This is a genomic window from Amycolatopsis sp. NPDC049691, assembly GCF_040675005.1.
Taxonomy (GTDB): Bacteria; Actinomycetota; Actinomycetes; order Mycobacteriales; family Pseudonocardiaceae; genus Amycolatopsis.
Genome location: NZ_JBFANX010000015.1, coordinates 168144 through 224192 on the forward strand (window position 1 = coordinate 168144; position 56049 = coordinate 224192).

Annotated in this window: 53 protein-coding genes and 1 other RNA gene (2 of these 54 running past the window's edge); 25 read left to right on the forward strand and 29 right to left on the reverse strand. The window is 71.5% G+C overall.

Annotation, left to right across the window (positions count from 1 at the left end):
- Positions 1 to 175: the final stretch of an epimerase gene (locus AB0J40_RS30675; RefSeq protein ID WP_364459630.1), read on the forward strand. 491 nt of this gene lie to the left of the window's left edge; the window shows 175 of its 666 coding nt (coding positions 492–666); its start codon lies beyond the left edge, outside the window; its stop codon occupies positions 173 to 175.
- Here the strand turns inward: AB0J40_RS30675 and AB0J40_RS30680 are convergent.
- Genes AB0J40_RS30680 through AB0J40_RS30690 form a run of 3 tightly spaced genes read right to left on the reverse strand, consistent with a single transcriptional unit; the run spans position 135 to position 2609 of the window.
- Positions 135 to 779: a TetR family transcriptional regulator gene (locus AB0J40_RS30680; protein WP_364459633.1), complete on the reverse strand. Its 645-nt coding sequence runs from the start codon at positions 777 to 779 to the stop codon at positions 135 to 137. The two genes, AB0J40_RS30675 and AB0J40_RS30680, sit on opposite strands and share 41 nt — an antisense overlap.
- Before the next feature lie 19 nt (positions 780 to 798).
- Entirely contained in the window at positions 799 to 1215 is a 417-nt protein-coding gene (locus tag AB0J40_RS30685) for a PGPGW domain-containing protein (protein WP_364459636.1), read from the reverse strand.
- On the reverse strand, positions 1182 to 2609 hold the full coding sequence (locus AB0J40_RS30690; RefSeq protein WP_364459639.1) for a serine hydrolase: 1428 nt from the start codon (positions 2607 to 2609) through the stop codon (positions 1182 to 1184). Before AB0J40_RS30690 ends, AB0J40_RS30685 begins: the two co-directional genes overlap by 34 nt.
- 132 nt (positions 2610 to 2741) lie before the next feature.
- On the opposite strand from AB0J40_RS30690, the gene AB0J40_RS30695 reads away from it, so the two are divergent.
- From AB0J40_RS30695 to AB0J40_RS30705, 3 genes are all read left to right on the forward strand, one after another.
- The gene (locus AB0J40_RS30695; protein WP_364459642.1) at positions 2742 to 3074 is read left to right on the forward strand and encodes a metalloregulator ArsR/SmtB family transcription factor; all 333 of its coding nucleotides are present in this window, start codon (positions 2742 to 2744) and stop codon (positions 3072 to 3074) included.
- Entirely contained in the window at positions 3071 to 3532 is a 462-nt protein-coding gene (locus AB0J40_RS30700) for an SRPBCC family protein (RefSeq protein WP_364459645.1), read from the forward strand. Before AB0J40_RS30695 ends, AB0J40_RS30700 begins: the two co-directional genes overlap by 4 nt.
- A 765-nt stretch (positions 3533 to 4297) precedes the next feature.
- The gene (locus AB0J40_RS30705) at positions 4298 to 5524 is read left to right on the forward strand and encodes a DUF222 domain-containing protein (RefSeq protein WP_364459648.1); all 1227 of its coding nucleotides are present in this window, start codon (positions 4298 to 4300) and stop codon (positions 5522 to 5524) included.
- Positions 5525 to 6275: 751 nt separating this feature from the next.
- On the opposite strand, the gene AB0J40_RS30710 is transcribed toward AB0J40_RS30705, so the two are convergent.
- Together AB0J40_RS30710 and AB0J40_RS30715 are read right to left on the reverse strand one after the other, a co-directional pair.
- Positions 6276 to 6863 carry a CE1759 family FMN reductase gene (locus AB0J40_RS30710; protein ID WP_364459651.1) on the reverse strand — a complete coding sequence of 196 codons (588 nt, stop codon included), beginning with the start codon at positions 6861 to 6863 and terminating at the stop codon, positions 6276 to 6278.
- On the reverse strand, positions 6860 to 7957 hold the full coding sequence (locus AB0J40_RS30715) for an LLM class flavin-dependent oxidoreductase (RefSeq protein WP_364459654.1): 1098 nt from the start codon (positions 7955 to 7957) through the stop codon (positions 6860 to 6862). Before AB0J40_RS30715 ends, AB0J40_RS30710 begins: the two co-directional genes overlap by 4 nt.
- A 108-nt stretch (positions 7958 to 8065) precedes the next feature.
- Between AB0J40_RS30715 and AB0J40_RS30720 the strand changes: the two genes are divergently transcribed.
- The 3 genes from AB0J40_RS30720 (at position 8066) to AB0J40_RS30730 (ending at position 14150) form a co-directional block, all read left to right on the forward strand.
- Positions 8066 to 9451: a hypothetical protein gene (locus tag AB0J40_RS30720; RefSeq protein WP_364459657.1), complete on the forward strand. Its 1386-nt coding sequence runs from the start codon at positions 8066 to 8068 to the stop codon at positions 9449 to 9451.
- A gap of 134 nt (positions 9452 to 9585) precedes the next feature.
- Complete coding sequence (locus AB0J40_RS30725) at positions 9586 to 11637, forward strand: DNA topoisomerase IV subunit B (RefSeq protein ID WP_364459660.1); 2052 nt, start codon at positions 9586 to 9588, stop codon at positions 11635 to 11637.
- Between the two features lie 29 nt (positions 11638 to 11666).
- Positions 11667 to 14150 (forward strand): DNA topoisomerase IV subunit A, encoded by a 2484-nt coding sequence (locus tag AB0J40_RS30730; protein WP_364459663.1) that lies wholly within the window; start codon positions 11667 to 11669, stop codon positions 14148 to 14150.
- Positions 14151 to 14165: 15 nt separating this feature from the next.
- Here AB0J40_RS30730 and AB0J40_RS30735 read toward each other — a convergent pair whose 3' ends face one another.
- The 3 genes from AB0J40_RS30735 to AB0J40_RS30745 are packed head-to-tail and all read right to left on the reverse strand — an operon-like array spanning position 14166 to position 18662.
- Positions 14166 to 15476, reverse strand: a complete 1311-nt coding sequence (locus AB0J40_RS30735) for a family 1 glycosylhydrolase (protein WP_364459666.1) — start codon at positions 15474 to 15476, stop codon at positions 14166 to 14168.
- A gap of 58 nt (positions 15477 to 15534) precedes the next feature.
- The gene (locus AB0J40_RS30740) at positions 15535 to 16806 is read right to left on the reverse strand and encodes an RICIN domain-containing protein (RefSeq protein ID WP_364459669.1); all 1272 of its coding nucleotides are present in this window, start codon (positions 16804 to 16806) and stop codon (positions 15535 to 15537) included.
- 29 nt (positions 16807 to 16835) lie between these two features.
- Entirely contained in the window at positions 16836 to 18662 is a 1827-nt protein-coding gene (locus tag AB0J40_RS30745; protein ID WP_364459672.1) for a glycoside hydrolase family 3 N-terminal domain-containing protein, read from the reverse strand.
- 155 nt (positions 18663 to 18817) lie between these two features.
- On the opposite strand from AB0J40_RS30745, the gene AB0J40_RS30750 reads away from it, so the two are divergent.
- The 3 genes from AB0J40_RS30750 (at position 18818) to AB0J40_RS30760 (ending at position 21318) form a co-directional block, all read left to right on the forward strand.
- Positions 18818 to 19309: a DUF664 domain-containing protein gene (locus AB0J40_RS30750; protein ID WP_364459675.1), complete on the forward strand. Its 492-nt coding sequence runs from the start codon at positions 18818 to 18820 to the stop codon at positions 19307 to 19309.
- Positions 19310 to 19334: 25 nt separating this feature from the next.
- Complete coding sequence (locus AB0J40_RS30755) at positions 19335 to 20102, forward strand: helix-turn-helix transcriptional regulator (RefSeq protein WP_364459678.1); 768 nt, start codon at positions 19335 to 19337, stop codon at positions 20100 to 20102.
- 73 nt (positions 20103 to 20175) lie between these two features.
- Entirely contained in the window at positions 20176 to 21318 is a 1143-nt protein-coding gene (locus AB0J40_RS30760; RefSeq protein WP_364459681.1) for a 4-hydroxybenzoate 3-monooxygenase, read from the forward strand.
- Here AB0J40_RS30760 and AB0J40_RS30765 read toward each other — a convergent pair.
- From AB0J40_RS30765 to AB0J40_RS30790, 6 genes are all read right to left on the reverse strand, one after another.
- Positions 21315 to 21809, reverse strand: a complete 495-nt coding sequence (locus tag AB0J40_RS30765) for a YbaB/EbfC family nucleoid-associated protein (RefSeq protein WP_364459684.1) — start codon at positions 21807 to 21809, stop codon at positions 21315 to 21317. The genes AB0J40_RS30760 and AB0J40_RS30765 overlap by 4 nt on opposite strands.
- A gap of 6 nt (positions 21810 to 21815) precedes the next feature.
- Positions 21816 to 22196 (reverse strand): YbaB/EbfC family nucleoid-associated protein, encoded by a 381-nt coding sequence (locus AB0J40_RS30770; RefSeq protein ID WP_364459687.1) that lies wholly within the window; start codon positions 22194 to 22196, stop codon positions 21816 to 21818.
- Between the two features lie 3 nt (positions 22197 to 22199).
- Positions 22200 to 23321: an NlpC/P60 family protein gene (locus AB0J40_RS30775; protein WP_364459690.1), complete on the reverse strand. Its 1122-nt coding sequence runs from the start codon at positions 23319 to 23321 to the stop codon at positions 22200 to 22202.
- Positions 23318 to 23665, reverse strand: coding sequence for a hypothetical protein (locus tag AB0J40_RS30780; protein ID WP_364459693.1), 348 nt, complete (start codon positions 23663 to 23665; stop codon positions 23318 to 23320). The genes AB0J40_RS30775 and AB0J40_RS30780 overlap by 4 nt, the downstream gene beginning before the upstream one ends.
- A gap of 110 nt (positions 23666 to 23775) precedes the next feature.
- Positions 23776 to 24513 (reverse strand): thioredoxin domain-containing protein, encoded by a 738-nt coding sequence (locus AB0J40_RS30785; RefSeq protein WP_364459695.1) that lies wholly within the window; start codon positions 24511 to 24513, stop codon positions 23776 to 23778.
- A 72-nt stretch (positions 24514 to 24585) separates the two neighbouring features.
- Complete coding sequence (locus AB0J40_RS30790) at positions 24586 to 25092, reverse strand: MauE/DoxX family redox-associated membrane protein (RefSeq protein ID WP_364459871.1); 507 nt, start codon at positions 25090 to 25092, stop codon at positions 24586 to 24588.
- 88 nt (positions 25093 to 25180) lie between these two features.
- Here AB0J40_RS30790 and AB0J40_RS30795 point away from each other — a divergent pair, with 88 nt between their 5' ends.
- The 4 genes from AB0J40_RS30795 to AB0J40_RS30810 all read left to right on the forward strand — a co-directional run bounded on the left by AB0J40_RS30795 (position 25181) and on the right by AB0J40_RS30810 (position 30240).
- On the forward strand, positions 25181 to 26011 hold the full coding sequence (locus AB0J40_RS30795; RefSeq protein ID WP_364459697.1) for a glutamate ABC transporter substrate-binding protein: 831 nt from the start codon (positions 25181 to 25183) through the stop codon (positions 26009 to 26011).
- Positions 26008 to 28494, forward strand: coding sequence for an ATP-dependent helicase HrpB (gene hrpB / locus AB0J40_RS30800; protein ID WP_364459700.1), 2487 nt, complete (start codon positions 26008 to 26010; stop codon positions 28492 to 28494). The genes AB0J40_RS30795 and hrpB overlap by 4 nt, the downstream gene beginning before the upstream one ends.
- 70 nt (positions 28495 to 28564) lie before the next feature.
- Complete coding sequence (locus AB0J40_RS30805) at positions 28565 to 29479, forward strand: ATP-binding cassette domain-containing protein (protein ID WP_364459703.1); 915 nt, start codon at positions 28565 to 28567, stop codon at positions 29477 to 29479.
- The gene (locus AB0J40_RS30810) at positions 29476 to 30240 is read left to right on the forward strand and encodes an ABC transporter permease (RefSeq protein WP_364459706.1); all 765 of its coding nucleotides are present in this window, start codon (positions 29476 to 29478) and stop codon (positions 30238 to 30240) included. The genes AB0J40_RS30805 and AB0J40_RS30810 overlap by 4 nt, the downstream gene beginning before the upstream one ends.
- Before the next feature lie 528 nt (positions 30241 to 30768).
- On the opposite strand, the gene AB0J40_RS30815 is transcribed toward AB0J40_RS30810, so the two are convergent.
- Positions 30769 to 31302: a TetR/AcrR family transcriptional regulator gene (locus AB0J40_RS30815; RefSeq protein WP_364459709.1), complete on the reverse strand. Its 534-nt coding sequence runs from the start codon at positions 31300 to 31302 to the stop codon at positions 30769 to 30771.
- Between the two features lie 33 nt (positions 31303 to 31335).
- Here AB0J40_RS30815 and AB0J40_RS30820 point away from each other — a divergent pair, with 33 nt between their 5' ends.
- Entirely contained in the window at positions 31336 to 32469 is a 1134-nt protein-coding gene (locus AB0J40_RS30820) for an FAD-dependent monooxygenase (protein ID WP_364459712.1), read from the forward strand.
- Here the strand turns inward: AB0J40_RS30820 and AB0J40_RS30825 are convergent.
- From AB0J40_RS30825 to AB0J40_RS30835, 3 genes are read right to left on the reverse strand one after another with little or no spacing between them, the layout of a single operon-like run.
- Positions 32414 to 33088 (reverse strand): response regulator transcription factor, encoded by a 675-nt coding sequence (locus AB0J40_RS30825; protein WP_364459715.1) that lies wholly within the window; start codon positions 33086 to 33088, stop codon positions 32414 to 32416. The two genes, AB0J40_RS30820 and AB0J40_RS30825, sit on opposite strands and share 56 nt — an antisense overlap.
- A complete protein-coding gene (locus AB0J40_RS30830) occupies positions 33085 to 34635 on the reverse strand; it encodes a histidine kinase (protein ID WP_364459718.1) in 1551 nt (516 codons plus the stop codon). The genes AB0J40_RS30825 and AB0J40_RS30830 overlap by 4 nt, the downstream gene beginning before the upstream one ends.
- Positions 34636 to 34656: 21 nt before the next feature.
- Positions 34657 to 35382, reverse strand: coding sequence for a dienelactone hydrolase family protein (locus AB0J40_RS30835; protein WP_364459721.1), 726 nt, complete (start codon positions 35380 to 35382; stop codon positions 34657 to 34659).
- A gap of 26 nt (positions 35383 to 35408) precedes the next feature.
- Between AB0J40_RS30835 and AB0J40_RS30840 the strand changes: the two genes are divergently transcribed.
- Together AB0J40_RS30840 and AB0J40_RS30845 are read left to right on the forward strand one after the other, a co-directional pair.
- The gene (locus tag AB0J40_RS30840; protein ID WP_364459724.1) at positions 35409 to 35618 is read left to right on the forward strand and encodes a hypothetical protein; all 210 of its coding nucleotides are present in this window, start codon (positions 35409 to 35411) and stop codon (positions 35616 to 35618) included.
- Positions 35615 to 36358, forward strand: coding sequence for a hypothetical protein (locus AB0J40_RS30845; RefSeq protein ID WP_364459727.1), 744 nt, complete (start codon positions 35615 to 35617; stop codon positions 36356 to 36358). The genes AB0J40_RS30840 and AB0J40_RS30845 overlap by 4 nt, the downstream gene beginning before the upstream one ends.
- Here AB0J40_RS30845 and AB0J40_RS30850 read toward each other — a convergent pair.
- Positions 36340 to 36561, reverse strand: coding sequence for a hypothetical protein (locus AB0J40_RS30850; protein WP_364459729.1), 222 nt, complete (start codon positions 36559 to 36561; stop codon positions 36340 to 36342). The two genes, AB0J40_RS30845 and AB0J40_RS30850, sit on opposite strands and share 19 nt — an antisense overlap.
- Positions 36562 to 36569: 8 nt before the next feature.
- The gene (locus AB0J40_RS30855) at positions 36570 to 37694 is read right to left on the reverse strand and encodes an inorganic phosphate transporter (protein WP_364459732.1); all 1125 of its coding nucleotides are present in this window, start codon (positions 37692 to 37694) and stop codon (positions 36570 to 36572) included.
- 233 nt (positions 37695 to 37927) lie between these two features.
- Here AB0J40_RS30855 and AB0J40_RS30860 point away from each other — a divergent pair, with 233 nt between their 5' ends.
- Together AB0J40_RS30860 and AB0J40_RS30865 are read left to right on the forward strand one after the other, a co-directional pair.
- The gene (locus tag AB0J40_RS30860; RefSeq protein WP_364459735.1) at positions 37928 to 39346 is read left to right on the forward strand and encodes an acyltransferase; all 1419 of its coding nucleotides are present in this window, start codon (positions 37928 to 37930) and stop codon (positions 39344 to 39346) included.
- 81 nt (positions 39347 to 39427) lie between these two features.
- On the forward strand, positions 39428 to 40294 hold the full coding sequence (locus AB0J40_RS30865) for a lipase (protein WP_364459738.1): 867 nt from the start codon (positions 39428 to 39430) through the stop codon (positions 40292 to 40294).
- Here the strand turns inward: AB0J40_RS30865 and AB0J40_RS30870 are convergent.
- From AB0J40_RS30870 to hutH, 6 genes are all read right to left on the reverse strand, one after another.
- Positions 40278 to 41435, reverse strand: a complete 1158-nt coding sequence (locus AB0J40_RS30870) for an NAD(P)/FAD-dependent oxidoreductase (protein ID WP_364459741.1) — start codon at positions 41433 to 41435, stop codon at positions 40278 to 40280. The two genes, AB0J40_RS30865 and AB0J40_RS30870, sit on opposite strands and share 17 nt — an antisense overlap.
- Positions 41436 to 41542: 107 nt before the next feature.
- On the reverse strand, positions 41543 to 42688 hold the full coding sequence (gene hutI, locus AB0J40_RS30875) for an imidazolonepropionase (protein WP_364459744.1): 1146 nt from the start codon (positions 42686 to 42688) through the stop codon (positions 41543 to 41545).
- On the reverse strand, positions 42676 to 43926 hold the full coding sequence (locus AB0J40_RS30880) for a formimidoylglutamate deiminase (RefSeq protein WP_364459747.1): 1251 nt from the start codon (positions 43924 to 43926) through the stop codon (positions 42676 to 42678). Before AB0J40_RS30880 ends, hutI begins: the two co-directional genes overlap by 13 nt.
- Before the next feature lie 101 nt (positions 43927 to 44027).
- Positions 44028 to 45224 (reverse strand): allantoate amidohydrolase, encoded by a 1197-nt coding sequence (locus AB0J40_RS30885; protein ID WP_364459750.1) that lies wholly within the window; start codon positions 45222 to 45224, stop codon positions 44028 to 44030.
- The gene (hutU, locus tag AB0J40_RS30890; RefSeq protein WP_364459753.1) at positions 45221 to 46873 is read right to left on the reverse strand and encodes a urocanate hydratase; all 1653 of its coding nucleotides are present in this window, start codon (positions 46871 to 46873) and stop codon (positions 45221 to 45223) included. The genes AB0J40_RS30885 and hutU overlap by 4 nt, the downstream gene beginning before the upstream one ends.
- Positions 46873 to 48399: a histidine ammonia-lyase gene (gene hutH / locus AB0J40_RS30895; protein WP_364459756.1), complete on the reverse strand. Its 1527-nt coding sequence runs from the start codon at positions 48397 to 48399 to the stop codon at positions 46873 to 46875. The genes hutU and hutH overlap by 1 nt, the downstream gene beginning before the upstream one ends.
- A gap of 83 nt (positions 48400 to 48482) precedes the next feature.
- On the opposite strand from hutH, the gene AB0J40_RS30900 reads away from it, so the two are divergent.
- The 3 genes from AB0J40_RS30900 to AB0J40_RS30910 all read left to right on the forward strand — a co-directional run bounded on the left by AB0J40_RS30900 (position 48483) and on the right by AB0J40_RS30910 (position 51956).
- Positions 48483 to 49265 carry an IclR family transcriptional regulator gene (locus tag AB0J40_RS30900; protein ID WP_364459758.1) on the forward strand — a complete coding sequence of 261 codons (783 nt, stop codon included), beginning with the start codon at positions 48483 to 48485 and terminating at the stop codon, positions 49263 to 49265.
- A 98-nt stretch (positions 49266 to 49363) separates the two neighbouring features.
- On the forward strand, positions 49364 to 50581 hold the full coding sequence (locus AB0J40_RS30905; RefSeq protein WP_364459761.1) for an MFS transporter: 1218 nt from the start codon (positions 49364 to 49366) through the stop codon (positions 50579 to 50581).
- 85 nt (positions 50582 to 50666) lie between these two features.
- Entirely contained in the window at positions 50667 to 51956 is a 1290-nt protein-coding gene (locus AB0J40_RS30910) for a GGDEF domain-containing protein (protein ID WP_364459874.1), read from the forward strand.
- On the opposite strand, the gene AB0J40_RS30915 is transcribed toward AB0J40_RS30910, so the two are convergent.
- Together AB0J40_RS30915 and ssrA are read right to left on the reverse strand one after the other, a co-directional pair.
- Positions 51957 to 52166, reverse strand: coding sequence for a hypothetical protein (locus AB0J40_RS30915; protein ID WP_364459764.1), 210 nt, complete (start codon positions 52164 to 52166; stop codon positions 51957 to 51959). It lies immediately after the preceding gene.
- Positions 52167 to 52883: 717 nt separating this feature from the next.
- Positions 52884 to 53251: a transfer-messenger RNA gene (ssrA, locus tag AB0J40_RS30920) on the reverse strand.
- A 153-nt stretch (positions 53252 to 53404) separates the two neighbouring features.
- On the opposite strand from ssrA, the gene AB0J40_RS30925 reads away from it, so the two are divergent.
- Genes AB0J40_RS30925 through AB0J40_RS30935 form a run of 3 tightly spaced genes read left to right on the forward strand, consistent with a single transcriptional unit; the run spans position 53405 to position 55890 of the window.
- Positions 53405 to 54079 carry a sensor domain-containing protein gene (locus tag AB0J40_RS30925; protein WP_364459767.1) on the forward strand — a complete coding sequence of 225 codons (675 nt, stop codon included), beginning with the start codon at positions 53405 to 53407 and terminating at the stop codon, positions 54077 to 54079.
- Positions 54076 to 55209 (forward strand): sensor histidine kinase, encoded by a 1134-nt coding sequence (locus AB0J40_RS30930; protein ID WP_364459770.1) that lies wholly within the window; start codon positions 54076 to 54078, stop codon positions 55207 to 55209. Before AB0J40_RS30925 ends, AB0J40_RS30930 begins: the two co-directional genes overlap by 4 nt.
- Positions 55210 to 55248: 39 nt before the next feature.
- Positions 55249 to 55890 carry a response regulator transcription factor gene (locus AB0J40_RS30935; protein WP_086685091.1) on the forward strand — a complete coding sequence of 214 codons (642 nt, stop codon included), beginning with the start codon at positions 55249 to 55251 and terminating at the stop codon, positions 55888 to 55890.
- Here AB0J40_RS30935 and AB0J40_RS30940 read toward each other — a convergent pair.
- Positions 55887 to 56049, reverse strand: partial view of a methyltransferase domain-containing protein gene (locus AB0J40_RS30940; RefSeq protein WP_364459773.1) — the end only. The gene runs 479 nt beyond the window's last position; only the last 163 of its 642 coding nucleotides appear in the window; its start codon lies off the right edge, out of view; it ends in the stop codon at positions 55887 to 55889. The two genes, AB0J40_RS30935 and AB0J40_RS30940, sit on opposite strands and share 4 nt — an antisense overlap.

The window sequence follows — 56049 nt, forward strand, 5'->3', positions numbered from 1 at the left end:
CGCGATGCCGCTGTACCCGCTGCTGCGCCGGCTGTTCCCCCGTTTCGTGACGAACAACGAGGAAATCGGCCGGGCGATGCTGGAGGTCGCCGAGAACGGCTACGAGAAGCCCGTCCTCGAGAACACCGACATCGTCACCGCCGCCGCGCGACGAGGCCGGCCAGCAGGTTCGTGAGGTTCTCCGCCACCACCGCCTCGAACCCCGGCGCACCGCCGGCCTCGGCCGTCGCCAGCGCGACCGCTTCCGTCGGGTTCGCGTAGGGCCACGCCCCCGACACCACGACCACGACGGCCCGCGCGAACACCCGGGCCGCTTCCGCGGACAGCTCCGGAACCTCGGCGCGGACCAGCGACGCCAGCCGTTCGAGGTTCGCGGCCGCGCGGAGCTTGAAGCCGCGCGCGAACTCCAGGGAGATGTTGCGCTCCAGCACCGGGGCCATCGCGCTGATCAGCTCGCACAGCAGCGGCCGCTCGGCCAGCGTCGCCGCGATCGTTTCGGCGATCCGCTCCTCCCTCGCGAAGGCCGGCAGCTCGCCGAACGCCAGCTCGTCGAGCCACGCCGTCCACGCCGTGTCGAGGACTTCGAGGAAGACCGCTTCGCGGCTGTCGAAGTAGCGGAGCACATTGGACTTCGCGAGCCCGACGCGGCAGGCCAGCTCCCGCAGGCTGATGTCGGCGACCGGACGCTCGGCCAGCAGCTCCCGCGCGGCGGCGAGGATCGCGGTGCGGCGCGCCTCGATCTGCTCCGGTCGCCGGGCACGCTGGAATCCGGCGCTCATGGCGCCGACAGTATCGCCCTCAGCTGCGGCTGGGGGCTTCGCGCCGGTTCTTGACCCGCCGGTAGCTCCAGATCAGCAGCGCGAACAGGATCACCGAAGACAGGATCAGGCTCGACCCGGTGCTCCAGCCGGCGAACGGCAGCGACTTCACCGTGCCCCAGACGATCCCCGCCGCCAGCAGGGCCAGCCCGGCCAGCACCGACCCGGCGATCCGCAGCGGCGACGACACGCTCTCCTCCGCCGCCTTCATCGCGCGGTCGCGCACCGGGTCGACGTACCGCTCGAGCGCCGGGAACTCCGACGCCAGCAGCAGGAGCCCGGCGAGCACGAGCAGCAGCCCGGGGCCGGGCAGGACGAGCAGCAGCACCCCGACCACCAGCAGGATGGCACCGGCCACCGTGATCAGGATCCGCTTCGCCTGTTTGCCGAGACCCACTGGGCGTCTCCCCTCGTTTCGTCCGATTCTTCCTGGTCGCGGCGCCGCGTGCCACTCACGAGGGCCCGTGCCGTGGCCGCGGCCACGGTCAGGCCCGCGAGCGCCACCACGCCGAGCGCGACCACGAGCCCCGGCCAGACGTAGAGCACCTGGGCGTAGGTACCCCGCCGTCCGGCGAATACCCACCCGAGCAGCTGGGGCAGGAACGCCAGGGGGACGAGCGGCAGCAACGGCGGGACGATCCGCCACCACCGGGGCTTCCGGCGGGCTCGCCGGACACCGAGGATCGCCAGGCCCACCGCGATCACCGCGAGCGCGGCCAGCACCCAGTCTGCGACCACCCCGGCGGGCAACGCGGGCTCCGGTGCCCCGCCCTCCAGCAGGCTCGCGAGGCCCTGGGCCAGCAGCTCGGCCTCGTTGTCCAGCGCCATCCCGGTGGTGGCCAGCACCGCGACGCCGTACCCACCGGGCAGCAGCACCTGCGCCGCGGTGTGGGTGAACCAGTCGCCGGTGTGCGAGGTCCGGCCGTCCCGGACGCGCCAGCCCAGCGCGTAGTCGCGGCCGGGCGCGGGCGTGTGCGCGCTCCGGACCGACTCCGGAGTCAGCACCCCACCGCCGTCCTGCTGCGCTCGCAGCCACTTCGCCAGGTCCTCCGCGGTGCTCAGCACACCGTGGCTGCCGCCGGTGAACCAGTCCGGTTCGGACACCGGGACCGCGAAGCCGAAGGCCCGCACGTACCCGGCGGTCCCGGCGGGCGGTTCGTCCACGGCGGAGCTGGCGGTCATGCCGAGCGGCGCGAACAGCTTCGTTCGCAGGTACTCCGCGAACGGCTGCCCGGCGACGACCTCGACGATCCGGGCCGCCACTTCGTAGTTCGGGTTGTGGTAGTGGAACTCCGCGCCGGGCTCGCTCGCGAGCGGCGCGTCCTTCAGCCGCGCGACGGCTTCGGCGAGGGTGTGCGGTTGGGGCAGCTCGAGATCGGGGAAGACGGAGTCGGCCATCCCGGACGTCTGGTCCAGCAGCATCCGGACGGTGATCCGAGCGCCGCGCTCGTCGGCGAGCCGGAAGCCCGGCAGGTAGCGCGTCACCGGCTCGTCCAGCGCGAGCCGGCCGGTTTCGGCGAGCTGGAGCACGGCGAAGGCCGTCATGGACTTGCTCAGCGACGCGATCGGCAGCGGTGTCGAGGCGGTGATCGGCGCGCCGGCGGAGTCGTGGCCGTAGCCGGCGACGCGGACGACGTCGCCGCCGTGGGTGACGGCGACCGCGGCGCCGGGCAGGCCGGTGTGGTCGAGGTAGGCGCGGACGTATTCGTCGACGTCGGGACGCTGGCCGGCGGCGGCGGGCGGCGCGACGGCGAGCAGGAGGGCCGCGAGCAGGAGGAAGAACCTGGTCATGGCGGTGAACGTAGGTCGTTGGCCGGCCTGCGGGCCGCTGCCGGACGACGTCGGCCACCCCCGACTTTCGGCAGGTCTTGACAGCGGGCTTACAGTCAAGACATCAGTTGATAAACAGATTGGTTGATAAAGATGGCGGTTGACGAGGAGGCGCTGGACCGGGCGTTCACCGCACTCGGCGACCCGGTCCGCCGGGCCCTGATCGCCCGGCTGTCGCGCGGCGAAGCGACGGTCAACGAGCTGGCCGAGCCCTTCCCGATCACGAAGCAGGCGGTGTCCCGGCACATCCAGGTGCTGGAGCAGGCCGGCCTGATCACGCGCAGCCGCGACGGCCAGCGCCGCCCGTGCCACCTGGTGCCGTCGGCCCTCGAAGCACTGACCGGCTGGATCGACACGTACCGGCTGGCCACCGAACGCAGCTACCGGCGGCTCGACGCCGTCCTGGAGACCCTGGAGGAGAAATGAGCACGACGATCACCGCCCAGCCCGGAACGCCGTTCATCGAGGTGACGCGCGAGTTCGCGGCCCCGCCGTCGGCGGTCCTGCGCGCCCACACGGATCCCGGGCTGATCGTCCGCTGGCTGGGCCCGCACGGGATGGAGATGGAGATAGTGGAGTTCGACGCGAGGTCAGGAGGTGGCTACGAGTACATCCACCGCGATTCCCGAGGCGAGTACCGCTTCCGCGGCGTGTACCACACGGTCAGCGACGACCGGATCATCCAGACGTTCGAGTACCTGGGAGCACCGGGCGAGGTGACACTGGATTCGATGGTGCTGACCGACCTGGGCGACGGCCGCACACGCATGGTGACGCACTCGGTGTTCCCCTCGGTTTCGGCACGCGACACGGCGTTGGAGAGCGGGATGAGCCGCGGGATGACGGAGTCGTACGAGCGGCTCGACAAGGTGCTGGCGGGCTGAGATGCCGAGGGTCATCGCGAGCTTCTGCATGTCACTGGACGGGTTCGTGGCTCGCCCGGACAATTCGGTCGGACCGCTGTTCGACTGGTACACCGCCGGCGACGTCGAGGTCCCGATGGTCGGCTACCCGACGACGTTCCGGGTCTCCCCCGCGAGCGCTTCGTACCTCCAGTCCTTTATGGACACAGTCCGCGACAGCGCTTTCGTCTGCGGGCGGCGGGTTTTCGACTACACGCGGGGGTGGGGTGGGCGTCCTCCCGGTGGGGGTTCCGCCTTCGTCGTCACTCATCGGCCGCCTCCTTCATGGTCGTCTTCCGTCTTGGCTCCTTTCACTTTCGTTCCGGATGTTGCTCGTGCTGTCGAGTTGGCCGCCGCTGCGGGGGATGGGACCGTTGGGGTCTCCGGGCCCTCTATTGCTCGGCAGTGCCTGGAGCTTGGGCTTCTCTCCGAGGTTCGGGTTGATCTTGTGCCCGTGTTTCTCGGTTCTGGGGTTCCTTACTTCTCCGGGCTCTCGCCTTCTTGTGCGTCGCTGGAGCAGGTTGACGTTGTGGTCGGGTCTGGTGTGACACACTTGGTTTACCGGGTCCAGTACCAAGACTCTTAAAGATGCGGCTTCGCCGGGGCGTGGGAAATCGGCGCTTCCTATGGCTGGTTGTTCCTGTGTCTGGGAGCGCCGATTCCCCACGCAACGGTGTCCCTGCCGGGCTTCTTCTTTCTACCCTTTCGTGTGATGATCATGTGTTCGGGTTCGGCTAACCTTGTTGTATGGCAACGGAAACGGTGTGGCAGACGGATGCGATGGCTCTGGCCGATCGCATCTCCACGCTGCTCACCGTGGTGCGTTCTGCCGAGGCTGAGATCGGTGCGTTGCTGGTGGAAATCGAGTCCCGCGGGGTGATGGAGCTGTTCGGCTACCGCTCGGTCACCCGGCTTCTCGAGCACTTGGCTGACATCCCGAAGTCCGCTGCCGAGACGATGGTCAAACGAGCCCAGGCCCTGCACCCCGGCCATCGCCTCGACAGCCCGGCACCTGTCGCTCCCTCGACTGCTGCCGCCGCGGCGGAGGGCCGCTTGAGCAACCCGATGATCGACACCATCATCGGCAGTCTCACGCAGGTCCCGCCCGAGCACCGCGAGGAGGCCGAGCAGCACCTGCTGGCCCTGGCCTCGGAGGCGGGTTACAAGCAGGTCGCCGCCCTCGGCGCGCGCATCATCGCCCACCTGGACCCCGACGGCCCCGAACCCGACCCCACCGAACCCGCCACTCCCAGCCGGGAACTGTCCCTGCGCCGCAAAAGAACCGGAGTCTGGGAGCTGCACGGCCGCTTCGACGACGAAACCGGCACCCGCGCCAGCGCCCTGCTCGACGCCCTAGCCGAACGCCGCACCAACCCCGCAGAGGGCACCGACCTGCGATCCCCGCAGGAACGCTACGGCGACGCCTTCTCCGACACCATCGACCTCGCCCTCAACTCGCCGGACCTGCCCATGCAGGCCGGGGAACGGGCACACGTGATGGTCGCGGTATCGCTGAAGGACCTCAAAGCTGGCGTCGGCCAGGCCACCCTCGGAGACACCGGCACCATCACGGCGGCCGAAGCCCGCATCCACGCCTGCGACAGCATGATCATCCCCGCGGTGCTGGGCGAGAACAGCGAACCCCTGAACCTCGGACGGCTCCGCCGCCTGATCTCCGCAGGCCTACGCCGAGCGTTGTTCCTGCGCGACCGCGGCTGCGCGTTCCCGGGTTGCCATCGCCCGCCCCGCCACTGCCAGGGCCACCACATCCGCCACTGGGCCGACGGAGGCCCCACCAACCTGAACAACCTGGTCCTGATGTGCGCCCACCACCACCGGCTACTCCACCGCTCAGGCTGGGAAGTCCGCATCGCCACCGACGGCCTCCCCGAGTTCCGCCCACCAGCCTTCCTGGACAAACACCGAAAACCCAGACGCAACAACCTCCACCAACCACTGCCATTCGCAGCGTGAACAACCGAACACGGGAAAGGCCCGCAGCCACAAGGCTACGGGCCTACACCCACATCCAAATCACCAACGGACCCGACCACACAAGCCCGCGACTTATGGCTCACCCCTCGGAAGAAGCCACCCCGTCGATCCGCACGTTCCACCGACCGCCACACCAGCCCACTGACCACCAACAGACCCCACCGACGGGCGAGTAGCCAACCAACCACCGCACCAAGCCCAAACCGAAGCTGACCTAAGGCACAGCAACCCGAACCGCCGCACCGGCCATGCGCCGCTGCCCGCCCCAAGCCTCACCAGCCGGCAACTCTCCCTCACAGCAAAAGCCGACCAAACTGAGTCTTCATGTCCGGAAGGACCACTCGGCAGCCGGCCGGCCAAACCCGAGCCACCCCGCAGATCCCCGCCCGATGGCCGGCCAAAGCAACCAGCCGGCCACAACGGCAAAACCCACCAGCCCTCTAGCCCCGGCGAAGCCGCACCCGAGCCTCCCCGCCCGGTGGCCAACCAAAACAACCAGCCAGCCACCACGCCAAACCCACCGCCCCGCAGCCCCGACGAAGCCGCACCCGAGCCTTCCCGCCCGGTGGCCAACCAGAACAACCAGCCGGCTACCACGGCAAACCCACCAGCCCTCTAGCCCCGGCGAAGCCGCACCTGAGCCCCCGCCCGGTGGCCAACCAAAACAACCAGCCAGCCACCACGCCAAACCCTCCAGCCCCGGCGAAGCCGGAGCCAGAGGCCCAGGGCCCTACTCCCCCACCTCAGCCAACAGCTGCGCAAAGGGAACAAACCCCGTCCCCCCACCACCGGCAACCCGACCACCAACCGCAGCAGCCAACTCAGCCCCGGCCTTCTCGATCCGCCGCTGCAGAGCCCCCTCCCCGCTCCCCCAATCCGAAGAAGCGGCATAAACCCCGGTAGCCACAGGATCCGCCTTCAAGTACCCGAACAACGGCCGCAGCTGGTAGTCCAGCACCAGCGAGTGCCGCTCGGTCCCACCAGTCGCACCCAGCAGAACCGGCTTCCCCACCAGCGAATCCGCGTCCAGCACGTCGAAGAACGACTTGAACAACCCGCTGTACCCCGCCGTGAACACCGGCGTCACCACGATCAGCCCGTCCGCAGACACCACCGTCGAGATCGCCGACTGCAGAGCGGGGCTCGGGAACCCCGTCAGCAAGTTCTTCGTGATGTCCAAAGCGACATCCCGCAGCTCCACCACCGACACCGACGACTCGCCGTCGGCAGCGGCGACAGTCGCCGCGGCCAGCCGGTCCGCCAGCAACCGGGACGACGACGGCACCGACAGCCCCGCCGTCACCACCGCGAGCTTCATTCCGACACCTCCGAAGACGACGTAGAAGACGAAGAGACCAGCGAAGCGTGCGTAGGCGCCTCAGGCACGTGCGCCGGACGAAGCGAATCCAGCTCCTTCCGCAGCACCGGCACCACCTCCGAACCCAGCAGGTCGAGCTGCTCCAGCACCGTCTTCAGCGGCAGCCCCGCGTGGTCCATCAAGAACAACTGCCGCTGGTAGTCACCGAAGTGCTCGCGGAACGTCAGCGTCTTGTCGATGACCTCCTGCGGGCTGCCCACCGTCAGCGGCGTCTGGTCGGTGAACTCCTCCAGCGTCGGCCCGTGGCCGTACACCGGGGCGTTGTCGAAGTACGGCCGGAACTCGTTCCACGCGTCCTGGGACCGCGGCCGGATGAACGCCTGTCCACCCAAGCCCACGATCGCCTGGTCCGCGGAACCGTGGCCGTAGTGCTCGAAACGCTGGCGGTAGAACGAGATCAGCTGCTGGAAGTGCGACGTCGGCCAGAAGATGTGGTTGGCGAAGAAGCCGTCTCCGTAGAACGCCGCCTGCTCCGCGATCTCCGGGCTGCGGATCGACCCGTGCCACACGAACGGCGGGACCCCGTCGAGCGGCCGGGGCGTCGACGTGAAGCCCTGCAGCGGCGTGCGGAACTTGCCGGACCAGTCGACGACGTCCTCGCGCCACAGCCGGCGCAGCAGCGCGTACTTCTCGATCGCCAGCGGGATGCCCTGGCGGATGTCCTCGCCGAACCACGGGTACACCGGGCCCGTGTTGCCGCGGCCCATCATGAGGTCGACGCGGCCGTCGGCCAGGTGCTGCAGCATCGCGAAGTCCTCGGCGATCTTCACCGGGTCGTTCGTGGTGATCAGCGTCGTCGACGTCGACAGGATGATCTTGGACGTCTGCGCCGCGATGTACCCCAGCATCGTCGTCGGCGACGACGGCACGAACGGCGGGTTGTGGTGCTCGCCCGTCGCGAAGACGTCGAGGCCGACCTCCTCCGCCTTCAGCGCGATGCGGACCATCGCCTTGATCCGCTCGTGCTCCGTCGGCGTGGTGCCGTTCGTGGGATCGGTCGTGACGTCGCCCACCGAGAAGATTCCGAACTGCATGACCTGACTCCCTTCGCGACCCCCACCTTACATGCGCGTTCAACTACTTCCAAGCAAGAGATATTCCGGCCGTCAATGCCGTAGGGGGCACCAAGTAAGGTCAAGGCCATGGACGCGGAGCTCGGTCGGCTGGGTCTGGCAGAACGTTCGGTACGACTACTCACGGGCCGCGACATCTGGGGTTCGATCACCCCGCTGCTCGCGCCCCGCCGGAACCTGGTGGCGGCTTTCGGCCACGTCGGCCCCGGCGCGGCCGCGCTGCTGCCGCTGGAACCCGGCGACACGGTGATCACGGATGCCAGCCTGGACATGGTGCTGTCCGGCGCGACCAGCCCGCACGCCCTGCTGCACTGGGTGAAGGCGGGCGTGATCGTGCACTCGCTGCGCGGGCTGAACGCGAAGCTGGTGATCGCCGAGGACGACCCGTCGTTCGTGGTCGTCGGCTCGGCCGACGTCACCGCCGCCGGCCCGCGGCAGCTGTTCGAGGCCGTCACCGTCTCCCACGAGAAGCACACCGTCGAAGAGGCCCAGGAGGCCTGGCTGGAGTGGTGCGACCTCGCCGGCCCCGCGCTGACCGCGGGCGACCTGGAGCCCCTCCTGGAGCAGTACGGCGCCGGCAAGCCGGTCACCTCGCCGCGCCCCGCGGCCACCCGCACGCCGCCCGCGCGCCCGGTGGTGACCAGCCGCCCGGCCACGCCCGTCCGCCCCGCGGCCCCCACCCCGGCGCCGTCGCCGGTGCGCCCGGCGCCCACGACCGCCGACCGGCCCGCCACACCTCCGGCGCCCGCCGCCCCGGCCCGGCCCGCCGCACCCCCGGCCGCCGCCGCGCCGGCGGCACCCGCCGGCTCGGCCGCCCCGGTCCAGCCGGAGCCCGCCCCCGAGCGGCCCGCCGCGACCACCGAGCCCGGCGCCTCGGCGCCCGCCGCCGCGGAACCGGTTGCGGAAGCGGCCGAAACCGGCCCGGCCGCCGAGACCCCCGAAGCCACCGACGTCCCCCGGCCCGCGTGGCCGCGCCCGGCGGAGCTGTACCTCGTCAGCCTCGTCGAAGGCGGCGAGCCGTCGGCCGAGGCCGAGTACCGGCTCGAAGAACTGCAGCGCGAGTACACCCACCCCGGCGAGAACGGCGAACAGCCGTTCCGCGTCGAACTGTTCTGGGCCGACGACGGCCAGGGCCAGGACCCGCCGCGCACCCTGCGCCCGGGTGTGCACGTGATCCGCGTCTACAGCCAGAAGCAGGGCCGCGCCCTGGTCGGGTCGCGGATCGAGGCCCCCGGTCTCGTGCTGCACGCCTACGCCGACGAGTTCGCCTACCCGCGCCGCACGTACTGCTACATCCTGACCCGGGAGCCCGCCTCCCGGCCGGCCTTCGGCGACCTCCGCAAGGCTCTCGCCGCGATCGGCGAAAAGCCGAACTTCCGGAACAGCTTCCAGGTCCCGCGGAAGATCGAAGCCCTGCTGGGCCTGTGGCCCGACCTGGCCTACGACCCCCGTTAGGGGGCGGCGCACGCCACTCCGGGGACGGGAGCGCGCGGAAACTGTCGGGGCGGGCGGATATCCTGCTCTACGGTGCAGGCCAGTCCGCACCGCCACCAGCACTTTCGCGAGCCACGATCCGGGAGAACGACCCTGTGACTGCCGAGACCTTGTACGGGGCCGATGACCTGACCCATCTCGAGGGTCTCGAGGCCGTCCGCAAACGCCCCGGGATGTACATCGGCTCCACCGACAGCCGGGGCATCAACCACCTCTTCTCCGAGGTGGTGGACAACTCGACGGACGAGGGTGTCGCCGGCCACGCGACGAAGATCGTCGTCACGCTGCACGCCGACGGCAGCGTCCAGGTGGACGACGACGGCCGCGGCATCCCCACCGGCACCCACGCCAAGTCCGGTTTGTCCGGCGTCGAGCTGGTGCTGACGCGGCTGCACGCGGGCGGCAAGTTCGGCGGCTCGGGCTACAAGACCTCCGGCGGCCTGCACGGCGTCGGCGCTTCGGCGGTCAACGCGCTGTCGCACCGCTTCGACGTCACGGTGAAGCAGGACGGCAAGGTCCACCAGATGTCGTTCAAGCACGGCGTCCCCGGCACCTTCGACGGCCCCGGCCCGAAGGCGAAGTTCACCCGCCGGTCCGGGCTGAACCTCGTCGGCAAGATGAAGCGCGGCGAGCGCAGCGGCACGTCGATCCGCTACTGGTACGACGCCCGCTACTTCGAGTCCGGCGCGGCGCTGGACGTCGAAGGCGTGCGGGCGAAGCTGCGCAACACCGCGTTCCTCGTCCCGGGCGTCACGTACGTGCTGCGCACCGCGATCGAAGACACGATCAACGAAGAGACGTTCCACTTCCCGAACGGGCTGGTCGACATGGTCGACTTCCTGACCCCGTCGGGCGAGAAGCCGGTGTGCGGCACGCTGCTGATCACCGGTGAGGGCACGTACAAGGAGAACGCGGCCGACGCCGCCGGCGTCATGCAGTCCAATGTGGAGCGCCACGCCGAGGTCGAGGTGGCGCTGCGCTGGGGCACCGGTTACGAGCGCACGGTCGAGTGCTTCACCAACACGATCCGCAACGTCCACGGCGGCACGCACCGCCGCGGCTTCGACCGCGCGGTCACGAAGGCGTTGCAGGAGGCCATCTCCAAGACCCGCGGGCTGCTCAAGCCCAAGGAGGACATGCCGACGACCGAGGACGTCCTCGAGGGCATGACCGCCGTTATCCACGTCCGGCTGCCCGAGCCGCAGTTCACGTCGCAGACGAAGGACGAGCTGTCCACCGCCGGCATCACCCGCGTGCTGCAGGGCATCGTCGACAAGCACGTCAAGGCCTGGACCGAAGACCGCAAGACCAAGTCCGAAGCCAAGGTCGTGCTGCAGAAGGTGGTCGACGCCGCGCGCGTCCGGCTCACGCAGAAGCAGCAGAAGGACGCCGCCCGGCGCAAGACCGCGCTCGAAGGCGCGGCGATGCCGCCGAAGCTGGTCGACTGCCGCACCACCGGCATCTCCCGCAGCGAGCTGTTCCTGGTCGAGGGCGACAGCGCGCTCGGGTCGGCCCGGATGGCGCGCGTCTCGGAGTACCAGGCGCTGCTCCCGCTGCGCGGCAAGATCCTGAACGTCCAGAAGGCCTCGCTCGGCGACACGCTGAAGAACGCCGAGATCGCGTCGATCGTGCAGGTCCTCGGCGCCGGCACCGGCCGCACGTTCGACCTGACGACCATGCGGTACGGCCGGGTGATCCTGATGGCCGACGCCGACGTCGACGGCTCGCACATCCGGACCCTGCTGATCACGCTGTTCGCCCGGTACATGCGCCCGGTGATCGAGGACGGCAGGCTGTACGCGGCGATGCCGCCGCTGCACAAGGTCGTCACGAAGGGCCGCAACGCCGAAACGCACTTCACCTTCACGCAGCGCGAGATGGAGCAGAAGGTCGCCGAGCTGGAGAAGGCGGGCAAGACGATCGTCAAGCCGGTCCCCCGGTTCAAGGGTCTCGGCGAGATGGACGCCGACGAGCTGTGGGAGACCACGATGAACCCGGCGACGCGCTCGGTGCGCCGCATCACCATGGACGACGCCGAAGCCGCCGAGGCCGCGCTGGAACTGCTGATGGGCGAGAAGGTCGAGCCCCGGCGCAACTGGCTGGTCGAGTCGTCCGACCGCGTCGACCGCGAAGCCATCGACGCCTGAGTTTTCCGTAGCTACCAAGGAGTTTCGCCGTGGCACGCCGTAAGGCCCCCACCACCCGCGTCGACCCGAGCGCGTTCGACTCCGCCGGGGCGCAGGTCTTCGAGAACCCGCTGAAGACCGAGATCGAGGACTCCTACCTGGAGTACGCGTACTCGGTCATCCACTCGCGCGCCCTGCCGGACGCGCGGGACGGGCTGAAGCCGGTGCACCGCCGGATCCTGTTCTCGATGAACGAGAACGGCTACCGGCCGACGCACGCGTACGTGAAGTCCTCCCGCGTGGTCGGCGACGTGATGGGCCGCTACCACCCGCACGGCGACGTCGCGATCTACGACGCGATGGTCCGGATGGCGCAGGACTTCTCGCTGAACGTCCCGCTGATCGACGGCCACGGCAACTTCGGTTCGCCGGACGACGGCCCGGCCGCGTCGCGGTACACCGAGGCGCGGATGTCGCCCGAAGCGATGCAGCTGGTCGGCGAGCTGGGCGAGGAGACCGTCGACTTCCGGCCGAACTACGACGGTTCGCTGCAGGAGCCGTCGGTGCTGCCGGCGGCGTTCCCGAACCTGCTGGTCAACGGCACGTCCGGGATCGCGGTCGGGATGGCGACCAACATGATCCCGCACAACCTCGGCGAGGTCATCGCGGCGGCGCGCTGGCTGATCACGCACCCGTCGGCGACGCTCGACAAGCTGATGGAGTTCATCCCCGGCCCGGACCTGCCGACCGGTGGCAGCCTGCTGGGCCTCGACGAGGTGCGGCGCGCGTACGAGACCGGCCGCGGCGTGGTCCGGATGCGGGCGAGCGTCGAAACCGGCCTCCTCGAAGGCAGCCGCGGGCGGCAGGCGATCACCGTCACCGAGCTGCCCTACGGCGTCGGCCCGGAGAAGGTGATCGAGAAGATCACCGACGAGGTCAACAAGTCCAAGCGGCTCACCGGCATCGCCGACGTCAAGGACCTCACCGACCGCGAGAACGGCACGCGGCTGGTCATCGAGTGCAAGGTCGGCGTCAACCCGCAGGCCCTGCTCGCCGACCTCTACCGGCTCACGCCGCTGGAGCAGTCGTTCGGCATCAACAACCTGGTGCTCGTCGACGGCCAGCCGCGGACCCTGGGCCTGAAGGAGCTGCTGGAAGTCTTCCTGCGGCACCGCTACGACGTCGTCACGCGGCGCACGAAGTACCGGCGCCGCAAGCGCGAAGAGCGGCTGCACCTGGTCGACGGCCTGCTGATCGCGCTGCTGAACATCGACAAGGTCATCAAGCTCATCCGCGAGAGCGAGAACGCGCAGGCCGCGAAGGACGGCTTGATGACGCGCTTCAAGCTGTCGGAGATCCAGGCGACGTACATCCTCGACACGCCGCTGCGCCGGCTGACCAAGTACGACCGGCTGGAGCTGGAGTCGGAGCAGGAGCGGCTGCGCGAGGAGATCGCGGAGCTGACGAAGATCCTCGACGACGAGTCGGTGCTGAAGAAGCTCGTCTCGTCGGAGCTGGCGAAGATCGCGAAGGACTTCCCGACCGAGCGCCGCACGTCCCTGATCGACGGTGACCTGAAGGAGGTCCTGGCCGCGTCGAAGCCGTCGGGCCCGCTGGAGGTCGCGGACGACCCGTGCCAGGTGATCCTGTCGGCGACCGGCCTGGTGGCCCGCACGGCGGCCGAGTCCGAGGAGTCGACGGAGACGCGCCGGCGCAACGGCCGCGTGAAGCACGACGCCGTCTCGGCGGTGGTCCACACGACCGCGCGCGGCCAGGTCCTGCTGGTGACGAGCCGTGGCCGCGCGTTCAAGACGGACGTGCTGCCGTTGCCGGTGCTGCCGGAGCAGGCGGGCACGGTGTCCCTGCGCGGCGGCATGGCGGCGCGCGAGCTGGTCCCGCTGGAGAAGGGCGAGACGGTCGTCGGCATCGCGCCGCTGGGCGAACAGGCGGCGGGTTCCCCGGGGCTGGCGCTGGGCACCCGGGCGGGCGTGGTGAAGGTGTGCGCGCCGGAGTGGCCGGTCCGGTCGGACGAGTTCGAAGTGATCACGCTGAAGGACGGCGACGAGGTCGTCGGCGCGACGTGGCTGACGGACGGCTCGGAGACGCTGGCGTTCGTGTCGTCGGAGGCGTCACTGCTGAAGTACTCGGCCTCGCTGGTCCGCCCGCAGGGCCTGAAGGGCGGCGGCATGGCGGGCATGAACGTCGGGTCGGGCTCGGTGGTGTTCTTCGGAGCGATCCGCACGGACGACGACGAGCACGGCGAGCCGATGGTCATCACGGCCACGGGCCAGAGCGTGAAGGTGACACCGTTCAGCGAGTACCCGGCGAAGGGCCGCGCCACGGGCGGCGTCCGAGCCCAGCGGTTCCTGAAGGGCGAGACCGCGTTGCGGGTGGCCTGGATCGGCCCGCGTCCCGCGGGCGCGGCCAAGAACGGCGACCCGGTGGAACTCCCGGAGATCGACGTCCGCCGGGACGGCTCGGGTCACGCCCACCCGGGCCCGGACGTGGTGGGCCACCTCATCGAGCGCGACTGACGTCAGGACCGGAAATCAGCCCAGCGGGGCAACCGGACCGGGGTAACGAGCGGGGTCGAGGCAGCTGCCGAGCCCGTCGACGACCGAGCAGAAGCCCGGCGGCCGCACCGGCGTGTAGCCAGCCGGCACGCCGTGGCCGGCGATCAGGTCTCGGTACGCCGCGACGGCGTCGGTCGGCCGCCGCGTCAGCGTGGCGTCCGAACGCGCGTCCACTGTGTACAGTCCGAACCGCGGCTGGTAGCTGCCCCACTCGTAGTTGTCGGTCAGGCTCCAGTAGTTGTAGCCGATGACGTTCATGCCGTCGGCCTTCGCGCGCTGCACCCAGTAGATGTGGTCGCGCAGGTGGTCCGACCGCGTGTAGCCGTCCGGCCGTGCGTTGCCGTTGTCGGTCGGCATCCCGTTCTCGACGACGTACAGCGGCAGGTTCGGGAACTTCCGCGCGTAGTAGCGCAGGGCGTAGTAGATCCCGTCCGGCTGCGGGGTCACCTTCCAGAACTCGCCGCTCGCCGCGTGGACGGCGCTGAGGTTGTCGAGGCTCGCGCCGTAGTAGTAGTCGAGGCCGGCGAAGTCGAGCTTGTCGCGCACCCGGTCGAGGAACGACGCGTCGAGGATGCCCTGCGCCGCCGGGATGTAGGCCGTGTTGCTGGACACCAGCGCACCGGGGTCCAGCGAGTGGATCAGGTCGTACGCCGCCCGGTGCACGTTCACCAGCCGCGTCTGCGCCCACGGCAGCTTCCAGCCGGCGAGCCCGCCGTTGGTGGTCTCGTTCTGCAGGTAGACGGTCGGCTCGTTGATCGTGATCCAGATGGCCCCGAGCCCGCGGTACCGCTCGACGACGCGGCGGGCGTTGGCCAGCCAGGCGTCGACCGTGCGGTCGGAGTCCCAGCCGCCTTGGTCGGCGACCCAGCCCGGGTAGACCCAGTGGTCGAGGGTGATCATCGGCCGCATGCCGGCGGCGACCACGCGCCGGACGACGTCGTCGTAGTACGCGAGTTCCGTCTGGTCCACCTGGCCGGGCCGAGGTTCGATGCGCGCCCATTCGACGCTGAAGCGGAAGACGTTCACGCCGAGCTGCTTAGCGCGGTCGATGTCTTCGGCGTAGCGGTGCCGGAAGTCGACGGCCTCGCGGTAGGGCTCCTTGATCGACGACGTCTTCGCCTGCTCGTAGCGGCGCCAGTTGCTGTCGGGCGCCGAGCCCTCCGACTGGTACCCCGAGGTCGCGACGCCCCAGAAGAACACCGGCGACGCGACCGCGGGACTCACCCCCGCGAGCAGGCCCACCAGCAGGGCCAGGACTACGACGATCGCTCGGTTCCGGCGCGCCACGGCACCCTCCTCAGCCAACGTGAAGGTCATTCATGTTAGCTGAGGAGGCGCCGACCCGCTAGGCGACCTTGAACGACTGGGCGGCGCTGCCGCTGCAGGTCGCCTGGACCAGCTGGACGCTGTCCGCGGTGGAAGCTCCCGGCACGGTCAGGCACTTGCCGCTGTGGCGGGCGACGAAGTGGTAGTAGCCGCCGCCTTCGGACACCGGCTGCCACTGCTGGTTGTTCCCGCCGCTGTAGGACCACAGCTGCAGGCCGGCGTTGTCGGCGGTGGACACGTCGGTCACGTCGATGACCTGCGCCGGGTTCGTCCGGTTGTTGATCCGGTCGTAGCCGCCGCTGGTCGGGGCGAACTGGTACCGCTGCGCCGTGGTCCCGTTGCAGGTGTACTGCTGGATCACGGTGCCGTTGGCACTGGCCGCAGCCCGGGCGTCGACGCACTTGCCGGACGCCTTGTTCGTCACCGCGTACCAGGCCGACGGGTCGATCGTGCCGTCCGGCGGCGGGGTGGTCGTGCCACCGCCGCCGAGCCACTTCAGGCCGTCGAGCACGAACCGGTTCTGGTCGGCGCTCTCGAACGTCGACGACAGCGCGGTGTTCGTGTCGTAGTTCATCGCGTTGTGGCCGAAGTTCGCGTAGAGCATCTTGTAGTTCTTGTTCGTCCAAGCGATCGGGTAGTAACCGCTGTACCAGGTCTGGTTCGGGTCGGTGCCGATCGGGAAGGTGGACTGGTCCATCGAGGCCAGGATGGAGATGTTCGGGTTCTGGCGCAGGTCGTTCTGCCAGGCGTACCACTCCGACGTCGACGACTTGATCGTCGCCGGCAGGTTCACCGTCGAGGGGTGCGTGCGGTTCTCGATCTTCAGCGTCTCCGGCGTCGGGCCCCACGTGTTGGACGTGAACCGGCCGGTGCCGAGGAAGTCGTTGTGGAACCAGTTGGCGTACGACGGCGTCGAGCTGTCGTTGTACGCCGTGACGTGGAAGCCGAAGAAGCCGCCGCCGTTCTGCATGTAGGTCTGGAAGCCCTGGAACTGCGCGGCCGACTGCGGCTGGTCGTCGAAGAACATCACGACGTCCGCGGTGGACTTGGTGATGCTGGTCAGGCGGTTCCAGTCGGTCGTCGAGGAGTAGGTGTAGCCGTTGGCCGCCGCCTGCTGGGCGAACCAGACGTTGGCCTCCTTCTCGAAGCTGATGTGCGCGGCGTCGTAGGTGCCGCTGTAGAACGCGAGCACCTTGAACGGTGTCGCGGCCTGCACGGCCGGGGCGCCCAGGCTCAAGCCCAGACAGGCGGCGAAGAAGGCCAGGATTCTGACCAGGGGACGGCGGGGCATGCGATGTTCCTTCCGGTGGGGGACGGGGATCACCAGTGGCGCGAGTAGTGCAGGCCGTAGCCGAAGGGGAACAGCGCGGGCTTGCCGTCGCCGACGTTGATCGGCTGCTGGTCGGCGCTGCGCATCCACGTCACCGGCAGCTTTCCGGTCGGGTTGTAGTCGCCGAAGAGGACGTCGGCGACGCCTTGGCCTTCGCTGCCCGGCAGCCAGGACTCGACCAGCCCGGCCCAGTCCGGCAGCTGCGCCGCGATGTCCAGCGGCCGTCCGGACACGAGCACGACCACCGTCGGCACGCCGGAGTCCTTCAGCTTCTGCAGCGTGGCGAGGTCGGTGGCGTCCAGGCCCATCCCTTGTGGACGGTCGCCCTTGCCTTCCGCGTACGGCGTCTCCCCCACGACCGCGACGGCGACGTCGTAGCTGCGGTCGATCCCGGTGCCGTCCTTGGCGTAGGTGACCTTCGACGAGCTGCTTCGGATGCCCTGCAGGATGGTGGTGCCGGGGATGACCGGGCCGCTGGTGCCCTGCCAGCCGACCGTCCAGCCGCCGGACTGGTTGCCGATGTCGTCCGCGCTCTTGCCGGCCACGAAGATCTTGTCCCGCTTGGACAGCGGCAGCACGTGGTTCTCGTTCTTCAGCAGGACTTGGGATTCCCGCACGGCTTGCCGCGCGAGGTCGCGGTGCTGCTTGCTGCCGATGGTGTTCAGGAACCGGCGGTCGGTCAGCGGGTGTTCGAAGAGGCCCAGCTCGAACTTCTTGGTGAGGATCCGCTTGTTCGCGTCGTCGATCCGGGACATCGGCACCCGGCCTTCTTGGACGAGCGTGCGCAGCGTGTCGATGAACTTCTGCCACTCGAAGGGCACCATGACCATGTCGATGCCCGCGTTGATCGAGGCTTCGACCTCTTCGGGGGTGAACCCGGTCTTTCCGTCGATCTTGTCGACGCCGTTGTAGTCCGAGACGACGATGCCGCCGAAGCCGAGCTCCTTCTTGAGGACGTCGTTGATCAGGTACGAGTTCGCGTGCATCTTGACGCTGTTCCAGCTGCTGTAGCTGATCATCACCGAGCCGACCCCGCGCTGGATCGCGGCCTTGAACGGCGGCAGGTGGATCGCGCGCAGCTCCTGCTCGCCGATCTCGGTGTTGCCTTCGTTGACACCGCCGGTGGTGCCGCCGTCGCCGACGTAGTGCTTGGCGGTGGCCATGACCGAGCCGGGCTGGTCCAGCCGGCGGCCCTGCAGGCCGGTGATGATCGACGTCATCTCGGTGGCCAGCTGCGGAACCTCGCCGAAGGACTCGTAGGTGCGGCCCCAGCGGTCGTTGCGGGCGACGCACAGGCAGGGCGCGAAGTCCCAGTCGATGCCGGTGCCGGAGACCTCTTCCGCGGTGGCGCGGCCGATGCGCTGCACGAGGTTCGGGTCCCGCGTCGCGCCGAGGCCGATGTTGTGCGGGAAGACGGTGGCGCCGTAGAGCCCGTTGTGCCCGTGGACGGCGTCGACGCCGTAGATCAGCGGGATGCCGAGCGGCGTCGCGAGGGCGGCCTTCTGGAAGCCGTCGTACATGTCGGCCCAGGTGACGGGCGTGTTCGGGGTCGGCTGCGAACTGCCGCCGGAGAGCAGCGAGCCGAGCCGCCCGGTGGTGACGTCCGCCGGGCTTTTGACCCCGAGGCGTTCGGCCTGCATCATCTGGCCGAGCTTGTCGTCCAGGGTCATCCGCGACATCAGGTCGGCCACGCGGACCTTGACCGGTCGCCAGGAATCCTTGTAGGCCGGGCCGTTCCCGGCGAGGGCGGGGGTTCCGGAGGCGAGCAGCATCCCCACGGCCAGCGCACCGACACCCAGTCTGCGTCCGAGACCCATCCGGGTCCTCCTCGTCGAGAGACCGAAATTCACGCCTTGAATTAAGACACAGGCTTTTGCGGTTGGTCCAGACCTCTGACCGAACTCGGTTTCCGCTCAGCGGGATCGCGGCTTCCGGTCAGGTACTGACCTAATTCGCTTCTAGGGTTCTTCCCATGACTCGCGAACACGAAGACCTGCTGGGCCTGCTGGCCGAAGTCCGGAAGCGCTTGCTGATCCCCGCGCGCGACCTCTCGGACGAGCAGGCGGCCCGGCGCACGACGGTCAGCGACCTGACCCTGGGCGGCTTGATCCGTCACCTCGCGACGGGCGAACGCCTGTGGCTCGAGATCCTCCGCACCCGCGACGGCTCCCTGCCGGAGGGCATGCTGGACACGGCGCAGTACTCGATGAGCGAGACGCTCTCGCACTGGCTGTCGGCCTACGCGACCGCCGCCGCCGAGACCGACGAGTACGTGCGATCCCTGCCCTCGCTGGACGTCGAGGTCCGGCTGCCGACGACGCCGTGGTCACCGCCGGAACCGCGGTTCTGGTCGGCCCGGCGGATCGTGCTGCACCTGATCCACGAGACGGCCCAGCACGCGGGCCACGCGGACATCATCCGGGAGTCCTTGGACGGGGCGAACTCCACGGCCCAGCTGGCGTGACGCTTCCCCGGTACGCTGGCGGGTGATGCCGGAATCCCGCCACCTCACCCCTCCTTCCGGGGAGACCCCGGAAGGCAAGGGCTGGCTGCCGCACGGCTTCCACCTCGGCACCCACCGCCACGCCGACGGCCAGCTGGTCTACGCGGCCGCCGGCGGGTTCGCCACGACCACGGCGCTCGGGACCTGGGTCGCGCCGGCCAACCGCGTCACCTGGACGCCGCCCGGGTTCGACCACTCCCACCGGTGCTACGGCCGGACCGACTTCCGGCTCGTCGTCATCCCGGCCGAGTCGTGCGGTGAGCTCGTGGCGCACCCCGGCGTGTTCGCGGTGAGCCCGCTGCTGCGCGAGGCCCTCCTGGCGCTGACCGAGCCGCGGGAGAGCCGTCCCGGCGCCCACCGGCGGCTGCGCGCGGTCGTGCTCGACGAGCTCGCCGGGCCGCCCGAGGAATCCCTGCACCTGCCCGAACCCCGGGACGACCGGCTGCGCGCCGTCACCGGCCTCCTGCACGCCGACCCCGCGCGGCCCGAGACGCTGAGCGAACTGGGCCGGGCCGCCGGGGCGAGCGAACGCACCCTCAGCCGGCTGTTCCAGGCCGAGCTCGGCATGGGTTTCCTCCGCTGGCGCACCATTTTGCGCGTCCACCACGCCCTCGTCCACCTGACCGAAGGCCGGTCGGTCCTCGACACGGCGATGGCGTGCGGGTGGTCCAACCCCTCCAGCTTCATCGAGGCGTTCACCGACGTCGTCGGCCAGACGCCGGGCCGGTACCAGGCCGAGCTGCACCAGCACTGACTTTGGCGGGTTTCCGGTATCCGATGTCGCTTCACCGGTTGGTGGCGGACACTGCGACGTCCACAGTGGAGGCATGACCGAACACACCACCGTCGTGATCATCGGGGCCGGGGTCGCCGGCCTCACCCTCGGGAACATCCTGCTGCGCAACGGAATCGACTGCGTCGTCCTCGAAAAGCACAGCCGCGCGTATGTCGAACAGCGGCAACGGGCCGGGACCGTCGACGGCCGCGGCGTACGCATGTTCCGCGAGTGGGGGCTCGAAGAGGTGCTGACGAGCGACGCGCCGACCGACGTCGAGGGCGGCTTCTTCCTCGACGGCGAGGAACTGCCGATCGACTTCGGCGACGACGAGAGCGGCAGCGTCTTCCTGCCCCAGCAGGTCCTCGTCCGCAACCTCACGGACGTCTTCCTGCGCGCCGGCGGCGACCTCCGCTTCGAAGCCGACGACGTCACCCTGGAGAACCTCGAACAGCCCGTCGTGCGCTACGCGGACCGGGTCCTCACCGCCGACTTCGTCGCCGGCTGCGACGGCGACCGCGGGGTCAGCCGGACGGCCATCCCCGCCGGCGTCCTCACCCGCTACTCCCGCGAATACGGCTACGCCTGGCTCAGCGTCCTGGCCGAGGTGCCCGCGAAGCCGTCGGGCATGGCGATCCATGCCCGCGGCCTGGCGGGGATGATCCCCCGCGGCCCCCACGCCAGCCGCGTCTACCTCCAGTGCGCGCTTGACGACGACCTCGCGCAGTGGCCCGACGAACGCGTCTGGAACGAGCTGGGCGCCCGGTTCGGCCGGCCCGTCACGCCCGGCCGGATCGCCGACAAACGGCTGGTGCCACTGCGGAACGTCGTCCACAGCCCGATGCACCACGGCCGGCTGTTCCTGCTCGGGGACGCGGCCCATATCGTCCCGCCGATGAGCGCGAAGGGAATCCACCTCGCCCTCTTCGACGCCGAGGTCTTCGCGCGCGGCGTCCTCCGGCACGTCAAGGAGAACGACTCGAGCCTGCTCGACGGCTATTCGGAGACGTGCCTGAGCCACGTCTGGAACTACCAGGCGTTCGCGGCGTGGATCACCGACCTCATGCACGACGCCGGGGACGCCTCTCACGCCGGGGAGTTCCGCAAGCGGATCGCCCGTGCGGAGTTGGCGCGCCAGTTCACCTCACCCGCCGCGAGCCGCCTGTTCGGCGAGTTCATGGCCGGGGTGAACTAGCGGTCCGAGCGCAGCGAAGCCGGGTCGAAGGACTCCCAATAGGCGTCCTCGTCCTCGACGCTCGCGGGAGCCGCGGCTTCCGGAGGCGCGGCGCCCAGCCGCTCGGCCCGCAGCCGCTGGAACTCCTCGACCGTCATGCCCGGGTCGTCGTCGGCGGCGCGGGCCGGGGCCGGCATCCCGGTCATCCGCTCGATCAGGTACGTCATGTCTTCGCCCAGCAGCAACGCCACTTTGTTGTAGCCGTCCTGGGTCGCTTCGCGCATGGCGGCCTGGGCGATCTCCACGACCAGCGGCCCCAGCCGCTCGCCGAGGTTCACCGCCGACGGCGCCAGCCACAGCCGCAGCAGCTTGCCGCGTCCGTCGACCGTCGCCTCCACCTGGCCGTCCCGGTCGTGGGCGGTGCCGGTCGCGGACGCGAGCAGCTCGTCCACTTTGGACATCGCCGCTTCCCGGGCCCTGGCCTGGGAAATCAGGTCACGCGTCGAGATCACCGGCGCTCACCTTCCGTACGAGTAGGTGTCGGCGTCCGGGTCGTCGTCCGGGATCGGTTCGTAGCCCAGGACTTCCAGCTGGGACGCGTCCACGACCGGCGCCAGCGCGTGGTACATCTTGTCGCCCGCGCGGCGGGTCGCGCGCTGGGCCAGCTCGAGGATCTGGTCCGCGAGCACGGCCGAACCGTGCCGCAGCGCGGACCGGTGGATCGTCACGCCGGTCAGCAGCCCGCCGGGCGCCACCTGGACCTCGACGCTGCTGTCCGAAGAGGACGCCTTGCCCACCACCGGACCCGAGCGCTCGAGCCGGGCCGAAACGTCGGCCTCCACGCGGTCCGCCTGCTCGGCGATCCGGGCGGCGGCCAGGTCCACGTCGAATTCAGCCACGACTCACCCCGTCGGCCGGTAGAAACCGATGAACGACTGCCCCGCGTTGGTGGTGCGGATCTTGCTGATCTGCACCGGGTCGCCCGCCTCGATCATCTGGCCGTCGCCGATCACCATCGCCACGTGCCCGGACCAGACGACCAGGTCGCCGGGCAGCAGCTGGTCGATCGAGGGCACCTCGGCACCGACCGTCTGCTGCGCCGCCGTCCGCGGCAGCTGCAGGCCCGCGTCCTGGTAGGACGTCATGGTCAGCCCGCTGCAGTCGAGCCCGACGCCGCGCGCGGTGCCGCCCCAGACGTACGGCACGCCGAGCTGCGAAAGCGCGTTGCGCACGGCTTTGGCCGCGGTCTCGTTCGGCGCCATGACCTGCTTGCCGCCGGGCAGGTTGATCGCGACACCGGAGCCGGGCTGCGGCGGGATCGCGACCGGCAGCCGCGGCTTGTGGACGGCTCCCCCGCCGCCGCCTCCTCCTCCGCCGCCACCACCGCCGGAGTCGCCGCCCCCGGAGTAGCCGCTGTTGCTGTTGAAGGACGAGCCCACCTTCGTCGAGGACGCGCTGGACGTCGACGTCGACTGCTCGCCGCCGCCCAGCCGGGTGCCGATGTCGGTGAGCTGGTTGATGGTCTGCTCGCTGAAGGTCGCGGCCTGGCCGGTCAGCCGGCTGATCTTCGTCTGCAGCTTCATCAGGATGTCGCGCGACGCGGCGGCACGGCTCTCCGGCGGCTGGATCGACTTCACCGCCGCCAGCGCCTTCATCGACGCCGAGATTTCCTTGATGATCTGGTCGCGGACCTGGTCGTTCTTGATCTCGCCGACGTGCAGCGTCTCGGCCGCCTCGGCGACGGCCTTCTCGATCTCGGCGCTCTCGTCGAGGAGGTCCTGCACCTCCTGCTCGAGGCTCTTCGACGTCGCGGTGGCGCGGTCGGTCGTCGAGCCGGAGCTGGCCGACGTGAGGGTGACGCGCTGGTCGGCGGCGTGGTCGCGGGTCCGGCCCACCGACGTCTGCAGCGCGTAGTGCGCGTCCCGCGCGCCGCTGATCGCGACGGGGTCGTGGCGCAGCTTCTGCGCGAACTGGTTGGTGGGTTCCAGGCTGTGCCGGACGAGCTGGTCGGTGTGCTCGGTCACGCGCCGTCCCCGAGGTCGGTGCCGAGTCTCCGGACGACGTCGCCGTGGTCGGCTTCGACGGCCGCGTAGTTGCGGTCGGTCTGCCGGGCAGCCTCGCCGACCTGGCGCCAGCCGCCGCCGACGCGGTGCATCTTCTCCTGCAGCGCGCGCATCCGGCCGCTGTAGGCGCCGGAGAAGCCGGACTCGCCGCCCATCTCGGAGAAGCCGTGGCCGCCGAGCGTCACGTGCGGGCCGACGTGCTGGTCGGCCGCGCCCTTGACGTCGTCGCCGAGTGGGTCGACTTCACGCGCGTACCGCGCGTACGCGCCTTCATCGACGTGAAACCCCGAATGCGAACCGTCCACTAGGCCCTCCCTGTCACCGGGGGTGCGACGCTCCCACGCCACCCCCGGTTCCCCTGTGCGGGATTCAGCCTAGTCCACGGTCCGTACCCGAGTGGGCGAATTGCCCGGACTCAGCCGGTGACCTTCGAGAGCCAGCTCGGGTCCTGCCAGTTGACGATCGCGCCGTTCGCGGTGACCGTCGGCGTGCCGAAGCCGCTCTGCCCGTTGCCGAAGTCCTGCGCCAGCTTCGGGTCGTTCTCGATCTGCTGGAACGCGGTGTTGATCTGCTGGTCGTAGGTGCCCGCGTTGACCGTCTGGGAGAACGCCGGGTCGGTGATCCCGACGTCCTGGCCGAGCTTGATCAGCTGCGCCTTGTCGTAGCCGCGCTTGCCCTCTTCGGGCTGGTTCGCGAACAGCGAGTCGTGGAACTGGAGGAACTTGCCGGCGTCGGCCGCGGCCAGCGCCGCGTTCGCCGAGTCGAGCGAGTAGCCGGGCGGGTCCGAGCGGTCGTTGAGCAGCGGCACCATGTGGTAGCGCACCTGCAGCTTGCCGTCGTTGATCGCCTGCTCGACGTCGGTCTTGTAGGTCTTCTCGAACTGGCCGCAGATCGGGCAGAGGAAGTCGGCGTAGACGTCGATCGTGGCCTTCGCGCCGGCCTTGCCGACGGTGACGACGACGCCGTCGCGCTTCTGCGTGACGTCGCCCGCCAGCGACGTGCCGCCGGGGGTGATCGTCTGGCCCTCGGTCTTGTTCTTGTCCGAGATCGTCCAGATCACGCCGCCGATCACGAGCGCGGCCACGACGACCACCGCGGCGATCCCGATGATCCACTTCCGCTTGTCGGTCGACGCGCCCCTGGCCTGGGCCACCGCCCTCGCTCCCCCGGCCTGCGCGGCCTGACGACGCTTCCGAGCGGTCCGCTCAGCTCCACCCACTGTGTATCAGTTCCCTTCCGCGATACCCGAGTAGTCGTGCTCGGGCTCGGTGGAGTTCCCGCGACCCCGCGCGAGCCAGCCGTCGATCGACAGCCACGTGCGCGGCCGCGCCAGCAGCCAGACGGCCAGCAGCGCGAAGCCGGAGTCGCGGAGGATCTCCTGCGGGTACTCGGTCTGCCCCGCCGCCACCTGGCCACCGCCGCCGAAGCACCCGCAGTCGATGCTCAGCCCGCGCGCCCACGACTGGGCGATCCCGGCGATGAGCACGACGAGCAGCACCAGCGCGGCGCCGGCGACCCAGCGGGTCGCCAGGCCGGCGAGCAGGAACAGCCCGAGCACGAGTTCGACGAGCGGCAGCGCGATGGCCACCACGTTGGCGAGTGCATCCGGCAGCACGTCGTACGCCTTGACGGCGATCAGCGTCTGCCCCGGATCCGCCAGCTTCAGCGCACCGGAAACGAGCCAGACGGCCGCCAGCCCGAGCCGGGCGAGCGTGCCGACGGCGTCCAGCACGGGTTGGGACGGTCGCACCACGCACTTAGGCTAACGGGAGGACCTGAGAACTTCGTGAGGGCACGGCGGTGGTGGAGGGAGCGGCGGAATGCGGTGGCGCACGCTCGTCGCTTCGGCGTTGCTGCTGGTCACGGCGTCGGCGTGCGGGCCGGGGCAGGTCTCGCCGACCGACTCGCTGGTCACCCGCGCCAGTGCCACGGATCACCTGACCATCGGCATCCGGTTCGACGCGCCGGGGCTTTCCGAGCGCACGGTGGACGGCCGGTTCGTCGGGTTCGACGTCGACGTCGCGACTTTCGTCGCATCGGAACTGGGTGTCGCCGCGAAGGACATCACGTGGCGCGAAACGACGTCGGCGACGCGCGAGACCGACCTCACCTCCGGCACGGTCGACCTGGTCGTCGCGACCTATTCGATCACCGACAAGCGCAAGCAGCTGGTGTCGTTCGCCGGGCCGTACTTCACCACCGGGCAGGACCTGCTGGTTCGGCGCACGTCCCCGGACATCACCGGCCCGGAGACGCTCAACGGGCGGCGGCTGTGCTCGGTCACCGGCTCGACGCCCGCCGAGCAGGTGCGCGACCGGTTCGCGCAGGCGGTGCAGCTGGTCGAGTACCCGCGCTACCCCGACTGTGTGACGGCGCTGCTCGCCGGCCAGATCGACGCGGTGACCACGGACGGGGTGATCCTCGCCGGGTACGTCACGCGCGACCCGGAGCTGCTGAAGGTCGTCGGGAAGCCGTTCTCGAAGGAGAGCTACGGCGTCGGCCTGCGCAAGGGCGACACCCAGGGCGTGAACGCGGTCGACGACGCGATCCGCAAGATGATCTCCTCCGGCGAATGGCTGCGCTCGCTCAACGCGAACATCGGGCCGTCCGGCTACCAGCTGCCTGCCCCACCCGAGGTCACCGAGAAGTGAAGCTGCCCGACCTGCCCGTCCGCGCGGTGCTGCCCGAGGTCCTTTCGGCGCTGGACGCCCACGGCACCGCGGTGCTCGTCGCGCCACCGGGAACGGGGAAGACGACGCTGGTGCCCCTGGCGCTGGCTTCGGCGGGGTCCGGCCGGGTCGTGGTCGCCGAGCCGCGGCGGCTGGCCGCGCGGGCCGCGGCTTCCCGGATGGCCGCACTGCTGGGCGAACCGGTCGGCGAGACGGTCGGCTACGCCGTGCGCGGCGACCGGAAGGTGTCGGCGCGCACGCGCGTCGAGGTCGTGACGTCGGGGCTGCTGGTGCGGCGCGTGCAGGGCGACCCGGAGCTGCCCGGGGTGTCGACGGTCCTGCTGGACGAGTGCCACGAGCGGCACCTGGACGCGGACCTGCTGCTGGCGCTGCTCCTGGACGTCCGCGCGGGGCTGCGCGACGACCTCCGGCTGCTGGCGACGTCGGCGACAGTCGCTTCGAGCCGGCTTTCCACACTTTTGGGTGAAGCTCCGGTGGTCACGGCGACAGCGCCGACGTACCCGGTGTCGTTCTCGTACGTCCCGCCGGCCCGGGGTGAGCGCATCGAGGCGTGCGTCGCGCGCGCGGTGCGGACGGCACTGTCCTCAGGGGACGGTGACGTGCTGGCGTTCCTCCCGGGCGCCGGCGAGATCGCCCGGACGTCGGGGCTGCTGCGGTTGTCCGATGTAGACGTTGTGCCGCTGCACGGCAGGCTGTCGGCGGCCCACCAGGACGAGGCGCTGCGGCCGCGTGACCGGCGGCGGGTGGTGCTGGCGACGGCGGTGGCGGAGTCGAGCTTGACGGTGCCGGGCGTGCGCGCGGTGGTGGACTCGGGCTTGGCGCGGGTCCCGCGGGTGGACCACCGGCGTGGTCTGCCCGGGTTGGCGACGGTGCGGGTATCGGCGGCGGTGGCGACGCAGCGGTCGGGCCGCGCGGGTCGCGAGGGGCCGGGCCGGGCGTACCGCTGCTGGGCGGCGCACGAGCAGGCGTTGCTGCCGGCGTACCCAGAACCGGAGATCCGCACGGCCGAGCTGGCGCGGCTGGCGTTGGAGCTGGCGTGCTGGTCGACACCGGACGGCAGCGGCCTGGCGTGGTGGGACCCACCGGGCGAAGGAGCGCTGGCGGCGGGACGGGCGTTGCTGGAGACGCTCGGCGCGACCGACCCTGCCGGAGCGGTGACCGACCGCGGCCGGCGGATGGCGGAGCTGGGACTGCACCCACGGCTGGCGCGGGCGCTGCTGGACGGCGCCGCGGAGGTGGGCGCCCGGCACGCGGCCGAAGTGGTGGCGCTGCTGGACACGGGAGCAACGCTGACGGACGTCGACGCGGAGCTGCGCCGCCTGCGCTCGGCGACGGACGAACCGGCACGGCGGTGGAAGCGCGAGGCTCGGCGGCTCGAAGGCTTGGTCGCGGGCGGGAAGGCGGAGCGCCCGCCCGGCGCCGGGCGGGCGCGGCAGGACCAGCCTGGCGGGCGCACCGATCCCGCCGGCCAGGGCGGAACCGCCGGCGGGCGGGCGCGGCCCGGTCACCCCTCCGATCCGGCCCTCGTCGTCGCTCTCGCGCACCCCGAGCGGCTGGCGCGGCGACGTTCCGGCACCGCGTCCGTCTACCTCATGGCCGGCGGTACCGCGGCCGAACTCCCGCCCGGCAGCGGCCTCGACTCCGAGTGGCTGGCCGTCGCCGAAGCCACCCGTGATCCCGGGCGCGTCCACGGCACCATCCGGCTCGCCGCGGCCGCCGACGAGCGCCTCGCCACCCGCGTCACCCCCGTGTCCGAAGTGGACGAAATCACCTGGGACGGCGACGTCGTCGCCCGCCGGGTCCGCAAGCTCGGTGCCATCACCCTGTCCGAACGCCCCCTGCGCGACGCGAACGTCCACGACGCCCTCGTCACCGGCCTCCGCGAGAACGGTCTCGGCCTCCTCAACTGGACCCAGGACGCGACGAGACTCCGCGAGCGCATGGCGTTCCTCCACCGCGTCCTCGGCGCCCCCTGGCCCGCGGTCGACGATACCACTCTTCTGTCCAATGTGGACAGTTGGCTCGACCTATCGACCGCCCGTCGCAAGGCCGACCTGGCGAACATCAATGCCGGCAACGCTCTCAAGGCCCTCCTGCCGTGGCCGGAAGCGGCCAAACTGGACGAACTCGCCCCGGACCGGCTCGAAGTCCCGTCCGGCTCGCACATCCGCGTCGACTACCGCGGCGACCAGCCGGTCCTCGCCGTCAAGCTGCAGGAAACCTTCGGCTGGACCGAAACCCCGACCGTCGCCGGCGTCCCGGTCGTCCTGCACCTGCTCTCCCCCGCCGGGCGGCCGGCCGCGATCACCGCGGACCTCGGGTCGTTCTGGACCACCGGCTACCCGTCGGTGCGCGCCGACCTGCGCGGCCGCTACCCGAAGCACCCCTGGCCCGAAGACCCGGCCACCGCCGTCCCGACCCGGCACACCCGCCGCCGCACCTGACGAAAGTCGGGGGCGGCTCACGACCGTCGTCCGATGCCCCGGCACCCCCGCGGACCGCAGACTCCGAGACATGATCACACTCAGAGGACTGACGAAACGCTACGGGGAGAAGACCGTCGTCGACGCGCTGACCTGCGACGTCGCCGCCGGCCGCGTGACCGGCTTCCTCGGCCCCAACGGCGCCGGCAAGTCGACGACCATGCGGATGACCGTCGGGCTCGACCACCCGCACTCGGGCGAGGTCCTGGTCGGCGGCCGGCGCTACGCCGAGCTGCCGCACCCGCTGCGCGAGGTCGGCGCGCTGCTCGACGCGAAGGCGCTGCACCCCGGGCGCAGCGCCGGCAAGCACCTCACGGCCATGGCGCGCAGCAACGGGATCCCGGCCAGGCGCGTCGAGGAGGTGCTGGCGACCGTCGGGCTTTCGGACGTCGCGGGCAAGCGGGCCGGGCAGTTCTCGCTCGGCATGGGCCAGCGCCTTGGCATCGCCGGCGCGCTGCTCGGCGACCCGGGCACCCTGCTGTTCGACGAGCCGGTCAACGGCCTCGACCCGGACGGCGTCCGCTGGGTCCGGCAGCTGATGCGGTCCCTGGCCGCCGAGGGCCGGACGGTGTTCGTCTCCAGCCACCTGATGAGCGAGATGCAGCTGACGGCCGACCACCTGATCGTGATCGGCAAGGGCAAGCTGCTGGCCGACGCGCCGGTCGCGGAGTTCATCGCGGGCAATTCCCACACGACGGTCTCGGTCCGCGTCCCGGCCGGCCCGGACCGCGCGAGGCTGGACGCGCGGTTGCGCGCCGAAGGCGGCCGGACGCACCCCGGCGACCCGGACGAGCTGGTGGTCGACGGCGTCGACGTCACGCGCGTCGGCGACCTCGTGCACGAGCTGGGGATCCGCGTGCACGGCCTCGCCGAGCGGACGGCGTCGCTCGAGCAGGCGTACATGGAACTGACCGCTTCTTCGGTGGAGTACGGGGTGACGGCATGAGGACGGCGGTGTCCGGGGCGGTGGCCGCGGAGTGGACGAAGTTCTGGTCGGTCCGGGCGACCTGGTGGTGCCTGGCGGCGGGCACGGCGCTGATGCTGGGCTACAGCACGCTGTCCGGCATGGCCCAGCGCTACGGCAGCGAGCCGGAGGCAGCGAACACGATCGCCCTCGGCGGCGGCTTCTACCTGGCCCAGTTCGCGGTGATCGCGCTGGCGACGCTGTTCGTGACGAGCGAGTACGCAGGCGGCGGCATCCGTTCGACGCTGCTGTGGACCCCGGTGCGCCCACGGGTGGTGCTCGCGAAGGCGGCGGTGGTGCTGCCGGTGCTGTTCGTTTCGGGAGTGGTTCTTTGTGGTGCGGCAATGGGTCTGGCGAGCGTGGTGAAGGACGGCCACGGCCTGCCGACGAGCGTGGCCGCGGGCTTCACGACGGCGACGGGCATGGGCGGGTACTTCGCGCTGGTGGGGTTGCTGTGCACGGGAATCGGGTGGGCCCTGCGCAGCGCGGCGGGGACGCTGGTGACGGTGATCGTGCTGCTGGTGCCGCTGCCGCTGATCGTGGCCTCGCTGGGGCTGCCGGAGCTGGTGCCGTACTTCCCGGGCATCGCGGGGGTGAACGCGATGGTGGAGGAGGGACACCCGAACCCGATCACGATGTCCCCGGCACCGTACGCACCATGGGTGGGGTTGGCGATCTGCGCGGCTTGGGCAGTGGCGGCCTTGGTGGTGGGCACGGCGGTACTGCGGCGCCGCGACGCTTGAGGTCCGGGCGGGCGGCCCCGCCCGGCCAGTCCCGCCCGGACCGCGCGGGGTCCGGCCAGCCAGACCACTCGGCCCACGTGAGGCTCGGCCAGACAGCCCGCCCAGCTGCCTGGGGACGTGTTGCACCTGGTCCAGCTGCCCGCAGCTCGCCCGGCCAGCCCACCTTCGGCCAGGTGCGGTCCAGCCAGCCAGCCCGGCTCGAGAGGCCCACCCAGCCGGGCGAGGGCCAGCCAGCCCAACCAGCCGCGAGCCCCGCCCAGTCAAAAGCCCGGCCAGCCGCGTGCGGCCCGGCCAGCCAGACCCCGGCCACATGCGGTCCAGCCAGCCCACCAGCCGCGAGAGGCCCGGCCAAACAGTCCCACCCGGCCGCGAGCCCGCCCGGCCTGAAAGCCCCCCGGCCGCGACGGCCCGCCCTCCCTGGGGGCTGCCCCCGCTTCCAGCGTATCCGCGGCCACCGACAGAACACCGCCAAAACCGCCCACCAACGCCCGGTTGTCCACATCACCGACCCCCTGTGGACAACCGGACTCAACCCACCCCGATACCGCGCAAGATCTCCCGCGCACTGGCCACCAGCGACTCCCGCGAAGGCGGAGCCGAAGCCCCAGCCAAAGCCCCGAAGATCGTCCCCTCGAGCCAATCCACCACCAACCCCGCGTGCCGCACCGGGTCCGCCGACCCGGCCGCCGAAAACAGCTCCACCGCGGCGCGCCGGATCACCGCCCCGCCCGAGTCGTACTGGGCCCGCAGCTCCGGGCGCCGGGTCGCCTCCAATGCGAACTCGTATCGCGCCAGCATCCGCGCGCGCCCTGAAGTGACGGCCTCGTACGCGTACCCGGCGATCGACTCCGCCAGCCCGCCCGACCACACCGTCTCCTGGTCCAGCTCGAGGATCCGCGCGAACGTCAACGACAGCAGCGCCGCCCGCGTGCGCGCGTAGTACGACGTCGACCCCGCCGGCAACCCCGCCGCCTGGTCGACCGCCCGGTGGGTCAGTCCACGCATGCCCGCGGCCGCGATCACCTCGATCGCGGCGTCGCCGATCACCTCACGCCGGTCCACCAGGAGTACTCTACAGATGTAGAGGAGGCGAGCATGCACGCAGTGGTGGTCGGCGGGGGCATCGGCGGGCTGGGCGCGGCGATCGGGCTACACCGGATCGGGTGGACCGTCACCGTGCTCGAACAGGCGCCCGAGTTCGGCGACGTCGGCGCGGGGATCTCCCTCTGGCCGAACGCCCTGCGCTGCCTCGACGAACTCGGTGTCGACCTGACACCGCACCTCTCCCCGCAGCGCGACGGCGGGTTCCGGGACAAACGCGGCCGGCGGGTCGCCCGCTTCGACGCCGCCGCCTTCGAACGCCTCCACGGCCGGCCGCTCGGGGCCATCCACCGGAAGGACCTGATCGCCGCGCTGACGAACGCCGTCCCGGCGGAAAGCCTGAAAACCGGCGCCGAAGTCACCGAAGTCCACGAAGACGGGCGAGTCCGCTTCACCGGCGGCGAACTCCAAGCCGACCTCGTCGTCGCCGCCGACGGCATCCACAGCCCGGTCCGCCGCGCGCTCTTCCCGGACCACCCCGCCCCCGTCTACTCCGGCAGCACAGCCTTCCGCGGCATCACGCGGTTCCCCGGCGCGAAGCTCGGCACCAGCTTCGACCGCGGCACCGAGATCGGTGTCCTCCCGCTGACCGGTGGCGACGTCTACTGGTTCGTCTCCTACGCCACGCAACCCGGCAGCCAACCGCCCGACCTCCGCCGGAAGGTCGCCGGCTGGCACGATCCGATTCCCGCGCTGATCGACGCCACCACGCCGGAAGCCGTGCTCCACCACGACCTCTACTACCTGGGCACGCCGCTCAAGTCCTACGTCAAAGGCCGGGTGGCCCTGCTCGGCGACGCCGCCCACGCCATGCCGCCGTTCCTCGGCCAGGGCGGCTGCCAGGCCATCGAGGACGCGATCGTCCTGGCGTCCGAACTGTCCAAACAGGACGTACCGCAAGCGCTCAAGGCCTACGACGACCAACGACGGCCGCGCAGCCAGAAAGTGGTCCGCGAGTCGGTGCGGATGGGCAAGCTCACCTCGCAGCTGGCCAACCCGGTCGCCATCAAGATCCGGACCGCTCTACTGAAGGCCCTCCCGGCGAAAGCGACGGTCTACATCGGACGTGAGATCACGGGGTGGCGGCCTCCGCGTCTCCCCCGACCAGTCCCGCCTCGTACGCCGTGATCGCCGCCTGCACCCGGTTCTTCGCCCCGAGCCGGGTCAGGATCGTGCTCACGTGCGCCTTCACCGTGCCCTCGACGACGAACATCTTCGCCGCGATGTCCGAATTGGATAGTCCGGAACCCAGCAGTGTCAACACTTCACGCTCGCGCGGCGTCAGGAGACCGACCTTCGAGCGCGCCGCGGCGGCCCGGGACAGCCGGCCGCCCGACAGCCGCGCGATCACCCGCTGAGCCACCTTCGGCGAGAGGAACGCCGCCCCGCCGGCGACGGCGTGGATGCCGGCCAGTAGCTCGCGCGGGTCACCGGACTTCAGCAGGAACCCGCCCGCGCCGAGGCCCAGCGCGCGCTCGATGTACTCGTCTTCACCGAACGTCGTGAGCATGATGACGCCGGTCGACGGCAGCACCCGCCGGATCTCGGCGGCCGCGCCCAGCCCGTCCAGCACGGGCATCCGGATGTCGAGCAGCACGACGTCCGGGTGCGTCGCCAGGGCCTGGGCCACCGCCGCCCGCCCGTCGGCGGCTTCGGCGACGACCTCGATCCCCGGGTCCGCGCCCAGGATCGCCGCCACCCCCGCGCGCATCATCGCTTCGTCGTCGGCCAGTACGACCCTGATCACGATCCCCCCTCGGCGAACCAGTCCTTCGAAACCAGCTTCCCATCGGCGAAACACAGCCGGTAGGCGGCGTAGTCGTCGTTCAGGAACGACCGCCCGGCGCCGTAGTACTCGCACCGGGCACCCGGCGGCGAAGGCGGCTCCCCGCGCGTCGGCCGCGCGGCGCGCTCGCGTTCCGGCAGCGCCAGCTCACCCCGCGCCTGCCCGATCCGCATGCCGTCGTAGGCCGGGCCGGGCAGCTCCGAGGTGTTCCACTGGTAGAGGAACGCGATCCCGCCGATCGCGAGGACCAGCCCGAACAGCGCCAGCGGCACGGCGACCGCCAGCACGAGGCTGCGCCGGACGTCGCGGCGGGCCAGTTCCAGCGCCCGCGCGGACGTCGAGTCGCCCACCACCGCCTCGGCCGTCTCCGCCGCCGGCTCGGCGTCGTGCGGCAGCGTCGCGGTGACGGCGAACCCGCCATCGCGCGGCTCCGCCCGGAGGGTCCCGCCGACGAGCCGGACCCGTTCGCGCAGCCCGATCAGCCCCACGTGCCCGGACGCGGCGCCCGGCAACGGCCCGGCGGGCGGCCGCTCGTTCACCACGCTCACCCCGGTCTCGTCGCCGGAACTCACGACGCGCACGGTCACGGCCGCCCCCGGCGCGTGCTTCGCCACGTTCGTCAAGGCTTCCTGCACCACGCGGTAGGCGGCCCGCGCCACCATCGGCGGCGCCAGTGAGACGTCCACAGTGGACTCGATGCACAGTCCCGACGCCCGCGCCCGCGCGATCAGCTCGCCGAGGTCGCCCTGCACCGGCTCGACCGGCGCGGCGTCCTCGCGCAGCACGCCGATGATCTCGCGCAGCCCTTCGGTCGCGGCCGCGGCGCCGGCCCGCAGCTGCGCGGCCGCCTCGCGCTGGGCGTCGTCGAGGCCGCCCGCGACCTCGAGGGCCGCCGCGCGGACCGCGATCAGGCTGAGCTCGTGGCCCAGCGAGTCGTGCATGTCGCCGGCGATCCGCGCGCGTTCGCGCAGCCGGGCCTGGTCGGCGACCAGCTGCTGCCTGCTCTCCATCTCCTCGGCGCGCCGCCAGCCCGTGTGGGCCAGGTCGCCGCGCAGCCGGACGTAGCGGCCGATCAGCCACGGCGACAGCCCGGCGAACACGAGGATCGCGACCATCGCGGCCCAGTCGCCGGCGCCGTCCGGGCCGACGACCAGCGCGAGCGGCAGGCCCAGCACCGCGACCGCGGCGCCGATGAGCAGGCCCGTGCGGGCCCGGTCCATCCGCAACGCGGCCTGGTAGCACATCGCGACCAGCACGAACACCACCCAGACGGGCACGCGGTCGCGGTACGGGAACGGCACGGCGAGGGCCCCGGCCAGCGCGATGCCGAGCGAGACGGCCGGGTACCGCCGGGCCGTCGCGACCGAGCCGGCGACGACGGCGAGCCCGCCCGCCAGCTCCCAGTACGACCGCGAGCCGACCGTGTCCGAAGCGACGATAAACGCCAGGAACAGCCCGAGCAGCACGTCGAGCACCACGCGCCACCTGCGCTTCGTCACCTCTTGCACGGGTTCGAAGCTACAAGCCCGTCAGCGGGCGGGACCACTGCCGAAAGTCAAGGTGTCGACGAAGGCGAGCGTCTGCGGCCAGGACAGCGCGAACGCCTCGGCGTTGACGTCCGCGCCGTGCCGCGCGGAGTCGCTGAAGCCGTGCTCGGCGCCCGGGAAGTGCTGGGTGAACGTCGCGCCGCGCGCCCGGGACTGCAGCGCGGACTGGAGCAGGGCGAACGTCTCGTGCGAGACGACGGCGTCGGCCTCCGGATAGGCGACGAGCACCGGCACCGTGATCCGGGTCGACAAATCGACCGCGTCCAGCTCGTGGTTCGGCGGCGCCGGGTCGCGGACCGTCGGGTGGTAGGCGACGACGCCGGAAAGCCGCTGGTCACGGGCGGCGAGCAGGAGCGCGAACCGCCCGCCGAGGCACCACCCCATCACCCCGGCCGACGTGCAGCCGAGGGCGCCGAGCAGGTGGTCGAGCAACGCCGTCTGCTCCGCCAGCGCGGGCTCGTCGCGCAGCTCGCCCAGCTTCGCCCCAAGGTCCTCGCGGGAGGTGTTGTCGGTGCTGGCGCCGTGGAAGACGTCCCACGCCAGCGCGGTGATCCCGCGGCCGGCCAGCTCGTCGGCCCAGGCGCGGACCTGTTCGCCGATGCCGGTGATCATCGGCAGGAGCAGCATCCCGCGCTCCGAGCCGCCGTCCGGGCGGGCCAGGTACGCCGAGAGGTCGCCGACACGGACCGTGGACGTCTCGATGGTCATCTCCGCATGATGCATGATGATCCACCATGGCCGAGCGCACACTCGCCGAACAGCTGGGCGGCACCCTCCCCGGCGGCATCGAGGCCCTCGAAGAACACGAGCGGCAGGACCTCGCCGACGCTCTGCGCGACGCGCGCAGGCGGCAGGCGAAAGCGCTCGCCGAAGCGGGCGAGGAGGGCCTGCGGTACGTCCCCGCGTTGCTGCGCGGCGCGGTCCGGAAGGCAGTCGGACTGTGACGAACTACGCGGCCGAAGCCGAGATCCTCAAGCTCGCCCGCGTCCTCGACGTCGAGCCCGCGCGGCTGGCGTACCTGGCCCGCGTCGACCCCGGTGACCTCCAGGCGTTCCGCGAGCAGGTCACCGACACGCTGTTCGACGCGAACATCGCCGTGCTGCAGCGGATGGCGCTGGCCGCGCGGCTGCTGCCCGGCGGCGTGCTCGCCAAGATCGCCGAGAAGGTGTTCGGCCCGCTGCTGTGCGCCCGGATCGCCGGGGTGGTCGACGTCGCGCGGGGCGTCGACGTCGCCAAGCGGCTGCACCCGCGGTTCCTCGCCGAGGTCGCGGCCGAGCTCGACCCGCGGCGGGCGAGCGCGATCATCTCCCGCATCCCCCTCGACACCGTGCTCGCCGTCGCGAACGAGCTGGCGCGCAAGGAGGACTGGATCACCCTCGGCCGGTTCGTCGGGCACCTGCCCGACCCGACCGTGCGGCGGGCCCTCGACGAGATCGACGACCCCGGCCTGCTGCGGATCGCGTTCGTGCTCGACGACAAGCGCCGCGTCGACCACGTCGTCGGCCTGCTCCCGGCCCACCGGCTCGGCAGGGTGGTCACCGCCGCCGGCGCCGACGAGGACCTCTGGATCCCGGCGCTGGACCTGCTGAGCCACCTGAGCGACGCCCGCCGCGCGACGCTGAAGCCGATGCTCGGCGCGCTCCCGGGCGGGTTCCGGGAGCGCGCTCAGGCGACGATCAAGTAGATCCCGTAGCCGACGATCGCCGCGCACAGCGCGAAGCAGATGACCGCGCCGGCCAGCGGGCCCGTGCCCGAGGCGCCGGTCTCGCGGGCCGAGTCGCGCTGGGAGAGCCCCACCACCCCGAAGGAGAAGAGACTCGCCAGCACGACGACCGAACCCAGCGCGACGAGGAAGACCAGGCCCAGGGAGCCCCAGTTGATGTTCACGGCGCTCCTCAGGCGTTGGCCGGCTGCGCGGCCGGCGCGGACTCGGTGATGGAGTGGGCGTTGACCGGGTTCCGCTTCGACGCCAGGTAGATGCCCAGCGCGACGACGACCCCGGCGAGGCCGACCAGGACGGTGCCCCAGGTCCCGAGCGTCGAGACCTCGGCGGCGACGGCGCCGACGATCGCGGCGGCCGGCAGCGTCAGCGCCCAGGCGAGCACCATCCGGCCCGCGACGCCCCAGCGGACCTCGGCGAGCTTGCGGCCGAGGCCGGAGCCGATGATGCCGCCCGAGCAGACGTGCGTGGTGGACAGCGCGAACCCGAGGTGCGCCGACGTCAGGATGACGGCGGCGGCGCTCGTCTCGGCCGCGAAGCCTTGCGGGGTCTGGATTTCCGTGAGCTTCTTGCCCATCGTCTGGATGATCCGCCAGCCGCCGAGGTAGGTGCCGAGCGCGATCGCGGTGCCCGCGGTGAGGATCACCCACAGCGGCGGGCCCGAGTTCGGCGCGAGCGAACCGGACGCGATCAGCGTCAGCGTGATGACCCCCATGGTCTTCTGCGCGTCGTTCGTGCCGTGCGCGAGCGAGACCAGCGAGGCGGACGCGATCTGGCCGGCCTTGAACGTCCGGCCCACCGTGTCCTGCTTCGCCCGGGCGGTGATCCGGTAGACGAGGAAGGTGCCGAGCGTCGCGACGATCCCGGCGACGATCGGCGAGGCGAGCGCGGGGATGAGGACCTTCTCGACGACCTTCCCGAAGTGCACGGCGTCGGCGCCCGAGGCGATCCAGGTGGCGCCGATCAGGCCGCCGAAGAGGGCGTGCGACGAACTCGACGGCAGCCCGATGAGCCAGGTCACCAGGTTCCACACGATGGCCCCGACCAGGCCGGCGAAGATGATCACCGGCGTCACCTTCGTGTCGTCGACGATCCCGCCGGAGATCGTCTTGGCGACCTCGACCGAGAGGAACGCGCCGACGAGGTTCAGCACCGCGGACACGGCGACCGCGACCCGCGGCTTGAGCGCGCCGGTGGCGATCGAGGTGGCCATCGCGTTGGCCGTGTCGTGGAAGCCGTTGGTGAAGTCGAAGGCGAGCGCCGCGACGATCACCACCAGCACGATCAGTGAGAAGTCCATGGGTGGCTCTCCCGTCCCGAAGTCGCTGCGAAAAACGCTACTGGCGTGGTGCCCCGGCCCCGGTCCCGAGCGCGTGACGGCTGACTGAACTCTCAATGAACCCGTAAGCGCTTTCCCGGCATAACCGGCATTTCCGGCGAGGGTAGGGCTGCCCCGACCGGCGAACCGGGGGCCTGGCCCAGTGCTCCGCCCGCCGCCGGGTGCGACGGTCGAAACCAGCGGAAGGGGCAGCGATGAACAAACTGGGGTGGGCGGTCGTCGCGACGGTGGCGTCGGCGGTGTTGTTCTTCTTCGGGACCGGTCTGGACCCCGTCCCCGAACTGGCCTGGCTGGCGCCGTTGCCGGTCCTGCTGCTGGCGCCCCGGATTCCCGGCGCGGCCGCGCTCGGCAGCGCGTTCACCGCCTACCTCGCCGGCAGCACCGGCAGCTGGAGCTACTTCTGGCACTCCCTGGCGGTTCCGCGTCCGGCGGCGATCGCGATCCTGGGCGGCAGCGCGCTGCTGTTCGCGCTGACGGTCGGGCTCTTCCGGCTCCTGGTCCGCCGCGGGAACCGCGTTCTGGCGGCCTTCGCCGCGCCCGCGTTGTGGACCGTCGTGCTCTACGGCGTCTCGCTGCTCAACCCGACCGGCCTGATGGACACCCTGATGACCACCCAGGCCGACCGGCCGTCCGTGCTGCGGCTCGCCGCGGTCACCGGCGGCTGGGGCGTGGAGTTCCTCGTGCTGTTCGTCCCGGCCGCGGTCGCCGCCGCGCTCGCGCCGGGGGTCCGCGGCTTCGCCCGGCTGAGCGGGCTGGTCGCCGTCGCCGCCGCGCTCGGCGCGCTGGTCTTCTTGAGCACGCCGGCCCGCACGGGACCGTCGGCGCGGATCGCCCTGGTCGCCCCCGGGCAGAGCCGCTGGGCGGTCGACGTCGCCACCCCGGACGGCCAGGCCCTCGTCCGGTCCTATGTGGACCGGATCGGCCGGCTGCCGGACGGCGTCCAGGCCGTCGTGCTCCCCGAGGCGGCCTTCGCGGTGGACCAGACCAGCCGGCCACGGCTCGTCGAGGCGTTCACCGAAGTCGCCCGCACGCGCAACCTCGACGTCGTCACCGGCGTCCTCGACACCACCCCGGAAGGCCGCTTCAACGCGGCGCTCGCCGTGCCCCCGACCGGCCCGCCGGTCGAATACCACAAGTGGCACAACGGGGGTTCGCCGAACATCGCCTCCGGCACCCAGCTCGCGCACCTCGCCGGGATCGGGCTGATGGTGTGCATGGACGTCAACTTCGCCGACCCCAGCGGCGAATACGGCAAGGCGGGCACGGGCCTGGTGCTCATCCCGGCCTCCGACGAGGACGTCGACGGCTGGGCGCACAGCCGCACGGCGCTGATCCGCGGCGTCGAAAACGGGTTCTCGGTGGCGTGGAGCGCGGCCCGCGGAACGCCGATGCTGGCGGACGCCGAGGGGCACGTGCCGGCCGACGCCCACACCGGCGGCAGCCCGTTCACGGTGGTGGTCGCCGACGTCCCGATCGGCCAGGGCAGGACACCGTACGCCCGGTTCGGCGACTGGTTCGCGTGGCTCTGCGGGTTGGTGGCGTTGACCGGGATCGTCGTCGGGGTCCGTACGAACGCGTTGTCATCCGTCACAACGAAGACCGGCCAACTCTGAGTGTCTTCCCAGGTGGCCTCCATCCCGATGTGACCGATCATGAGCTGCGTCACGTACTGACGGGTAACTGGAGGCAACGGAATGCGGGTCACCAACGGCGGTGTCAAGCGAACCCTGGCGGTGCTCGCCGCGGCGCTCACCTTCGGCGCGGTCGCGCCGGCGGTCGCGGACGCGGCGCCGAGCAGCGGCTGGAACGACTGGGGCTGCCGTCCGGCGACCGCCCACCCGGAGCCCGTCGTGCTCGTGCACGGCCTCGGCGCGAACGACTCGGTCAACTGGTTCTTCCACGCCCCGAAGATCGCCGCCGAGGGCTACTGCGTCTTCTCGCTGACGTATGGCACCGGCGTGCTCGGCCCCGGCGTCGGCGGGCTCGCGTCCATGCGGGACAGCGCCGCGCAGCTCGGCCGGTTCGTCGACCGGGTCCGGGCGGCCACCGGCGCGGCGAAGGTCGACATCGTCGGCCATTCCGAGGGCAGCACGATGCCCGCGTACTACCTGAAGTACGGCGGCGGCGCGGCGAAGGTCGCGCACTTCGTCGGCTTCGGCGCGAACTACCGGGGCACCACGCTCGGCGGCCTCGACGCACTCGCCAAGGCCCTGCTGACCACCGTCCCCGGGCTCGGCGCGGTCGTCCGGACCGCCTGCGGCGCGTGCACGGAGTACCTGGCGCCGTCGGCGTTCCTGGACGACCTCGCCCGCGGCGGCGTCCACGTCGCCGGGCCGACGTACACGAGCATCGTGAGCAAGTACGACGAGGTCGTGACCCCGTACACGAGCGGCGTCCTGGCCGAGCCGGGCACGACGGACATCGTGCTGCAGGACTTCTGCGGCTCCGACGCGGCGGGCCACCTGAGCCAGGCGATCGACCCGAACGTCACCGGGCTGATCCTGCACGCGCTGGACTCGTCCTACCCGCCGGCCTGCACGCCGTTCACCCTGCCGCTGTGAGCGGGTTCTGTCCGAGGTACCGGTACCCGTTCTCGGCGGACTCCCGTACCGCGGCGAACCCGTAGTCCCGCATTGCCGTTTCGTAGGCCGCCACGGCTTCGAGCAGCGGGGCGCCGGCCAGCGCGGACGCCAACGCCGCACCATCGCGCAACGCGGTGTTGGCGCCCGCGCCGCCGGCCGGGCTCATCGCGTGGACGGCGTCGCCGACGAGCGTCACGCGCGACGGTTCCCACGGCCCGACCGGCACGCTCGTCCGGATCGGCTGCGGGAACGTGGCCGGGACGTCCCAGTGCCCGACCATCGCGCGGGCCAGGGGGTGCCAGCCGTCGACCAGGCCGAGCGCGATCTTCCGCAGGTCACCGGGGGTCATCGCGGCGAGTTCGGCCTCGGAGTGGCCGACCACTTCCCAGCGGGCCCCGACCGAGCAGGTCATGTACGGCCGGTCGTCGCGCAACCGCAGGTCCGGCACCAGCCGCGCGCACGCGTCGGCGACCGGTTCGGGGTAGTCGACGGGTGCGAACCCGGCCATCGTGCGGTCCGGGCCGAGCATCATGGAGAACACCGCGAACATCTCCGGCTCGAACAGCGCCCGGGTTTCCGCGGTGAGCGGGATCCGGCCGTAGAGGTGCACGAGCCCGGCGTCGACGACCCGCGCGTGCGGCAGGTACTGCCGCCGCACCGGCGAGTTGATGCCGTCCGCTCCCACGAGCAGGCTGCCGCGCGCGGAGGTCCCGTCGGCGAAGTGCGCTGTCACGCCGTCTTCGTCGGTCTCGTAGTGCGTGAACCGCTTGCCGTACGCGACTTCCTGGCCGTGCAGCAGGATCTGCCGCAGGGTGAAGCGGTTGACGTTGAGGTGCGTGCCTTCATCCTGCAGGCGGGTGAGCAGCTTCAACCGGTCGTCGTAGACGTTCGTGTGCGGCAACGCCCGGCCCGCCGTGGCGCGGAAGAGCTCGTGCAGCTCCGGGCGCAGGACTTCGCCGAGCGCCGCATCGCCGACGCCGCTGATGTGCAGCCGGTAGCCCTGCTTCCGCGCGCCCGCCGACTCGTCGCGTTCGTAGACCCGGCACGGGATGCCGGCACGCCGCAGTCCCTGCGCGAGGCTCAGGCCACCCAGACCGGCACCGATGATGATCACAGACACAGCTGTCCCTTCGTCGCTTCCGAGGAAGGGACGCACAGGTAAGCCTGCTCAACTTGCCCGGACTAACCCATACCGGACTGTGTCTTCGCGCGTCCTCGCGTCCGACGTTAGCGCACCCGATCTCCGGCCCGCCACACCCATTTCGTCAGCGGCAGCCCCGGCCGGTAGGCCAGGTGCGTCACCGAAGGCGCGTCGAGGACGTGGACGTCCGCCCGCGAACCGGGCCGCAGGACGCCCACGTCGTCGCGGCGCAACGCCCGCGCGCCGCCCGCGGTCGCCGCCCAGACCGCTTCCTCGATCGTCATCCGCATCTGCAGCACCGCCGTCGCGACGCAGAACGCCATCGACGTCGTGTACGAGCTGCCCGGGTTGGCGTTGCTGGCCAGCGCGACCGTCGCGCCCGCGTCGAGGAGCCGCCGCGCCGGCGCCAACGCCTGCCGGGTCGACAGGTCGCACGCCGGCAGCAAAGTCGCCACGGTTTCGGAACCGGCCAAGGCCGCCACATCGGCGTCCGAGAGGTACGTGCAGTGGTCGACGCTCGCCGCGCCCAGCTCCACCGCCAGCCGGACACCGGGACCTTCGCCGAGCTGGTTGCCGTGCACCCGCAGGCCGAGCCCGCGCCCGGCCGCGGCCTTCAGCACGCGCGCCGACTGGGCTTCGTCGAACGCCCCGGTCTCGCAGAAGACGTCCGCCCAGCGCACGCTTTCCGCTACGGCGTCGAGCATCTCGCCGCATACCAGGTCCACATAGGACTCCGCGTCGGCGCCCGGCGGCACGAGGTGCGCGCCGAGGAACGTCACCTCGTCGGCGACCTCCCCGGCGATCCGGGCGCTGCGGGCTTCGTCCGCGACAGTCAGCCCGTAACCCGTCTTCGTCTCCAGGCACGTCGTCCCCTGGCTCGCTGCTTCATCGACGTGCCGGCGCAGGTTCGCGGCCAGCTGCTCGTCGGACGCATCGCGCGTCGCGCCGACCGTGATCGCGATTCCGCCTGCCGTGTAGGGCTTTCCGGCCATCCGCGCCTCGAACTCCGCGGTGCGGTCGCCGGCGAAGACGAGGTGCGTGTGGCTGTCGACCCAGCCGGGCAGCACCGCGCGGCCTTCGACGTCGACGCGCTCGTCGGCGTCCGGCGCGCTCTTCGCCGCGCCCACCCAGGCGATCCTGTCGTGGTCCACGACCAGTGCCGCGTCGGTCAGCCGGCCCAGCTCGGGATCGTTGGTCGTGAGTTCGCCGATGCCCGTGATCAGGACTGCCACAGTGCCTCGATCTCCTTCGCCAGCAGGGTTTCCGGACGGTCGATGAGCAGGTGGGCACCATCCCGCACGACCTCGCGGCCGGCGACGACGACGTGCCGGACGTCCGCGCCGGAGGCCGCGAACAGGACCCCGGACGGCTCGATACCCGCCGTCCGGACCGAGTCCAGGCCGACGGTGACGAGGTCCGCGCCCGCCCCCTCGACGATCGCGCCGACCCCGTCCCAGCCGATCGCCGCGTGGTCCGTGCCCGCTTCGAGGAGTTCTTCGGCGCTGAACCGGCCGCGCTCCTCGCTGGCCAGCCGGTCGTCCAGCTCCAGCGCGCGTGTCTCCTCGAAGGCGTCGACGACGGCGTTGCTGTCGCTGCCGATGCTCAGCCGCACCCCGGCGTCCCGCAGGGCGCGGGCCGGGCCGATGCCGTCGCCGAGGTCGCGTTCGGTGGTCGGGCAGAAGCACGCCCCGACCCGGAACTCGCCGAGCCACCGCACGTCCTGGTCGGTGAGGTGGGTCGCGTGGACCACGGTGAGCCGTTCGCCGAGCACGCCGTTGTCCCGCAGCAGCCCGGTCGGCGTGCACCCGGTGGCCGCCGCGCACTGCTCGTTTTCCGCCCGCTGCTCGGAGAGGTGGATGTGCAGCGGCCGGTGTCCCGGCACGCCGCTGTCCACTTCGGACAACTGCTCCTCGGGAACCGCGCGGACGGAGTGGATCGCCCCGCCGACCCGGAACAGCTCGTCTTCCTCCAGCGCGGCCACCCGCGCCGCCCAGGCCGAAGCGGAGCCGTCGGAGAACCGCCGCTGGACCTCGTCGGGCTCGACGCCGATGCCCCCGGCCAGGTAGCACGTGTCCAGGAGCGTCAACCGGATCCCGGCGTCGGCCGCGGCCTGCCGCAGCGCCGCCCCCATCGCGTTCGGGTCGGCGTACGGTTTTCCGCCGGGCGCGTGGTGCAGGTAGTGGAACTCCCCCACGCTCGTGTATCCGCCGAGCACCATCTCGGCGTAGACCCCGCGGGCCAGCCGGTAGTACGTGTCGGGATCGAGCCGGGACGCCAGGGCGTACATCCGCTCGCGCCACGTCCAGAACGTGCCGCGCTCGTGGTGCGTCCGGCCCCGCAGCGCCCGGTGGAAGGCGTGCGAGTGGCCGTTCGCGAAGCCCGGCAGCGTCAGGCCGGCGAGCACCACGCCGGTCCGCGGCGCCCCGGGAGCCACCGCCGTGATCCGGCCGCCGGTGGCGTCGATCCGCACGGCGGACGCGATCCCGTCCGGCAGCCAGGCCTGCTCGCACCAGAAAACTGTCGGTGCCGGGCGATAGGCTGGAAACGGGGGGCGCCCCCGCGGGCCGACGGTCATCGCGCCAGCCGTTCCAGGACCGTGGCCAGCGCCGCGGCGCCCACCTCGACGTCGCCGGCCTCGGCGAACTCCTCCGGCGAGTGGCTGATCCCGGTCGGGTTGCGCACGTACAGCATCCCGGCCGGGACGAACCCGGCGAGGATCGCGGCGTCGTGCCCGGCGCCCGTCGGCAGCTCCGGCGGCCCGCCGAGCCACTCGCCGAGGTCGCGGCGCAGCGAATCGTCGAACACCACGTCGTCCGAATAGGACTCGCGCGCGACGGTAACCCGGCAGCCTTCTTCTTCCGCCGCCGCTTCGGCCGCTCGCGTGATCTCTGCGACCAAGTCCGGGGTCGCCGTGCCGGGCACGCGCGCGTCGACCCAGAGGTCCACAGTGGACGCGATGACGTTGGTGCCACCCGGCGTCGGGACCAACCGGCCGACGGTCGCCCGCGCGTCCGGCACCGCGCGCGCCAGCCGCCGGACGGCGGTGACCGTCGCGGCGGCGGGCAGCATCGGGTCCGCCCGGTCGGCGAGCAGCGTCGCCCCGGCGTGGTTCCCCTGCCCCGCGAAGGAGAACCGCCACCGCCCGTGCGCGATCACCGTGCTGCCGACGGCCACCGGCGAACCGAGGTCGATCAGCCCCCGGCCCTGCTCGACGTGCAATTCGAGGAACCGTCCGATCAGCCCGAGCCGCTCGGGATCCGGCCCCACCAGTGCGGGGTCGAAGCCGGACTTCGCCGCGGCCTCGGCGAACGTCACGCCGTCGGCGTCCCGCAGCCCGCGCGCCTTGTCCGCGTCGATCGTGCCGGTGAGCAGCCGTGAACCGAGGCAGGGCACGCCGAACCGGCCGCCCTCCTCCTCGGCGAACACGACGACGGCGAACGGCTTGCCCGGCCGGAATCCCTTCTCCCGCAACGCTTCCACGGCGGCCAGCGCGCTGACGACGCCGAGCGGGCCGTCGAAGGCGCCGCCACCGGGCACCGAGTCGAGGTGGCTGCCGGTGACGACGGCGTCCGGCCCCGGCGGCCCCCACCACGCCCAGATGTTGCCGTTGTGGTCGGTGTCGACGTCCAGGCCGAGCCCGAGCGCGCGCTCGACGAACCAGACCCGCAGGTCCTGCTCGGGCGAGTCGAAGGCGTGCCGCGAGTAGCCGCCGCGCTTCGGGTCCCGCCCGACGTCGTCGATCTCCGCCAGCAGCCCGGAGGCACTCACTCGGCGTCCCGCATCGGCACCCGCACGCCACGCTCGTCGGCGACCTCGGCCGCGCGGTCGTACCCGGCGTCGACGTGCCGGATGACGCCCATGCCCGGGTCGTTGGTGAGCACCCGCTCGAGCTTCTGCGCGGCCAGCTCGGTCCCGTCGGCGACGCTGACCTGGCCCGCGTGGATGGACCGGCCCATGCCGACGCCGCCGCCGTGGTGGATCGACACCCAGCTAGCGCCGGAGGAGGTGTTGACCAGTGCGTTGAGCAGCGGCCAGTCGGCGATCGCGTCGGAGCCGTCGGCCATGCCCTCGGTCTCGCGGTACGGCGAGGCGACGCTGCCGGAGTCGAGGTGGTCCCGGCCGATGACGACCGGGGCCTTCAGCTCGCCGCTGGCGACCATCTCGTTGAACCGCAGGCCGGCGAGGTGTCGTTCGCCGTAGCCGAGCCAGCAGATCCGGGCCGGAAGTCCTTGGAAGGCAACGCGTTCGCCGGCGAGCCGGATCCAGCGGGCGAGGGATTCGTTCTCCGGGAACAGTTCCAGCATCGCGCGGTCGGTGGCGGCGATGTCCTCGGGGTCGCCGGACAGCGCCGCCCAGCGGAACGGGCCGTTGCCCTCGCAGAACAGCGGGCGGATGTAGGCGGGCACGAAGCCGGGGAAGTCGAACGCGCGCTCGCAGCCGCCGAGCTTGGCCTCGCCGCGCAGGGAGTTGCCGTAGTCGAAGACCTCCGCGCCACGGTCCAGGAAGCCGAGCATGGCGTCGACGTGGTCGGCCATCGACTCGCGCGAGCGGTCGGTGAACTCGTCGGGCTTCTTGGCCGCGTAGTCGTGCCAGTCGTCGACGCCGACCCCCTTGGGCAGGTAGGACAGCGGGTCGTGGGCCGACGTCTGGTCGGTGACGATGTCGACTTCGACGCCCCGGCGCAACAACTCCGGCAGCACCTCGGCGGCGTTGCCGACGACACCCACGGACAGTGCCCGCTTCTCCTGCTTGGCTTTCGTGACGCGGGCGATGGCGTCGTCGAGGTCGTCGGCCACCTCGTCGAGGTAGCGGGTCTCCACGCGCCGGTGCGCGCGCTGCGGGTCGCACTCGATGACCAGCGCGACGCCGTCGTTCATGGTCACGGCGAGGGGCTGGGCGCCACCCATGCCGCCGAGGCCGGCGGTGACGGTGAGCGTCCCCTTGAGACTCCCGCCGAACTTCTTCTTCGCCACGGCGGCGAAAGTCTCGTACGTGCCCTGGAGGATGCCCTGGGTGCCGATGTAGATCCACGAGCCCGCGGTCATCTGCCCGTACATCGTCAGGCCCTGCTGCTCGAGGCGGCGGAACTCCGGCCAGGTCGCCCAGTCCCCCACGAGGTTCGAGTTCGCGATGAGCACCCGCGGCGCCCACTCGTGGGTGCGGAACACGCCGACCGGCTTGCCCGACTGCACCAGCAGCGTCTCGTCGACGTCCAAAGTGGTCAGTTCGCGGGTGATGGCGTCGAAGCTGGCCCAGTTGCGGGCGGCCTTGCCGGTGCCGCCGTAGACGACCAGGTCCTCCGGCCGCTCGGCGACGTCCGGGTCGAGGTTGTTGTGGAACATCCGCAGCGCGGCTTCGGTCTGCCACGACTTGGCGGTGAGCTGGGTGCCGCGGGCGGCACGGACGACGCGGGACATCAGACCTCCAGACGGGCGGCGTCGAGGACGGCGCCGGAGCGGACGAGTTCTTCGGCGGCCGCGATCTCGGGCGCCAGGTGGCGGTCGGGACCGGGGCCGTTCACCTTGGTGCGCAGGAGGTCCCGGACGCGGCCGGTGACCGGCGACGGCTCCAGCGGCGCCCGGAAGTCCAGCGCGCGGGCCGCCGTCAGCAGTTCGACGGCGAGGACCGTGGTCAGGCCGTCGACGGCCTTGCGGAGCTTCCGCGCGGCCGACCAGCCCATGGAGACGTGGTCCTCCTGCATGGCGCTGCTCGGGATCGAGTCGACCGACGCCGGGACGGCGAGCCGCTTGAGCTCGCTGACCACGGCGGCCTGGGTGTACTGGGCGATCATGTGCCCGGAGTCGACGCCGGGGTCGTGTGCGAGGAACGGCGGCAGGCCGTGCGAGCGTGCCTTGTCGAGCATCCGGTCGGTGCGGCGCTCGGCGATGCTGGCGACGTCGGCGACCGGGATGGCCAGGAAGTCCAGCACGTACGCGACGGGCGCGCCGTGGAAGTTGCCGTTGGACTCGACGCGGCCGTCGGCGAGGACGACCGGATTGTCCACAGCGGACATCAGCTCGCGCTCGCCGACGAGCTCGGCGTGGGCGAGGCTGTCACGCGCGGCGCCGTGGACCTGCGGGGCGCAGCGCAGCGAGTAGGCGTCCTGGACGCGGTTGCAGTCCGGGCCGCGGTGGCTCTCGACGATCTTCGAGCCCTGCAGCGCCTGCCACATCCGGGCCGCGGACGTCGCCTGCCCGGGGTGCGGGCGCAGGGCCTGGAGGTCGGCGGCGAAGGCGCGGTCGGTGCCGAGCAGGGCTTCGACGCTCATCGCCGCGGTGAGGTCCGCGATGTCGAACAGCCGGTGCAGGTCGGCCGCGGCGAGCAGGAGCATGCCGAGCATGCCGTCGGTGCCGTTGGTGAGCGCGAGGCCCTCCTTCTCGGCGAGGACGACCGGCTCGATCCCGGCGTGCTTCAGCGCTTCTTCCGCCTTCATCACTTCGCCGCGGTACGTGACTTCGCCCTCGCCCATGAGCGCGAGCGCCACGGCGGCCAGGGGCGCGAGGTCGCCGGAGCAGCCGAGCGAGCCGTACTCGTGGACGATCGGCGTGATGTCGGCGTTGAGCAGGGCCGCAAGCGTTTGCGCGGTCCCCGGGCGGACGCCGGTGTAGCCGCTGGCGAGGGTCCGCAGGCGCAGCAGCATGAGCGCGCGGACGACCTCGGGCTCGACGGCGGGCCCGGCGCCGGCGGCGTGCGAGCGGATCAGGCTGCGCTGCAGCGCGGTCCGGCTCTCGACGGGGATGTGACGGGTGGCCAGCGCCCCGAAGCCGGTCGAGACGCCGTAGGTGGGCGTGACGGCGTGGGCGAGGTTCTCGATGTGCTGGCGGGTCGCGGCGAGGTTCTTCTCGGCGGCGTCCGTCAGCCCGACGGGCGCGTGCCCGCGAACGACGTCGACGACCTGGGCGGCGGTCAGGGGTTCGGAGCCCAGGAGCACTTTTTCCGGCATGGGCCCATTGGACATCGTCCTTCCCGCTGGTGGGATGCCCCACGGAGTGGTTCTGTCTGGGATCCCAGACATAGACTCGGGCTATGGGCGACAGCAGCGAAGTTCCGGCCTTGCGCCGCGGGCTCGCGGTCCTGCGCCTGCTGGCCACGCGCCCGGGCCCGGTCACCGCGGCGGCGATCGCGCGCGAGGCCGGTCTGCCCCGCTCGACGACGTACCACCTGCTCAGCGAGCTGGAAGCGGCCGGTTTCGTCGTCCACCTGCCCGCCGAACGCCGCTACGGCCTCGGCATCGCGGCCTTCGAGCTGGGCTCGGCCTACCTGCGCCACGACCCGCTCGAACGGCTGGCCGGGCCGTTGCTGCGCAAGCTCGTCGACCGCGTCGGGCACACCGCGCACCTGGGCGTCCTGCACGGCAACGAGTCGCTGTACCTGATCAAGGAACGCCCGGCGCGCCCGGAAACGCTCGTCACCGAGGTCGGGGTGCGGCTGCCGGCCCAGCTGACCGCGTCCGGCCGCGCGGTCCTGCGGCACCTGCCCGCCCCGCACGTTCGCGCGTTGTTCCCGTCGGCGTCGGCGTTCGTGCTCCGCACCGGTCGCGGTCCGCGTACCCTCGCCGAGCTGCGCCGCACCCTGACCGCGGAGCGCCGGCTCGGCTGGTCGGTCGAGGACGGGCACGTCACGGCCGGGTTCGCGTCGGTGGCGGCGCCCGTGTTCGACCACGGCGCCCGCCCGCTGGCCGCGATCAGCGTGACCCTGCGCCACCACTGCGCGGCCGAGCCGTGCGAGGAGACGTGGCCGGAGCTGGCGGCCGAAGTGGCGGCGACGGCGGCCGAGCTGACCAGCCGCATCGGCGGCCACCCGGGCTGACGCGCTGCTGCGATCGGGGCAACTGTCACCGAACGCCTCGATTCCACTCCGTTCGGTTATTACCTTCACTGGATAGCGGTTTCGAGGGGACGCCGGCGATGGACGACGCACGCGTGACGAAGGTGGGGTTCGGCGCCGTGCTCGCGGTCGCCGAGTTCCGGGCCATGTGGCTCGCCGAGCTGCTGTCCATCTGCGGCGACCAGCTCGCGCGCGTCGCGCTCGCGGTCCTCGTCTACCAGCGCACGTCGTCGGCGGCGCTGACCGGCCTGACCTACGCCCTGACGTACGTGCCTTCCCTGCTCGGCGGGATCCTGCTGGCCGGCGCGGGCGACCGGTGGCCGCGCCGCGACGTGATGGTCGCGGCCGACGTGGCCCGGGCCGCGCTGGTCGGCGTCATCGCGATCCCCGGCGTCCCGCTCTGGGTGCTGTGCGTGCTGGTCGCGGTGATGACGGCGCTGGGCGGGCCGTTCAAGGCGGCGCAGCAGGCACTGCTGCCGACGGTGCTCGACGGTGAGCGGTACCTGGTCGGGATGGCCCTGCGGAACGTCACGATCCAGGGCGCGCAGCTGGCCGGGTTCGCCGGCGGCGGCCTGCTGATCGCCGCGCTGGCGCCGTCCGCGGCGCTGGCGCTGGACGCGGTGACGTTCGTGCTGTCGGCGCTGTTCCTGGTCGCGGGCGTCCGGCGGCGGGCGGCGGTCGCGCAGGCGGTGCGGCCGGCCTGGCTGGCGACGACCGGCGCCGGCATCCGGCTGATCTGGCGCGACCCGGCGTTGCGGACGCTGGTGGCGCTCAACTGGCTGGCGGGGTTCTACGTCGTGCCGGAGGCGCTGGCCGCGCCGTACGCGGCGGGGATCGGCGCGGGCGCGACGCTGGTGGGGCTGCTGATGGCGGCGGACCCGGCGGGCAGCGTGCTCGGCGGCGTCGTGTTCGGCAAGTGGATCCCGGAGAACGCGCAGGTCCGCGTGCTGGGCTGGCTGGGGATCGCGGCGGGGCTGCCGCTGGTGGTGTTCGTCTGCCGGCCGGGCCTGGTGGTGTCGGTGGTGCTGCTGGCGACGTCCGGGCTGCTGGCGACGGGCTACAACATCACCGGCACGGTGTCGTTCATGCGGCGGGTGCCGGACGAGCACCGCGCGCAGTGCGCCGGGATGAACTCGGCCGGCCTGATCACCGTGCAGGGCGTCGGCGCGGCCGCGGCGGGCGCGCTGGCCGACGTGCTGGGCCCGGCGCACACCATCGCCGTGGCCGGGGCGGCGGGCGCCGCGGTGGCCGTGCCGATCGCGAGGGCGTGGCGCCGGGTCGGGCTGGAGGAACGATGACCTCAGTTGTCGCGTCCGCACATGGCGCGCCTCCCTTCGCCGCCTCGGGCCGACCCGGCTCCGTCACCGGCCGGACACCATGAGTATGCGGACCGGCGCCGGAACCCCGCGCGGCGGACCCCGTTTTCGTGACGCGCTCGTGCCACGGCGCTGGGCGCTGTGGCGCCAGGGCCCCCGCGTGATCGTCTACTGCCTGCTGACGGAGGCGGCGGCGGTGGCACTGACGCTGCGGCCGTACCCGGTCGCGGTCGACCGCCGCACGCTGCTGATCCTGCTGGTGCTGCTGCTCCTCGGCGTGGCCCAGTCGGAGGCCGGCCGCCGGGTCGAGCGCATCCGCCGCCGGGTGTCGGGAACCCCGCACATCAACATGACCTCGGTCTGGACGTTCGCCGGCGTGCTGGTGCTCCCGCCGCCGCTGCTGGCGCTGCTGGTCGCCGGCCTGTACGGGCACCTGGCGGTCCGCAGCTGGTACCGCCTGCAGCGGGTGCCGGCGTCGCGGACGGTCAGCAACGCGGCCATCATCCTGCTCTCGTGCTACGCGGCCCAGGCGGTCATGCGGGTATCGGGCTCCCCGGACGTGCGCGCGGCGTTCCAGCGCGGCTGGGCGGGCACGTTCGCGATCGCGGCGGCGGGAGTGACGTTCTTCGTGGTGAACGCCCTGCTGGTGCTCCCGGCCCGCCGCGAGATCGGCCGGACGCCGGAGGCGCTGTTCGGCACGTGGGCCGACAACGGCCTGGAGGTGGCGACGCTGTGCCTGGGCGCGCTGAACGCGCTGGCGCTGGCGGTGCTGCCGGGCCTGGCGGTGCTGGTGCTCCCGCCGTTGCTGCTGTTGCACCGGACGGTCCTGGTGAAGCAGCTGGAGGTGGCGGCCCACCGCGACGCGAAGACGGGGTTGTACAACACGAGCGGCTGGCACGCACTGGCCGAGCGAACGCTGGCGGCGGCCGCCCGCCAGCGCTCGACGTTCGGTCTGCTGATGCTGGACTTGGACCACTTCAAGCAGGTGAACGACACGTACGGCCACTTGGCGGGCGACGCGGTGTTACGGGCGGTAGCGGAAGCGATCATCGCAGCGGTCCGCGGCCGCGGCGACGCGGTCGGGCGGTTCGGCGGCGAAGAGTTCGTGGTGCTGCTCCCGGGAATAGCCCACCCGGACATCGGCGCGGTGGCGGAGCGCATCCGCCGAGCGGTGGCGACGCTGAAGGTCCCGGTGGGCAAGCTGTCGATCACGGGCCTGTCGACCTCGATCGGCATGGCGGTCTACCCGACGGCGGGAACCTCGTTGCAGCGCTTGCTCGACGCGGCGGATACGGCGCTGTACCACGCGAAAGCGACGGGCCGGAACAAGGTGGTCCACGTGGCGGACCTGGCCTGATCAGGCGATCTTGTGCCGCCTCCCGGCATCCAGCCCGAGCATGGCGAGCAGTTCGGCGCATTCCCGCACGTTCGAGGAGTGCCCGGCAACGGTGATGACGGCTCGATCGTTCTGTTCGGCAAGCCGAACGGCTTCTTCGGCTCGGATGACACCCATCCGGCTGTCTTCGTCGTTGGCGGTGGAGCTGCCATTGGCACGGGCCCAGGTCATCTGGCCACCTACTTCCGACACCGCGGGTGCGGAGCCATGGTTGGGGGTTCAGCATGACACTCACAAGAATTTCACCCGCAAGTGGGCCCCATCACAGGGCTTTGGCCTGCGATGGGGCACTGTGGGTAGCAGTGCCGTAACATCTTCCGGCACCCCGAAGCTGTCATTGTGACTACGGCCGGCACCACCGCGTCAGGCGGGAAAGCATGCCTTGACCCGGCGCCGCCGGCCGCGTTCTGGCTTCGGATCGGGGTGCGCGGGGGCCTGGGTCCTCGTCGGTGCCAGTTCGCGTGTCGGCTCGCTTGCCAAGCGGGGGGCGAGAGGTGCGGCCAGGCGTGTCCAGGCCGGCGGAGCCGGGCACGTGTCGGTGCAGGCGGGGGCAAAGGCCGCTGTGGGGCGCGGGCCGAAGTCGTACTTCGGGCCAAGCCCGGCCGAAGGCGAAGTCTGGCCTCGGGCGCAGCTGATTCCCAGGCCAAGCAGGCCCGAGGACGAAGCCGAGCCAAAAAGCGAAGCACAACCACAGGAGGGGGCAAGGGGCGAAGCCCCAAAGAAGGGCGCAAGGCGAAGCCTGAGCCAGAGTGGGGCCCGGGGCGAAGCCCCGGAGAAGGGGGTCCAGGGGGCGAAGCCCGCCTGGCGGGGGTCTGGGGGTTCGACCCCCAGAAAACACGAGCGAAACGAAGAGAAGGCCCAAGCTCCGAAGGAGCGAGGGCCTTCTCGAAGTGGAGGTGCCGGGAATTGAACCCGGGTCCTCTGGCGTCTTGACAGGGCTTCTCCGTGCGCAGTCCGCTACGTCTCTGCTTGGCTCCCTCGGTCACGCGAACAAGCCGAGGTGACGAGCCCAGCCACTGTTTGCTTCACGGCTGTTCCCCGTGGCCGGGACAACCGCTGAGCCTCCTAGCTGATGCCGGTACCCGGGCCGGAGGCGAACCCGGGCCGACAGAGACGCACTCGCTCAGGCGGCGAGGGCGTACTCGCGCTGACTGGAGTCGGCGCTTATTTGGTTGCGATGACGCTTACGGTGGTCTCTCGCCTGCACCGGCACGCTTCTCCTGACTCAACGTCCAAAGTCGAAACCGTTCACCCCCTTGGTGGGAACACAACCTGTACATCATAACGCGGGGGGCCACCTCTTTAGTCCAGGTGGGTAGGGCCAGCCCTACCGGGAGGATGCCCGCGCGCACCATGTCACCGGCGGCCGCGGAAGACGACCCTGGACTTCGGCAGAGAGGAGTCCGGTGATGGGTAGCGACAGGCGTGATCCGCCGTTCGGGGGTTCGGTGGTGTTCCTGCTGATGAACCTGCCGCTGGGGGTGCTGGCGTTCGCCGCGCTGACGACGTTCGCGGCGGCCGGGGTGGGGACCGCCGTCGTGTGGGTGGGTGTTGGCCTGCTCGCGGTGCTCGTGCTCGCCGTGCGTGGGTCCGCCCGGTTGGAGCGGGCGCGGGTCTACGCGCTGCTGGACCGCTACATCGATCTCCCCTACCTGCCGTTGCCGGCCGGTGGGCAGAAGGACCGGTGGAAGGCCCGGCTGAAGGACCCCTCGACGTGGCGGGACCTCGCCTACTTCTTCCTGCTCTTCCCGCTCGGCATCGTCGAGTTCGTGCTGGTGACGACGTTCTGGTCGACGAGCCTGGCGCTGGCCGGCCTGCCGATCTACTTCCGGTGGCTGCCGGACGGCGCGTACTACTTCCCGTCCTACGACGTGCGGTGGCTGACCGTGGACTCGACGGTGGAAGCGCTACCGTGGGCAGCGCTGGGGGTGTTGTTCATCGCGTTGTCGGTGGCGCTGACCAAGGCGCTCGCCGGGGTGCACGCCCGGCTGGCGAACGCGCTGCTGGGGACGACCGTCGCCCAGCGCCGTCGGATGGAGCGCTGGTGGGAAGACGCGGAAGAGAAGAACCTGGTGGCTCGATGACCGAGGCGCAATCCCTGGAGCACCCGCGGCCGCACCCGGCTCGCACGATCGTGTACATGATCGTCAGCTTCTTCTTCCGGATCCTGCAGTTCGTGCTGATCGTGGTCGGGATCGCGGTGGGGGTCGGGACGGCGGTGGTGTGGATCGGATTCCCGATCCTGCTGGCGACGACGAGCTTCATCCGCTGGTCGGGTGATCGCGAGCGGAGCTGGCTGGGGAAGATGCTGCGGGTGCCGCTGCCGCCGGTGCAGCGACGTCCGTACGAAGAGGGTCAGCCGCTGCTGCGGCGGTGGATGGTGCGGCTGAGCGACGCGACGACGTGGCGTGACCTCGCCTACCTGATGGCCGCGTTCCCGCTGGCGTGCGCGGAGCTCGGGATCGCGCTGGCGTCGATCGTGCTGCTGCCGATGGCGATCTGGGTGACGCCGTGGCTGGGCTGGCTGCACGGCGAGCTGGGGCTCGCGCTGCTGGGCCCGGACCGGACGAAGCGGCTCGAGCAGAAGGCCGAGCGGTTGCAGGCTTCGCGGGCGCGGGGTGTGGACGCGGCGGAGGCGGAACGGCGCCGCATCGAGCGTGACCTGCACGACGGCGCGCAGCAGCGGCTCGTCGCCGTCGCGATGAGCCTCGGGCGGGCGAAGTCGAAGTTCGACCAGGACCCGGACATGGTGCGGGAGCTGATCGCCGAAGCGCACACGGACGCGAAGCTGGCCGTGTCGGAGTTGCGGGACCTCGCGCGCGGCATCTACCCGGCGGTGCTCGGCGACCGCGGGCTGGACGCGGCGCTCTCGGCGCAGGCGGCGAAGTCGCCGATCCCGGTGGACGTCCACGTGGACGTCGAGCCGCGGCCGCCGGCGGCGGTGGAGACGACGGCGTACTTCATCGTCGGCGAGACGCTGACGAACATCGCGAAGCACTCCGGAGCGTCCGAAGCGGGTGTGAAGGTGTGGCGGACCGACGACCACGTCGTCGTCGAGATCACCGACAACGGTCACGGCGGCGCGGAGGTGCGCCCCGGCGGCGGGCTGGCCGGCCTGGCCGACCGCGCCGCGACGATCGACGGCGTGATCACGGTCGTCAGCCCGGTGGGCGGACCGACGGTGATCCGGGCTGACCTCCCCTGCCAATGGTGAATAAGCTGGCTCCCGTTCATCCACGAGCTTGGGGGCCGGATGCGGGTAGTCATCGCCGAAGACGCCGTGCTGTTGCGGGCCGGGGTGACCCGGCTGCTCGCCGACGAGGGCATCGAGACGGCCGCGGCCGTCGACAACGGCGACGACCTGCTCGGCGCGGTGAAGGAACACCGTCCGGACCTGGCGATCGTCGACGTGCGAATGCCCCCGACGTTCACCGACGAAGGCCTGCGGGCGGCCCTGGCGGCCCGCAAGGAGGTGCCGGGGCTGCCGGTTCTGGTGCTCTCGCAGTACGTCGAGGAGTCGTACGCGGTGGAGCTGCTGTCGGGCGGTGCCGGCGGGGTCGGCTACCTGCTGAAGGAGCGCGTGGCGGACGTCGACGAGTTCCTCGACGCGGTCCGCCGGGTGGCGAACGGCGGCACGGCGATCGACCCGGACGTGATCGCCCAGCTGATGGCCCGCGGCCGCCGCAACCCCCTGGACGCGTTGACCGCGCGCGAATCCGAAGTCCTGGGCTTGATGGCGCAGGGGTTGTCGAACACCGCGATCGCGAACTCCCTCGTCGTTTCGCACGGCGCGGTCGAGAAGCACATCGGCAACATCTTCTCGAAGCTCGGCCTCGAAGCGAGCGCGGAGGAGCACCGCCGCGTCCGTGCGGTGCTGACCTACTTGGGCCGTTAGCCGGGCTTCCGGGCCAGCAGATAGGCCTGGGGCACCTGCTCCGGTTCCTGCGGCGCCCTGACCAGACGCGCTTCCAGCACCAGACCGGCCGCCTCGAACAGGCCCGCCACGAAGTCCGGCGGCAAGCGGTACGCGTCGAACGAAACCTCGTGGCCGTAC

Excerpts from the sequence above, each read along its gene's own strand:
- AB0J40_RS30680 (WP_364459633.1), bottom strand. The coding sequence starts at position 779 with ATGAGCGCCGGATTCCAGCGTGCCCGGCGACCGGAGCAGATCGAGGCG.
- AB0J40_RS30690 (WP_364459639.1), bottom strand. The coding sequence starts at position 2,609 with ATGACCAGGTTCTTCCTCCTGCTCGCGGCCCTCCTGCTCGCCGTCGCG.
- AB0J40_RS30695 (WP_364459642.1), top strand. The coding sequence starts at position 2,742 with ATGGCGGTTGACGAGGAGGCGCTGGACCGGGCGTTCACCGCACTCGGC.
- AB0J40_RS30700 (WP_364459645.1), top strand. The coding sequence starts at position 3,071 with ATGAGCACGACGATCACCGCCCAGCCCGGAACGCCGTTCATCGAGGTG.
- AB0J40_RS30705 (WP_364459648.1), top strand. The coding sequence starts at position 4,298 with ATGGCAACGGAAACGGTGTGGCAGACGGATGCGATGGCTCTGGCCGAT.
- AB0J40_RS30710 (WP_364459651.1), bottom strand. The coding sequence starts at position 6,863 with ATGAAGCTCGCGGTGGTGACGGCGGGGCTGTCGGTGCCGTCGTCGTCC.
- AB0J40_RS30715 (WP_364459654.1), bottom strand. The coding sequence starts at position 7,957 with ATGCAGTTCGGAATCTTCTCGGTGGGCGACGTCACGACCGATCCCACG.
- AB0J40_RS30720 (WP_364459657.1), top strand. The coding sequence starts at position 8,066 with ATGGACGCGGAGCTCGGTCGGCTGGGTCTGGCAGAACGTTCGGTACGA.
- AB0J40_RS30740 (WP_364459669.1), bottom strand. The coding sequence starts at position 16,806 with ATGCCCCGCCGTCCCCTGGTCAGAATCCTGGCCTTCTTCGCCGCCTGT.
- AB0J40_RS30745 (WP_364459672.1), bottom strand. The coding sequence starts at position 18,662 with ATGGGTCTCGGACGCAGACTGGGTGTCGGTGCGCTGGCCGTGGGGATG.
- AB0J40_RS30750 (WP_364459675.1), top strand. The coding sequence starts at position 18,818 with ATGACTCGCGAACACGAAGACCTGCTGGGCCTGCTGGCCGAAGTCCGG.
- AB0J40_RS30755 (WP_364459678.1), top strand. The coding sequence starts at position 19,335 with ATGCCGGAATCCCGCCACCTCACCCCTCCTTCCGGGGAGACCCCGGAA.
- AB0J40_RS30760 (WP_364459681.1), top strand. The coding sequence starts at position 20,176 with ATGACCGAACACACCACCGTCGTGATCATCGGGGCCGGGGTCGCCGGC.
- AB0J40_RS30795 (WP_364459697.1), top strand. The coding sequence starts at position 25,181 with ATGCGGTGGCGCACGCTCGTCGCTTCGGCGTTGCTGCTGGTCACGGCG.
- AB0J40_RS30805 (WP_364459703.1), top strand. The coding sequence starts at position 28,565 with ATGATCACACTCAGAGGACTGACGAAACGCTACGGGGAGAAGACCGTC.
- AB0J40_RS30810 (WP_364459706.1), top strand. The coding sequence starts at position 29,476 with ATGAGGACGGCGGTGTCCGGGGCGGTGGCCGCGGAGTGGACGAAGTTC.
- AB0J40_RS30820 (WP_364459712.1), top strand. The coding sequence starts at position 31,336 with ATGCACGCAGTGGTGGTCGGCGGGGGCATCGGCGGGCTGGGCGCGGCG.
- AB0J40_RS30835 (WP_364459721.1), bottom strand. The coding sequence starts at position 35,382 with ATGACCATCGAGACGTCCACGGTCCGTGTCGGCGACCTCTCGGCGTAC.
- AB0J40_RS30840 (WP_364459724.1), top strand. The coding sequence starts at position 35,409 with ATGGCCGAGCGCACACTCGCCGAACAGCTGGGCGGCACCCTCCCCGGC.
- AB0J40_RS30855 (WP_364459732.1), bottom strand. The coding sequence starts at position 37,694 with ATGGACTTCTCACTGATCGTGCTGGTGGTGATCGTCGCGGCGCTCGCC.
- AB0J40_RS30860 (WP_364459735.1), top strand. The coding sequence starts at position 37,928 with ATGAACAAACTGGGGTGGGCGGTCGTCGCGACGGTGGCGTCGGCGGTG.
- AB0J40_RS30865 (WP_364459738.1), top strand. The coding sequence starts at position 39,428 with ATGCGGGTCACCAACGGCGGTGTCAAGCGAACCCTGGCGGTGCTCGCC.
- hutU (WP_364459753.1), bottom strand. The coding sequence starts at position 46,873 with ATGTCCCGCGTCGTCCGTGCCGCCCGCGGCACCCAGCTCACCGCCAAG.
- hutH (WP_364459756.1), bottom strand. The coding sequence starts at position 48,399 with ATGCCGGAAAAAGTGCTCCTGGGCTCCGAACCCCTGACCGCCGCCCAG.
- AB0J40_RS30900 (WP_364459758.1), top strand. The coding sequence starts at position 48,483 with ATGGGCGACAGCAGCGAAGTTCCGGCCTTGCGCCGCGGGCTCGCGGTC.
- AB0J40_RS30905 (WP_364459761.1), top strand. The coding sequence starts at position 49,364 with ATGGACGACGCACGCGTGACGAAGGTGGGGTTCGGCGCCGTGCTCGCG.
- AB0J40_RS30910 (WP_364459874.1), top strand. The coding sequence starts at position 50,667 with ATGCGGACCGGCGCCGGAACCCCGCGCGGCGGACCCCGTTTTCGTGAC.
- AB0J40_RS30915 (WP_364459764.1), bottom strand. The coding sequence starts at position 52,166 with ATGACCTGGGCCCGTGCCAATGGCAGCTCCACCGCCAACGACGAAGAC.
- AB0J40_RS30925 (WP_364459767.1), top strand. The coding sequence starts at position 53,405 with ATGGGTAGCGACAGGCGTGATCCGCCGTTCGGGGGTTCGGTGGTGTTC.
- AB0J40_RS30930 (WP_364459770.1), top strand. The coding sequence starts at position 54,076 with ATGACCGAGGCGCAATCCCTGGAGCACCCGCGGCCGCACCCGGCTCGC.
- AB0J40_RS30935 (WP_086685091.1), top strand. The coding sequence starts at position 55,249 with ATGCGGGTAGTCATCGCCGAAGACGCCGTGCTGTTGCGGGCCGGGGTG.